Origin of the sequence: Enterobacter sp. HSTU-ASh6, from assembly GCF_026319105.1 — a bacterium.
Taxonomy (GTDB): Bacteria; Pseudomonadota; Gammaproteobacteria; order Enterobacterales; family Enterobacteriaceae; genus Enterobacter; species Enterobacter sichuanensis.
In genome coordinates, this window is record NZ_WSPD01000004.1 from 171583 (window position 1) to 227845 (window position 56263).

Consider the following 56263-nt stretch of genomic DNA (forward strand, 5'->3'; position numbering starts at 1 on the left):
GGGGATCCGCGACGAGCACGTGCTTGACGCGCTCGCCCGGGTTCCGCGTGAGAAATTTGTCGACGAGGCGTTTGAACACAAAGCGTGGGAAAACGTGGCGCTACCTATCGGACAGGGCCAGACGATTTCGCAGCCCTACATGGTGGCGCGCATGACCGAACTGCTGGAGCTCACGCCCAACTCCCGCGTGCTGGAGATCGGTACCGGGTCGGGGTATCAGACCGCGATCCTGGCGCATCTGGTACATCATGTCTGCTCCGTTGAGCGGATTAAAGGTTTACAGTGGCAGGCGCGTCGCCGCCTGAAACAACTTGATTTACATAATGTTTCGACACGACACGGTGATGGATGGCAGGGTTGGCAGGCTCGCGCCCCGTTTGACGCCATTATCGTGACGGCGGCCCCACCTGAAATACCTGTGGCACTGTTGTCGCAGCTGGATGAGGGGGGCATTCTTGTTCTGCCCGTCGGGGACGAGCAGCAGCTTCTGAAGCGCGTTCGTCGCCGCGGCGGCGAGTTTATTATCGATACCGTGGAAGCCGTGCGCTTTGTGCCTCTGGTAAAGGGGGAGTTAGCCTGAGACTCGGAATTATCCAGGGTTATTAAGGCAAATTCAGCGTATGGTGTGGCGCGAAAGATTCGTGCCATCACGGTAAATTTTAAGTCACTGGTAGTTAACACATTCCTGGGGGATAAATGAGCGCGGGAAGCCCTAAATTCACCATCAGCCGTGTTGCGGCATTATCACTGGTTTCGCTCTGGCTGGCAGGTTGCACAAGTTCTAATAACGCGCCTGCGCCCGTCAGTTCCGTCGGCGGAAACAGCGGCTCCGGTAACACGTCCAGCGGAATGTTAATCACGCCGCCACCTAAAATGGGCACTGCTGCACCGCAGCAAACACCACAAATTCAGCCTGTGCAACATCCTGTTACACAGCCAATGCAGGTTCAGCCAGTTGAACAACCTGTTCAGACCCAAAATGGCCGCATAGTCTATAACCGCCAGTATGGGAACATTCCGAAAGGCAGTTATACCGGTGGCAGCACCTATACCGTGAAGCGTGGCGATACGTTGTTCTATATTGCCTGGATCACCGGGAACGATTTCCGTGACCTCGCCCAGCGCAATAACGTGCAGGCCCCATACGGTCTGGAAGTCGGGCAAACGCTGCAGGTTGGCAACGCAACGGGTACGCCGCTTACGCCTGGCAACACCGTTTCCGCAGCCGACGTGACCGCGCAAAATAACAGCGTTAAGCCTGCACAAAAATCCACCACGGTGGTTGCTTCACAACCTGTAATTACGTATTCTGAGGATTCAGGTGATCAGACTGCTAACAAAATGTTGCCGAATAATAAAGGGACTGCGACTGTTGTCACAGCACCGGTAACGGCACCTGTGGTTAGCTCTACTGAACCGACTGCCAGCAGTATGACATCCAGTTCGCCAATCTCTGCATGGCGCTGGCCAACTGACGGCAAGGTTATCGAAAACTTCTCTTCCTCCGAAGGGGGAAATAAAGGGATCGATATCGCAGGGAGTAAAGGACAGGCTATCATCGCGACCGCAGACGGACGCGTTGTGTATGCCGGTAACGCTCTGCGCGGTTACGGTAATCTTATCATCATCAAACACAACGATGATTACCTGAGTGCCTACGCCCATAACGACACAATGCTGGTCCGGGAACAACAAGAAGTTAAGGCGGGGCAAAAAATCGCTACCATGGGTAGCACCGGAACCAGTTCTACACGCTTGCATTTTGAAATTCGTTACAAGGGGAAATCCGTAAACCCGCTGCAGTACTTGCCGCAGCGATAATTTGACGGGGCATGCCAGCCAGGGTGTCTCGTCCAGGGATCACGGGTAGGAGCCACCTTATGAGTCAGAATACGCTGAAAGTTCATGATTTAAATGAAGACGCGGAATTTGATGAGAACGGAGTAGAGGCTTTTGACGAAAAAGCCTTAGTAGAAGAGGAACCCAGTGATAACGATTTGGCTGAAGAAGAGCTGTTATCGCAGGGCGCCACACAGCGTGTACTGGACGCGACTCAGCTTTACCTTGGGGAGATTGGTTACTCCCCACTGCTAACGGCCGAAGAAGAAGTCTATTTCGCACGTCGTGCTTTGCGTGGTGATGTGGCCTCGCGTCGTCGCATGATTGAAAGTAACCTGCGACTGGTCGTGAAAATTGCCCGCCGTTACGGCAATCGTGGTCTGGCTCTGCTGGATCTGATTGAAGAGGGCAACTTAGGTCTCATCCGCGCAGTTGAGAAGTTTGACCCGGAACGCGGGTTCCGTTTCTCAACCTACGCGACCTGGTGGATTCGTCAGACCATCGAACGGGCTATTATGAACCAGACCCGTACGATCCGCCTGCCGATTCACATCGTCAAAGAGTTGAACGTGTATCTGCGCACCGCGCGCGAGTTGTCCCATAAACTGGACCACGAGCCAAGCGCAGAAGAAATTGCCGAACAACTCGATAAACCGGTTGATGACGTAAGCCGTATGCTGCGTCTCAACGAGCGCATTACCTCCGTTGACACCCCGCTGGGTGGCGACTCCGAAAAAGCGCTGCTGGACATCCTGGCTGATGAAAAAGACAACGGCCCGGAAGACACCACGCAGGACGATGACATGAAGCAGAGCATCGTCAAATGGCTGTTCGAACTGAACGCCAAACAGCGTGAAGTGCTGGCACGTCGTTTCGGTTTGCTGGGGTATGAAGCTGCGACACTGGAAGATGTCGGCCGTGAAATTGGCCTGACCCGTGAACGTGTTCGTCAGATTCAGGTTGAAGGTCTGCGCCGTCTGCGTGAAATCCTGCAGGGGCAAGGTCTGAATATCGAAGCGCTGTTCCGCGAATAAGCAACCTTTCGTCAAAAAAGGCCCGTCGTGAGACGGGCCTTTTTCTTTTGTGTCACGGCTGCGTCGCCGTCTCGTGCAGCAAACGCCACGTTATCCGATCGCCTTCCTGATTGAGCACCGCGGTTGACCAGCGCACGTTGACGGGCTGCTCTGGCCGGGTTTGTGTCTCCCGGTAGTGAAGCACTGCACCCCGATCGCCGCTCTGGATGGTGGTTAATTCGTCAATAACGATGTTCAGTCCAGGGCGGCTTCCACGCTGTTGTTCCAGAAAGCTGGCCAGGCCGTGATAGTCGACCTGGACACCCCCCGGAGGGATCATCAGAAAATCGGGATGGAAACGGGCGAGCAGGGCGTTGGCCTCGCCTTCACCTTTGCCTAACCACTCTTCAAGCGCGATGTGGAGGTCGATAATATCGTGTTCGAAAGGCGTCATGAGTTCTCCTGTCGCAGCTGGTTTAGCACCTGCGTATTGTTAAGACGAAAAACGTACGGTACAGGCAGCAAGGTTATGCCTGCGGCAAAAATAAACATCCCATGCCAGGCGGCGTGTGGGGGCAGCCACGCCTGCGCCAGGTTCAGCACCTGCGCAAGCACCAGGGCACCGGCAAAAAAGCTCAGCTGACGATTGAGATTCCACAGCGCGCTGGCATCCGGCATCTCGTCCCGGCGCGTTGTCAGAAACGCGCTGCTCTGAGCCGTACTGCTGCACAGGCTTCCCCCCGCGCCCATCAGGGCAAACGCGACGGCAGGCAACAGCGTTGACGAACTGACGTCAATCAAAAGCAAAATACCCGCCGCCTGCAACAGGCAGCCGATGACGATCGGCGGCCGGGGGCCAATACGGTTAAAATAACGTCCCGTCGCCGTGATGGCGAGAAACGATGCCACAGACCACGGCAGCATGAGCATCCCCGTTGCGGCGGGGCTCATGTTCGCCTCGTGCTGAAGATAAAACATGCCCGTGACGTTCACCCCAATAAATACGCCGGGGACGCACAAATAGACAAGCATGGAAAAACGCAAAAGCGGGTTTGCGAGTAAAGGCAGGTTTAGCAGTCTGGTTGCGTTCATCGTGGGTTTTTCGTGTTTTAGCCACAGACAGGCCAGAACGAAGGTCACGATAGCCACCGGAAGCGTGGCGAAAAAGATCCATCGCCAGCTCAGCGTCTGCACCAGCAGTCCCCCGATAGCAGGGGAGCAGGCCGGGGCAAGCAGCGCGACCAGCATCACCGCCGAGGAGAGTCTGGCACGCTCGTGAGGTTTAAACTGTTGCCAGGTCAGCGCCTGTCCGACGGGGATCAGTAAGCCTCCTCCCACGCCCTGGAGTACTCGCCAGGCGATCAGACCTTCAAGCGTTGCAGACAAGCCCGCCGCTGCGGAGGCTGCGCTGAACAGAAAAAGCGAGAGCAGGATGACGCGCTTTGGCCCGATGCGGCGCGTGAGCACGCTGCTGAAAGGGATCGCCAGCGTCAGGCCGGCAATGTATCCGTTACTGACCCAAGCGAGGGCAGAAGGCGTGGCGTTAAAGGCGTGAGCCATTGCTGGGAACGCGACGCTGGCCATAAACATGTTGATCAAATCAAGGAAAAAGCCCAGCAGATAGACAGCGGCAACTTTACTGCGATACGTCATGGTGGATCCTCCGGTGAGGTAGCGTATCGTAGCGGCTCGGTAAGTACGGATAAACCTGACAAAGCGCGATATACTGTCAAAAATATTTTGACAGTAAAAGGCATGATGATGATTAACCTACAGCGGACGCAGATGTTTGTCGCGGTGGCTGACACCGGTAGTTTTACGGCGGCCGCCGAGGCAATGGGGCTGACAAAAGCGGTCGTCAGCTTCAATATTCGCCAGCTTGAGGATGAGCTGGGCGTTACGCTACTGCTGCGCTCCACCCGCCGCCTGACGTTAACCGAGGCGGGCGTACTGTTTCATCAGCGCAGCGTGGCGCTACTGAAGGACGCCGAGCGGCTGCAGGATGACGTCCGCGCAAACCATGCGGGACTCACCGGTGAACTGCGGATCACGACCACGCCTGAGTATGGCTCCCGGGTCGTGGTGCCGCTGCTGGCCAGGTTTAGCCAGCAGCACCCGGATCTTCGCGTTCGACATGTTTCGTCGTCACTGCACGCTGACCTTATCTCGGAGCGCTTTGACGTGGCCATTAGGCTGGGGACGCTTGTCGATTCGCGCAACCATGCCGCACTGATTTCACACTTCTCTATTCTCCCCGTTGCGACGCCCGAGTGGCTCGTTAATCATCCGATCGAAACGCTTGCGCAGCTGTCCCACGCGGACTGGATTATTCACGAGCGTCTTGCCTCGCCGCTGCGCTGGCAGGTGAAAGATGCCCGCGGTGCGCCTGAAATGCTGGAGATAAAAAAAGCGCCGCGCCTGTATGCCGACAGCGCTCAGGCCCTGATGGCTTTTGCGCTCGCAGGAGGCGGGGTGGCGTTGCTGCCGGAATGGCTGGTGCGCGAGGCGCTTGATGCGGGAACGCTGGTGACTATTTTACCGGAGTATACATTTGCGCGGCAGGGCATCTATGCGGTCTATCCTGATGCCCGGCATATCTCAGCGAAAGTGCGCACCTTTATCGATTTTATGCGCACCAGCGTGAATTAATCGTGCATCATCTTTTTGATGAGAGCAGAGAACTGCTCCCGCTCGACCTTGTTTAAACGTCCTAAAAACGCCTCATCCACCGCGTTGCCCACCGGTTTACAGCCTGCAAGCAGGGCTTCACCTTCTGGTGTCAGGAAGACAAAGCGGCGGCGCTTATCTGCCGGGTCGTGCTCGCGTTTGACCAGCCCGCGCGCCTCCATGCGGCTCAGCATTTCCGCCAGAGTCGCTTTCGTGCTGACCGCCACTTCAGTCAATGCCACCTGTTCAATTCCCGGATGCTCAGCAATTGAGCGCATCACCGCATATTGCGGCTTGGTCAGTTCCGGTAAGGCATGTTGCCACTGCGCGGTATGCTGTTGAAAAAGCTGACGTAACAGGTGGAACGCCTCTTGTCTTAGTTCCATGAACACTCCGACGGAAAAAATCTCCCTCTATCATAGCCGCTATTGCTCTGGATTTTAACGCAGCAACTTTTAGCAATTCGTGTGATCGTGTACGAACGATCTTGTCAGAAAAACGATCCGGGAGTAGCTTATCTATAATGTTCGTATGCGAACAAAATATTGAGGTGCTGAATGAGATTGATCGTGGGAATGACGGGGGCAACGGGGGCTCCGCTGGGCGTGGCACTGCTGCAGGCGCTGCGGGAAATGCCGGAGGTGGAGACCCACCTGGTGATGTCGAAGTGGGCAAAAACCACCATTGAGCTGGAAACGCCCTGCACCGCGCAGGATGTCGTTGCTCTGGCTGACGTGGTCCACAGCCCGGCGGACCAGGCCGCGACCATCTCCTCCGGTTCGTTTCGCACCGACGGCATGATCGTCATTCCCTGCAGCATGAAAACGCTGGCGGGCATCCGTGCCGGTTACGCCGAAGGGCTGGTGGGCCGTGCGGCCGATGTGGTGCTGAAAGAGGGGCGCAAGCTGGTGCTGGTTCCCCGTGAAACGCCCCTCAGCACCATTCATCTGGAGAACATGCTCGCACTTTCCCGCATGGGTGTGGCGATGGTGCCGCCCATGCCTGCGTATTACAACCATCCGCAAACCGCCGATGACATCACCTGGCATATCGTGACGCGCGTGCTTGACCAGTTTGGTCTGGAGCATAAAAAGGCGCGCCGCTGGAACGGGTTACGCGAAGCGAAACATCTTTCACAGGAGAATAAAGATGGCATTTGATGATTTGAGAAGCTTCCTGCAGGCGCTCGATGAGCAAGGGCAACTGCTGAAAATTGAGGAAGAGGTTAACGCCGAGCCAGATCTGGCGGCGGCAGCCAACGCGACGGGACGCATCGGTGACGGTGCGCCCGCGCTGTGGTTCGACAACATTCGCGGGTTTACCGATGCCCGCGTGGTGATGAACACGATAGGCTCCTGGCAGAACCATGCCATCTCAATGGGGCTGCCTGCGAACACGCCGGTGAAAAAACAGATCGACGAGTTTATTCGTCGCTGGGATAAATTTCCGATTGCGCCAGAGCGCCGCGCCAATCCGGCCTGGGCGCAGAATACGGTCGACGGTGAGGACATAAACCTGTTTGATATTCTGCCGCTGTTCCGTCTGAACGACGGTGACGGTGGTTTCTATCTCGACAAAGCGTGCGTAGTCTCACGCGATCCGCTCGACCCGGATAATTTCGGCAAGCAAAACGTCGGGATCTACCGCATGGAAGTGAAGGGCAAGCGTAAGCTTGGCCTGCAGCCGGTACCGATGCACGATATCGCCCTGCATCTGCACAAAGCGGAAGAGCGCGGCGAAGATCTGCCGGTGGCGATTACGCTCGGCAACGATCCCATTATCACTCTGATGGGCGCGACGCCGCTGAAATACGATCAATCCGAGTATGAAATGGCGGGTGCGCTGCGTGAAAGCCCGTACCCGATTGCCACCGCGCCGCTGACCGGCTTTGATGTGCCGTGGGGCTCTGAAGTGATCCTGGAAGGGGTGATTGAGGGCCGTAAACGTGAAATCGAAGGGCCGTTCGGTGAGTTTACCGGGCACTATTCCGGCGGGCGTAACATGACGGTAGTGCGAATTGATAAGGTCTCTTACCGCACCAAACCGATTTTCGAATCTCTCTACCTCGGCATGCCGTGGACCGAGATTGACTATCTGATGGGGCCGGCCACCTGTGTGCCGCTCTACCAGCAACTGAAAGCAGAATTCCCGGAAGTGCAGGCGGTGAACGCGATGTACACCCACGGTCTGCTGGCGATTATCTCCACCAAAAAACGTTACGGCGGCTTTGCCCGCGCGGTGGGTTTACGCGCCATGACCACGCCGCATGGTCTGGGCTACGTGAAGATGGTGATTATGGTGGATGAGGATGTCGATCCGTTCAACCTCCCGCAGGTGATGTGGGCGCTGTCGTCGAAAGTAAACCCGGCAGGGGATCTGGTGCAGTTGCCGAATATGTCGGTGCTTGAACTCGATCCGGGCTCCAGCCCGGCAGGCATTACCGACAAACTGATTATCGATGCCACCACGCCTGTGGCACCGGACAACCGTGGCCATTATAGCCAGCCGGTACAGGATCTTCCTGAAACCAAAGCCTGGGTTGAAAAACTGACCGCCATGCTGGCAGCACGTCAATAAGGAGGAAAAGATGATTTGTCCACGTTGTGCCGATGAACATATTGAAGTGATGGCAACCTCACCGGTGAAAGGGGTCTGGACGGTTTATCAGTGCCAGCATTGTCTGTATACCTGGCGCGATACCGAACCGCTGCGTCGTACCAGCCGCGAGCACTATCCGGAAGCGTTTCGTATGACGCAGAAGGATATTGATGAGGCACCGCAGGTGCCAACGATCCCGCCGTTGTTGTAAAAAAAAAGCCCGGTAAGCGCATCGCTACCGGGCAAATACCGCAGAGAACTAAACCAGACTCTTCAACCGATAAATCCACTCCAGCGCCTGGCGCGGCGTCAGGGAATCCGGGTCGAGATTCTCCAGCGCTTCCACCGCCGGTGATGTCTCTTCCGCAGGCGCTAGCAGCGACATCTGCGTGCCATCAATTTGCGTCGCCGCCGCGTTGGGGGACAGGCTTTCCAGCTCACGCAGCTTCTGACGTGCGCGCTTGATCACCTCTTTCGGTACCCCTGCCAGCGCCGCGACGGCCAGGCCATAGCTCTTGCTCGCTGCGCCATCCTGCACTGTGTGCATGAAGGCGATGGTGTCGCCATGCTCCAGCGCATCAAGGTGAACGTTAGCCACCCCTTCCATTTTTTCCGGCAGCTGCGTCAGCTCGAAATAGTGGGTAGCGAACAGCGTCATGGCTTTGATTTTATTCGCGAGACTTTCCGCGCAGGCCCAGGCCAGCGACAGACCATCATAGGTGGATGTTCCGCGTCCCACTTCGTCCATCAGCACCAGGCTGTGCTCCGTCGCGTTATGCAGAATGTTAGCCGTTTCGGTCATCTCGACCATAAAGGTTGAGCGACCGCTCGCCAGATCGTCCGCTGCACCCACGCGGGTAAAGATCCGGTCGATGGGGCCAATCTCCACTTTTTGCGCCGGAACGTAGCTACCGATATAGGCGAGCAGAGCAATCAGCGCCGTCTGGCGCATATAGGTACTCTTACCGCCCATGTTCGGACCGGTAATGATCAGCATTCTTCGCTGCGGTGACAGGCTCAGCGGGTTGGCGATGAACGGTTCATTCAACACTCGCTCAACCACCGGGTGACGGCCTTCGGTAATACGAATGCCGGGTTTGTCGGTAAAGGTTGGGCAGGTATAGTTCAGCGTTTCAGCGCGCTCAGCCAGGTTCACCAGCACGTCCAGCTCTGCCAGCGCACTGGCGCTTAACTGCAGGTCGGCCAGATGCGGCATCAGCATGTCGAACAGCTCGTCATACAGCTGTTTTTCCAGCGCCAGCGCTTTGCCTTTGGAGGTGAGGACTTTGTCTTCGTACTCTTTCAGCTCGGGAATAATATAGCGTTCAGCGTTTTTGAGCGTCTGGCGACGCACGTAGTGAATCGGTGCCAGATGGCTCTGCCCGCGGCTGATCTGAATATAGTAACCGTGTACCGCGTTATAGCCGACCTTCAGGGTGTCGAGTCCAAGACGTTCGCGCTCGCGGATTTCCAGTTTATCAAGATAGTCCGTCGCCCCGTCGGCCAGCGCGCGCCATTCGTCCAGCTCCGCATTGTAGCCAGGGGCAATCACGCCGCCATCACGAACAAGTACCGGAGGCGCATCGATAATGGCGCGTTCGAGCAGCTCGCGAAGCTCGGTAAATTCGCCCATGGTGTCGCGGAGTTTCTGTACCGGCTCGCTGTCAACGTCACTCAACTGAGCACGCAGCTCTGGCAGTTGCTGGAACGCGTGACGCATCCGAGCGAGATCGCGTGGACGCGCGGTCCGCAGAGCCAGACGGGCCAGGATACGCTCCAGGTCGCCTACCTGGCGCAGGACGGGCTGTATCTCGGTATAGCAATCCTGCAACGCGGCAATCGTCTGCTGACGGCAAACAAGCGTCCCGGTATCGCGAATCGGCATGTGCAGCCAGCGTTTCAGCATGCGGCTGCCCATGGGGGTCACCGTACTGTCGAGGACCGAGGCAAGCGTATTTTCGACGCCCCCCGCCAGGTTCTGCGTGATCTCCAGATTACGGCGCGTGGCGGCATCCATGATGATGCTGTCCTGCTGGCGCTCCATGGTGATCGAGCGGATATGCGGCAGGGCGGTGCGCTGGGTATCTTTCACGTACTGCAGGAGGCAACCTGCTGCACACAGCCCGCGCGGGGCATTTTCGACACCAAAGCCAATCAGATCGCGGGTGCCAAACTGCAGATTCAGCTGCTGGCGCGCGGTATCAATTTCAAACTCCCACAGCGGACGACGGCGTAACCCGCGGCGGCCTTCAATGAGCGCCATTTCGGCAAAATCTTCGGCATAGAGCAATTCTGCCGGATTGGTGCGCTGTAGTTCAGCAGCCATCGTTTCACGGTCAGCCGGTTCACTCAGACGAAAACGTCCGGAGCTGATGTCGAGCGTCGCGTAGCCAAAGCCTTTCCCATCCTGCCACAGTGCGGCCAGCAAATTATCCTGACGCTCCTGCAGCAGAGCTTCATCACTGATGGTGCCTGGCGTGACGATACGTACGACTTTGCGTTCCACCGGACCTTTGGACGTCGCGGGATCGCCGATCTGTTCGCAAATGGCGACGGACTCCCCTTGATTCACCAGCTTCGCCAGGTAATTTTCTACCGCGTGATGGGGGATACCTGCCATAGGAATGGGCTCACCCGCCGATGCGCCACGTTTGGTCAGCGAGATGTCGAGCAACTGCGATGCACGCTTAGCATCGTCATAAAACAGCTCGTAAAAATCGCCCATACGGTAAAACAGCAGGATTTCCGGATGCTGTGCTTTCAGCTTAAGATACTGCTGCATCATGGGGGTATGGGCGTCGAAATTGTCTAGTGTACTCATCAGTTTATGATGTCCATTTTCTTAAATTTTAATGAGTTAGTGATGTTTTTTGTTCTCATTGAGTTTCACTTTGTCTCATTGGATATCAGGAAATCCTACATTTAAATGTAGGTTAAAGTGTAGTTTGCCAACCTATGGCCTGGTAAAATGTGGCTACTTACAGCACAACCTACATTTTGTTTCATAAATGCGTAGGGAGCATGATAACGGAGTCTTTATGGCAGGAAAACAAGAGGCAAAGCCACTGTCGTTTAAAGCGATAGAAATGATGAAGCCAGGTGACAAAGATAAAGCTGATATTGGCGAAAATCGTGGTTTACGCGTCTCCTGCGGTGCAACTAGGGTTAAGTCTTTTTTCTACCGTTACACGAGCCCTGTGACTTGAAAACTTGCTCAGGTAAAAATTGGAGTGACCACGCTCCGGTAGACAGTTTCTGTCCTCTCGGCGAGGCCTTTTCGAAGGCTTCCGGGCTGACGCCACCGAGATGGCTGTGGCGTCGGTTACGGTTGTAGAACACTTCAATGTAATCGAAGATATCCGCCCGGGCCATTTCCCGGGTTTTATATATCCGCTTCCTGATGCGCTCTTTTTTGAGTGAACTGAAGAACGATTCTGCCACTGCATTATCCCAGCAGTTTCCGCGACGGCTCATGCTTGGCGCCAGATTGTTGGCCCGGCAGAACCGCTGCCAGTCATCACTGCCATACTGACTACCCTGATCGCTGTGCACAATGACGTTTTCTGAAGGCTTACGCCGCCAGACCGCCATCAACAACGCATCCAGTGCCAGCTCGCGCGACAGTGTTGGTTTCATCGACCAGCCCACCACATTACGGGCGAAGAGATCGATGACCACTGCCAGATACAGCCAGCCTTGCCAGGTGCGGATATAGGTAATATCTGTTACCCAGACCTGATTGGGCTTCACTACAGTAAATTCACGCTGTACGCGGTTAGGCGCTATCAATGACGGCCGTCCCCGGGTCCCGCGTGGCACTTTATAACCATGTATGGCCTGTATCCTGTTTTTCCTCATGATTTTGGCGACCCGGTTTCTGCTGCACACTTCACCAATTTCACGAAGATCGCCGTGAATTCGGCGATAACCATAAACCCCACCACTCAGCGTATAGGAGTCGCGGATGAGCGCCAGCAGTCGCTGGTTATCCTTTTCTCCGGCAGATACAGGGTTATGGAGCCAGACATAAAATCCGGCACGGGCAACCTTGAGAACCCGACACATTGTAACGATCGACCAGATTTCACGGTGATCGTTGATAAAGCGGTACTTCAGTCGGGCTCCCTTGCAAAGTACCGCGCTGCCTTTTTCAGAATATCCCGTTCTTCCTCAGTGCGTTTAAGCTGCGCTTTCAGCCTGAGAATTTCTGTTCTGGCATCCAGTAAGTCCTGTGCCTGTTGCCCATTGTTGTCAGGCTTAACAGCGCGGAGCCATTTATAAAGACTGTGCGCCGAAACGCCGAGTCGTTCAGATACTTCAGCGATGGAATAGCCCCGCTCGGTGATTTGGCGGACAGCCTCTTCCTTAAATTCAGGGGTAAAACGTGGTGTGCCCATAGACTCCTCCTATGCTCAAACTATAGGGCAGATTTGTCTACGGGCTCGGGGGCACTCCATTACTAACTGAGCGCTGTATTAATTAGCGGGGGCAGGTCAGTGGAGCGAACTGAAAGCCGAGATTGACGATGTGGTTTAAAAACTTGAAGCGAGTACCGTGTATCCCATGTGGGTAAAGGCACCGCTGCGGCAGGAGTTGCCACAGGTGAGGGCATGGAGGCATTCGTCCCAACCGCTGCGCTAGCCATTGCGACAACCTTCGGCACCGCATCAACAGGGACCGCCATCGCGACTTTAAGTGGCGCTGCACACGCCCCTCAGATGCAGGAGTTGTCAGCCCGTGAAGAAAAGATAGAATTCATCGTCTCGGGGGTAAACACTCCATCAAATATACTTGCTCATTCTCACAAGTTGTTTCTTTTGAGGAGTGTGTTCGGAGTATACGATAGTCATATTTCTGAAACTTGTGGTGGGATCCGCTTAATGTCAGATCAAAATGAAATTACACACTTCAGTGAGGGGCAGGTCAGGCTCCCTGAAGGCTATCTGGACCGTACGGTCAACGTTTTTACCTGCCGGGACACTCAGGGGCCCTCCTTCAATATTGCCCGCGATACGCTCGACCAGGGCGAGAACCTGACGGCATACACGGATCGCCAGCTGGCTCTGATGCAAAAGCACCTGAAAGGCTGGAAGCAGAGTGAACGCAGTGCCGTGATGCTGGGCGATAATCTTTTACTGGGTGAAAGTGTGCACGCCACTTTTCTGCGCGAGGGTAAGCGCATCTGGCAGAAGCAGGCCGTTTTCAATACGCAGGGTGCGCATATTCTTGTTTTCACCATGTCGTCAGCAGAAAAGCTTACCGAAAGGGATAGCAGCCTGTTTGATGACCTGCTCAGAAGCTTTCGTCCCCACGCTTAACGATAAGGAATATTGTTATGTTTGAAGCCGCGCGTGTCGGTGATGATATAGGCCATTCCGGCGCGCTGGCCGGGATGATCCTTGGTACCCTTGTCGGCGGCGCGATTGCGGCACTCGGCGGCATCGCGGCTGGTGCGCTGATGGTCGCAGGCATCGGTGCCTCCTGTTTTGGCATCGGTGTGCTGCTTATCGGTGCCAGCCTCGCAGTCGGTTTTCTCGCCGGGGAGGTGGCGACCGGCGTGCGCGACGGCATTGCCGAAGGTATGGCAGCGAACATGACGAAGAAAGGCGTCATCACCACTGGCTCTCCTGACGTCTTTATCAACGGTAAGCCCGCCGCTATTGCCACGGACAGCATGGTGGCGTGCGACGACGACGGTTCGCAGCAGATGGCGGAAGGCTCCTCACGTGTTTACATTAATGGCCTGCCTGCCGCCCGTATCGGGGACCGCACCACCTGCGATGCGAAGGTGATGACCGGCTCCGGCAACGTTCGTATTGGTGGCGACCCGGAACAGACTCTGTCGATAACCCCGGAAGTCCCCGAAGTGCTCTACAAAATATCAGACCTGACCCTGCTGTTTGCCGGGCTGGCTGGCGGCTGGGGTGGCGCGGCCGGAAAGGTCGGCGCGGTGGGTAAGCTGTTGTCGAAACTGCCGGGTATCAGCAAAATCGGCCGCATCGCCTGCCGCTTCGGCGCGATGCTGACCGCCATCGCGGCGGGAGGAATTATTGCCCGCCCGGTGGATATCATCAGTGGGCAGAAGTTTCTCAGCGGCGACGACGAGCTGGACTTCGTCCTGCCGTCGCGTCTGCCGGTGCGCTGGCAGCGTTACTGGCGCAGCGGTAACCCGGGCGACAGCGTGCTCGGTCGCGGCTGGAATCTCTTCTGGGAGACCCGTCTGGAGCGTTACCAGGAGGGCCTGGTGTGGCGGGCCCCGACCGGGGATTATGTCTCCTTTCCGAAGGTGCCGAAGGGTTACCGGACCTACTGCGAAGCCGAAAAGCGCTGGCTTGAGCACCATCAGGACGATACCTGGTCTGTGTATGATATCAGCGGCGAACGCTGGCACTACGCCCCGCTTGAGTTCGATAAACCCTCCCTGCTGCAGCGCATCTCCGGACCCTGCGGCAACGATATCCTCTTCGAGTGGAACGATAACCTCACCCTGCATGCCCTGACGGACAGCGCCGGGCAGCGCGTGGTCTGCCGCTATGACGACGACAGGCTCACCGGTGCCTGGCTGGATGATGACATCTGCCTGGTCAGTTATGCTTATGACGAACAGCGCCAGCTGGTCTCAGTGACCGGCCGGGGCGGCAGCGTGCGCAGGCGTTTCCGCTGGCAGGATGGCCTGATGCGTGCCCACGAGGATGCAAACGGCCTGGTGAGCGAATACCGCTGGCAGGAGATTGCCGGTCTGCCGCGCGTGACGGCTTTCCGCCACAGCGGCGGCGAGCAGCTGACTTTTGAGTATGATTTTGACAACGGCACCCGCCGGGCCATCCGTGACGACGGGGCGCAGGCGCACTGGCTGATTGATGACGATGACAACGTCGCCGCCTTCACCGACTTCGATGGCCGCAAGACAGCCTTTATTTACCGCGACGGCGAGCTGTGTGACGTCATTCTGCCGGGCGGTGCCATGCGCCAGAGCCGGTGGGACAGGTACGGGCGCATGATCCAGGAGACGGACCCGGCAGGACGGCGGACGGAATATTACTGGTACCGCCTCACCGATCGCCTCACCCGCACGGTCTGGCCGGACGGCACGTCAGAGCAGAGCCTGTATGACCTGCAGGGACGACTGCTTTCTGAAACCAACACCGAAGGCAACCGCACCACTTACCACTACCCGGACGATGAAGAACCTTTACCGGACAGTATCACCGATGCGACAGGCGGGGTGGTGCGTCTGGCATGGAACGGTCAGGGACTGCTGACAAGCCGCACCGACTGTTCCGGCAGTGTCTCTTGCTATACATACGACCGCCTCGGGCAACTTCTGTCGAGTGAAGATGCAGAGGGTAATGTCACCCGCCGTGTATGGAACAGCGCCGGGCAACTTTCTGCTGTTATCCGCCCGGACGGCAGCCGCGAAACATTACACTGGAATGCACGCGGTCAGCTTGCCGCCTGGCGCGACCCGCTGGAGAGCGAGGTGCGCTGGGACTATAACCCGCTCGGCCTGCCGGTGAGTGTCACCGACCGCATCGGGCGCACCCGGCGCTGGCATTACGACCCGCGCGGCAACCTGCTCAGACTCGAAAACGGCAATCGCGGAGAATACCGCTTTACATACGACGCCACAGGCCGTCCGCTCAGCGAAACCCGCCCGGACGACACGTCGCGCCAGATGATATGGGACAGCCGTGGATTCCTCTGCGAACTGCATGAAAACGGCAGGCCTGCCGGTGATGGCGGCATCGCCCGGCGTATACGAACCTTCAGTTACGATGAAAGTGGCCTGCTTACCGGGCGTACTACGCGCAATGCGGAATACCGTTATGACCACGACCTGAACGGTCAGCTCACCCGTATCCGGCGCACCCCGACTGCCGAAGGTGTTGCGCTGGGCATTGAGGGTGATGAAATCGACTTTACCCGCGATGCGTCAGGTCGCCTGGTAAATGAGTCTGGTGTTAACGGCGAACTCAGCTACGAATGGGATGCACTGGGCAATCTGACAAATCTGACCCTCCCCGGCGGGCAGCAGCTCTCCTGGCTGCACTACGGCTCCGGTCACGTCAGCGCCATCCGCTTCGGGTCGCAGCTTGTCACCGAATTCACCCGCGACCGTCTGCACCGGGAAGTGAGTCGTACCCAGGGCGCGCGCGAACAGTCCCGCAGCTATGACAGCCTCGGCAGACGTACCGCGCAGCGCAGCACATTTATCACAGAGGTGGCCCTGCCGGAGCAGGCTATACTGGATCGCCTGTACCGCTATACCGGGCGCGGCGAACTGGCGGGCGTCAGCGATACCCTGCGCGGGGAGGTGAATTACGGCTACGACGCTGAAGGCCGCCTGCTGAAGCATTATGAGTCCCGGCAGGGCAACAGCAGTGCGCTCTTTGCCTATGACGCCGCTGATAACCTGGCCGCGAACGACGAGCCGGTTACCGATAACCGCCTGCAGCACTGGCAGAACCTGTTTATGCAGTACGATGCCTGGGGCAACCTGACGCGCAGGCGCAGCGGGTTGTATGAACAGCACTATACCTATGATGCGGAAAACCGGCTTCTGTCCGCGCGCGGAACGGGGCCGCAGGGACGCTTTGAAGCGCACTACCATTATGACGCGCTCGGCAGGCGCATCCGCAAGACAGTCACCACCGGGCACGGCATCAGTGAAATGCGTTTTCTCTGGCAGAGTTACCGCCTGTTGCAGGAGCAGCATGACGGCGGGCAGTGCAGCACGTATATCTATGACCCGAACGAGGCCTGGAGCCCGCTGGCGCGGGTTGACCACCTGCAGGACGATACGGACGGGGAGATCTACTGGTTCAGCACCGACCTCAACGGCGCGCCGCTCGAAGTGACGGACGAAAACGGCAGCATCCGCTGGAGCGGGCAGTACGGCAGCTTCGGTGAGGTGCGCTACCAGACAGATGGCTTCACGCGGGTAGCTAAGAACATAGCCCTGGCGCACCAGCCCCTGCGTTATGCCGGGCAGTATGCAGACAGCGAAACAGGGCTGCACTACAACCTGTTCCGTTACTACGACCCACAGATCGGGCGGTTCATCGTTCAGGACCCGATTGGGTTAAGTGGTGGGTGGAACCTGTACCAGTATGCGCCGAACCCACTTGGGTGGGTTGATCCATGGGGGCTGGCAGGAGTAGATCTCTCTGGGAATGACTTGAGTGGTCGTCCATTAAGCAGCCCGAATTACAGCGTCTGGTACCAAACTAATATCCCGGAAGATCTACATGATGCTTCTCGTCGTGTACATTTTCAAAATGCTAATGAACAACTTTATAATACTATTAAGGAACATCCTGAGCTGGGTAGCAAGTTGCCTCCTGAGGTAGTGTCGCATGTACAACCTGGTGCCAGGGGGGCATTTAAAGATACAAGTCCACCGAAACATACTTGGCATCATAATGCACAAGATCCAAGCAAAATTGAATTAGTTCCCAGGCAACAACATAAGGCTGGCGGGCCTGTGCAGCAGAGCCTGCACCCGAGTGGGCAAGGCGGTTTTAAAAAGCTTCAGTCTGGTACAAACTGTAGTTAAATTCAGGAGGATATATGCCGTTAATCACGATTAGAGAGTTACTCACGAATCCGCAAGCAAATCCGGAAGGCTGGCTTTTCCTGCCACCTGATAGCGAAAACTGGTCGTTAGACACTGAAGGAATTTTTTCTACAGATGGGAGTGATAACGAACCGGGTTCTGACAATCATCTTCCAGTACAAGCGAAGCAAGATGGTTGGCTTGAAACGTTGGACAATGCCACTATTGAAGATATTGTTGATAGCGCCCAGGAACAGTTAGGTACTCCAAGCGAAGAGCAGCTTTTTCAAGCGTTCAAATATTACTTCGATAATGATGCCTTCATAGAGTTTTGAAGCTTTTCGATAATAAAGCTTACGATACGATTGTTTTATCGGTTGCGCCTGTATGTCTGAACAAAGGTGCCACACATATCACTTCACTGTAACCACCGAAATGATCATCCTGGTGGACAGCCCTTGGTGATGAAATCTCAGCGTGTCCCGGCTGAACGCATGCTCCAGCTCTTCCCTGGTGGGTTCGTGATCAGAATCCATCAGGGTTTCATCGTTCTGTTTTTCACCGTTGCTGCTGTGCTCATAGGCTATTTTATATTTCTTCATTTTGCATCACTACTTGACCTTAAATGCATTTCACGCAGTTCGCACATAGCATCGCTTCCGGGCGTGTGACGCACGGGTACCGATGGTCAGCCGGCTCGACAAAGAGCAGCGGCACGTCTGCGCCCGCGCAATTTACTGTATTTGTAACCCTGAATGATGCAGTGAGTGTTTTCCCGTCTGATGCTAACTGCAGATCCCCGTAACTGAAGGTTGTGAAACTTAGTCCGTGACTGAATGGAGACAATGGCGGCTGCTGAGTACGGGCGTGCCAACGGTAGCCAACGTAAAATCCTTCAACGTTGTAATCCATATGAATAATGCCGCCTTTGACGGGCGTACCCCCAAAAAAATATCAGAGTATTGCGCGAGTATTATCGTTGCGAGTAAAGCGCCACAAATTTACTCGGGCAGCTAACAGAGAAGGTGTAACATAGACGCAATCAATCAGACATTATTGTCAGCCGTTCTGGGGTTGTGGAGCGCAGCATGGCCTGAGACGCGATAAAAACCAAAAACAGGGAACACGATGAAATTCACCGAAGATACTCGGGTAAATTTCTGTTTCCGTTTAAGAAGCGTAATCGTGCAGGATGACTGGCCGGTCTTTTTTCCTGAGATAATCCTTTTTATTTTAATGAAGTACCGGTACTAATGCGCTAACTGGCTGCTTTGACAAGGATTATTCACAGAGTATAATTGCCATCTATATCAACAGTTTTTGAATCTGTTTACTGTATAGTGAGTATTCTATGTTCTGGATAATTAACGATAATATTAAATTCTGTCCAGAGAAAAACTTACTTGTCTCTTTGACCCGCCCTGAGTTAAGCGTAATTCTCACAACGCCAGCCAGTCGGTGTCTGGTTCTTCTGCTTGAATCTTCCCCGGAAGTGGTCCACCAAAAGACGTTCTTTGATAAAGTCTGGGGTGAGGACGGGATGTTAGTTCCTGCCAATACGCTTTATCAGAATATCTCCATTATCCGGCGCGGGCTACGCTCAACGGGAGAAACAGACGATACGCTGGTGGCCACCGTCCCGAGAAAAGGTTTCCAGATTGAAAAAGGCGTCAGCGTTGCCCGCATTGAAAACGACGTGGCCGAATCAGTAAACGCGCCTGAAAGCGTGGTATCAGAAGCGCCTCCTGTCACCGTGTCGAAAGAGAGCATCGCTGAAACCGCTGTCGCACAGGTGAGTGCTAAGGCGCCGCGTTATCAATATCGTCGCTATGTTTCGCTATTACTTATGGCCCTCTCTTTTGGGGTGGGGTATTTTATTCTCCATCTGGCCGTGCATGACTACTCAAAGAAAGATTTTTTTAAAGATTACACAATAAACAGCACCGAAAACGGGTGTCATTTTTTCTCACGAAACGACGATATTAAAAGTATCGGAAACTTTACGCGTTATAAAAAAATTATCCTGCAAACGGGGCTCGATTGTAAAAAATATCCGTGGGTCTACTTCTCCTCATCCAGTACCGCTCCGGCACTGTCGGTACTTATTTGCAGAAAACCTTATGAACAAGAAGAAGATGCCGGTTGCGTTACGCTTTATTTCAGGGGGTACAATCAGTGACTAAAAGGTCAACTGCGATAATGTGTCTCTTACTGTTTGCCGTTGGTGCGCTGGCGTCATGGCTTTACCATTATCACTTAGAAAAAAAACATAATACGGAAGCCTGTTCCGTCTCTATCGTTGTTTTTCATGAAGATGTTCGTGCAAACCTTACCCTGGACTTTATGTATACCATGCAGCAGCAGACCGGTGTGGTAGCGGTCAGCGGTACGTATTTTAAAAATGATAAGCCGACGGCAGTTATCCGAAGAGATGTGTCCTATGTCTGGACGGAAAACAAAGATTCCTTCCATTTTACGTCGGTAAAGATCCATGATGTGAATGACGAATCGCTGCCAGACAACGTTCTTGACGACGTGTTGCCTGATTTCTTTATTTACCCGAACCATAAGTTAAACTATTCGATCCTGAAACAAGGGCCCAGAGGTTTTCTATTTACCGTAGGAAAGCGTCCTATTTTCTTCTGCTCTCGCTGATGATACCGCTTTGGTATCATCAGGAGGTTACGCTGGCTTACGTGTGACGCTATGCTTCGCCAGGGTTCAGTAACTCAATAACGATTTTCCCCTGTTCGACCCCTACACGCACCTGCGAGTGGGTGGTAAAACCTGCCTGTTCAAGCCAGTCGCCTTTTAAGCTCAACGCCGCATGTACGCTGTAACGTGTCGGAATTTTGGTTTTCCGGTCTTCGTGACGTTTTCTGAAATAACCGACTTTTAAGCGGCGATAGTGTTTAGTGCTGGCGATCTCTTGCATACATCCTCCATAACGACGGCAGCTGGGTTCTTAACGCCTGTATAAAATACCAGTAAAGCGTGGCTGATGGAGGCTTAAAAGTGGAAGGCGGGTTCAGAAAATGACATGCAACAACTGAAAAAAGAGGCATTAAAAGGTATTATGAATGCATGTTATTAACCAGTGAGCCGCTATGTCTGGTAAACGAATTTCTCGCGAAAAAAAGACGATCGCCAGAATGATCGCCCTGTATGAAAAACACTGTCCTGACGCGTCTCAGGACGAAGGGCATTATCAGGCGCTGAATGCCTACGCCGATAAGCGTCTGGATAAATGCGTATTTGGTGAAGAAAAGCCTGCCTGCAAACAGTGTCCGGTGCACTGCTACCAGCCTGCAAAACGGGAAGAGATGAAGCAGATTATGCGCTGGGCTGGCCCGCGTATGTTATGGCGTCACCCGATCCTGACCGTTCGTCATCTGATTGATGACCGTCGTCCCGTGCCGGAATTGCCTGAAAAGTATCGCCCGAAAAAGTGACCGGTTCAGCGTCTCAGCGGGCGGCAAATCACGTTCAGGGCCAGCGCGCTGCAGAGTGGGAAAAGGGCCAGCAGCAGCCAGGGATACATTGCCTGCGTTGAGGGCACCAGCGCGCGATCCAGCAGGCTACCAAACAACAAGTTTCCTGCCAGTACCGCAATGCCGCCAGCGGTGGCGAGTGCGCCATAGTGCGCCCCCAGCGTGGACTCTTCGGCAAACCTCGGTATCAGATCCTTTGCCGAGGGCACCAGCAGCATCTGTCCCAGCGTCAGCAGGGTCACGAAACAGATCGACGGCAGCAGGCGCAGCCAGCCCTCTGGCGGTGCCGTCGACGCAAACATTGCCACGCTTGCAAAGGCGGCGGAGAGCAGCAAAAAGCCCACCGGCAGGATCCTCACAGCGCCCACACGCCGGGCGAAACGCGCCAGCGGCAGCTGTAAGGTGATGATCAGAACGGAGGCCAGCATAAAAAGCGGGCCGAGATCTTTCTCGTTACCGCCAGAGCGCTGGATCTCTACCGGCAGCGCCAGATAGAGCTGGTTATAGCTTAAAAGCCACGAACTGTAGGCAATGATAAAGGCGACAAAGCGGGGCTGGCGGAATGTCGTCCACCAGGGAACGAGCTTTAGCGTCTGCGCGGCGTGGCGTGACGCGGGCAGGCAAAAATAGAGCACCACCAGCGCAACGATAAAGACGCCTGACCCCGCGAGAGCCACCTGACGAAAGCCCAGGCCGGTTAGCAGGGCGCCGGCAACCGGGCCCAGTACGGCACCGAGTTCCCCGCAAACCGCAAAGAGCGCGAACCACTCCGCCCGGCTTCGTTTACCTTTCGCCTCGCTGTGCGTGCCTGCTTTCGCCAGCAATGCCTCAATAGACGGAGAAAATAGCGCGCCGCCCACGCCTGTCAGACACGCGCCCAGAATAATCGGCCACAGCGATTCTCCGAACGCCAGCAGCAGATAGCCCGCGACGCGGATAACACACCCGCTCAGGATCACGACTTTCGCGCCAAAGCGGTCCGAGAGCGCGCCCCCGACGATAAACATCCCCTGCTGGGAGAACGTGCGTAGCCCCAGGATCAGCCCGATCAGCCCGCCGGAGAGCAGCATATCGTCGCGCAGGAATATCGCCAGGAAGGGGACAACGGCGTAAAAGCCAATGTTAAAAACAAACTGGCTGCCCAGTAAAACGGGCGGCCAGAGCGCGGTGGCAGGGCGAAGGGGCATCGTCGTTCACTCGCCCCTAAACAATAAAGTGGATGTGCTTTTTGCCATGGAACGGCGAGATCTCAATTTTGGTTTTTACCCGGAAAACATCCCAGAGCAGCGCCTCGGAGAGGATCTCCTGCGGCGTTCCTGTGGCCACAATTTGCCCTTTCTGCATCACAATCAGCGAGTCACAGAACATCGAGGCGTGGTTGAGATCGTGGATGGCGACAATGCTGGTGACCGGTAATTCGCTGATCAACTGCATCAGCTGCATCTGATGATGAATATCCAGGTGGTTGGTCGGTTCATCGAGCAGGATTTCCGTCGGGGTCTGGGCCAGGGCGCGGGCAATATGGACGCGCTGGCGCTCGCCGCCAGAGAGGCTCAGCCAGCCCTGATCGCTTTTATTCAGCATATCCACCCGTTGCAGTGCGGCGGTGACGGTTTCGTCATCATGCCTGCTCCAGTTGGAAAAAGCGGAGTGGTGCGGAATACGCCCGAGCTTCACTACGTCGCGCACGCGCATGTTCGCGTCGGTCATCCCGTGCTGTTCAACGAAGGCCACCCGGCGGGCAAGCTGTTTTTTGGCGATGCGGGCGATGTCCTGACCGTCCAGGGTAACGCTGCCGCAGTCCGGGCGGCGCAGACCAGCCAGAATGCGCAGAAGCGATGATTTACCGCAGCCGTTGGGGCCAAGCAAGCCGACCGTTTCCCCGAGAGACACCGTCAGCGAAACGTCATTAACGATGACTTTTTTACCCACCTTCCAGGTAATATGTTCAGCGCAGATACTCATCACTTATTCCTTGAGCGGTAGATAATCACGGCAAAGAACGGAACGCCAACCAGCGCGGTCACGACGCCGACGGGCAGGCTTTGCGGGGCGATCAGCATGCGCGAGGCGATGTCCGCCAGCACCATCAGGATCGCCCCTGCCAGCGCGCTGGCGATCAGCAATGTACGATGCAGCGGCCCGAACAGGAAACGCATGACGTGCGGCACCACCAGCCCGACAAAGCCGATTGAGCCCGCCATGCTGACGATGGTCGCGGTAATCAGCGCGGTGGTGGTAAAGAGCACCAGTCGTACCCGGGGGACGGCGATGCCCAGCGACGCCGCGGCGTCATCGCCGAACGTAAAGGCATCCAGCGCCCGGGAATAGTAGAGGCACACGGCTAACCCAATCAGCACCACCACCAGGGCAAGCTGGAATTCGGGCCAGCGCACGCCGCTGAAACTGCCCAGCAGCCAGAACATCACGTCACGCGCCTGCTGGGCGCTGGCGGAAGTGCTGATGGTGTAGGCGGTAATGGCGTTGAAAAGCTGCGAGGCGGCAACGCCCGCCAGAATGGTTCGTTCATTTCCGCCACGCGCGCCGTTGGTCAGAAACGCGACAAACGCAAAGGCGGCGAACGCCCCGGCAAAGGCACCCGCAGAAAGCGACACCGCGCCGGTGCCGATCCCCAACACCACCACGGAGACCGCGCCAGTCGACGCGCCGGCGGATACGCCCAGCACGTATGGCTCCGCCAGCGCGTTCTTCAGCAAGCTCTGCAATACGGCGCCGCAGATGGCCAGCCCCGCGCCGCAGCAGGCTGCCACCAGCGCGCGGCTCAGGCGAAAGTCCCAGATGACGCTCTCATAGATACGGTTGAGCGGAACCCCGGTGAGCCCCATTTTATTGCTGATGGCATAAAAGACGTTCTGCAGCGGAATGGACAGCTCGCCGACGCTGACGCTCAGCGCGATAACCAGAAATAGCAGGACAAAGGCAAGCAAACATGAGGTCGTCAGAACCAGGCTCTGCCTGGCCTGAAGGACGGCGGTGGTCATCAGTTCAGCCCCAGTTTTCTGAGCTGTTCGCCAACCTGCTGAGCCCCGTAAATCGTGCGGATCGTCGGGTTCATCGCCTGGCCGTCCATCACCACGATATGACCCTTTTTCACCGCGTCCAGCTGGCTGACCGCCGGATCGCTTTTAAGGAATTTGATTTTTTCTTCCGCGTTATCCAGCGCCCAGCGGTTGCGGTCGAGGCTTGAGACCACAATGACATCCGGATTAGCGGCAATAATGCTTTCCCAGCCCACGGTTGGCCATTCGGTCTCGGAGGTGATGGCGTTATGGCCGCCCAGCAGGCTGGCAATAAATCCGGAAGGGCTATTTTTACCGCCGACGTAGGCGTCCGCAGAAGGGGAGGAGCTTGAGAACCAGAAAACAAAGGAGAGATCTTTTTTGTTTTTACTGAATTCCTGGCGCAGGTCAGCCTCACGTTTTTTGAAATCGGCAATCACGGCCTGACCGCGATCTTCCACGTTAAAGATTTTGGCGAAATCCTCAATCTCCTGATAGAGATAGGTCATATCCCACAGTTTCTGGCGGCTGCCGTACATATCGCCGGTGGCTTTTTTGGTCGCGCACATGCCCGGGGACACGTAGCTGTTCACGCCCAGGGTCATCAGATCGTCGCGTTTGGCAACCTTACTTTCAGGCCCCAGCAGCAGGGGAGTCTGCGCGGGGACAAAGTCAGGATTTTGTGCGAGAACGGATTCAAGCGTAGGAATTTCTACCGTCAGGGTTTTAATTTTCGCGTTCTGTTCCGCCAGCTGCGGCAGCACTTTGGTCGGCCAGAAGGCGCTGGCCTTCACTTTGTCTTCCAGGCCCAGCAGGAGCAAAATTTCGACGGTATTCTGACCCAGGGCCACGACGCGTTCCGGCGCTTTGGTGAATGTCTCTTTATAGCCACAGTTTTCAATGGTCAGAGGATATGTGGTTGCCAGAGCAGAACTGACCGACGCAACCGCCAGGCCTAACGCGCAGATGACCTTCTTCATGAAACGCTACCCTTGATGAATATTGTTATTGATGCAAATGAAACTCATTATTAAGGCGGAATTTTATACAGAGGAAACGATTTTGTGTCAATGAGGGACAATTGCGCAGGGTGACAAAAGGCGGTGTCAGAAAACACCGCCGGGATAAGGCGTTAGACCAGGCTCTCTTTATCGATCCCAAGACGCTTCATGCGCGACAGCAGGGTGGTGCGTTTTAACCCCAGGCGCTGGGCGGCACCTTTCGGTCCGGCGACCACGCCGTTGGTCTCTTTCAGCACGCGCATAATGAGCTGATATTCATCTTCTCCCTCTTTTGCCGTCTCGGCGGCGGGCGCGGTTACGTCAGGTAGCGTAACTTCAGGCAGGGAGAGTTGCAGCACATTGCCGCGCGTCAGCAGCACAGCACGTTCGATGACGTTTTCCAGCTCGCGCACGTTGCCGGGCCATTCCATCGAAGAGAGGGTGCGTAACGTCTCGGCAGGAATACTGTCGATGTTGCGCCCCATCCGGCGGGCAATCTTCGCGGTAAACGCTTTGACCAACAGGGGGATATCTTCCGGACGTTCGCGCAGCGGCGGCAGGCAGATCGGGAACACGTTCAGGCGATAGTAGAGATCGCTGCGAAACTCGCGGTCGGCGACCATTTTTTTCAGGTCGCGGTTGGTGGCGGCAATCAGCCGCACGTCAGTCTGGATAAGCTTGTTACTGCCCAGGCGCTCAAACTCCTGCTCCTGCAGGACGCGCAGCAGCTTTGGCTGTAGCTCCAGCGGCATATCGCCCACTTCGTCGAGGAACAGCGAGCTTTTGTCGGCCAGTTCAAAGCGGCCCAGACGCTGGCTGCTGGCCCCGGTGAACGCGCCGCGTTCGTGACCGAACAGATCGCTTTCCAGCAGCCCCGCTGGCATGGCGGCGCAGTTCATCTTCACCATCCGTCGGCTGTTGCGGTTGCTCAGGTTGTGAATGGCGCGGGCAATCAGCTCTTTACCCGTGCCGGTTTCGCCCAGAATTAGCACCGTGCTGTCGCTTTGCGCCACCATCTCCACCTGCTTGAGCACGCTGTACATCGCATCGCTGCGCCCAATGATTTCACCAAACTCGCTGTCCACGTTGTTGAGCTGTTCGGTCAGGGCGAGGTTCTCATCCACCAGCCGCTCTTTCAGGCGATGAATCTCCTGATAGGCGAGGGCGTTATCCAGGGCGATGGAAATACGCTCGGCGATCTGACGCAGCAGCTTCAGGTTGGCGGTGGTAAATACTCCCTCCTCACACTGGGCCAGCTTTAGCACGCCGAGCATGGTGTCGCCGGACATCAGCGGCAGCAGGCACAGGGTCTGGATTTTGTTGCCCCAGGTGTTAAACAGCATTCGCTCGTAGGGTGCCACCGTATCCTGCTCGTTCAGGTTGAGCAGGAGGATCTCTTTGCTTTTAAAGACCCGCTCGGAAAGCGTACCGGCTTCGTCCACTTCACTCTGCTCATGGGCAGGGTTAGCCTCATCCAGATAGTGGGTGGAGTAGATGTTCAGCTTGCCCTTACGGTGCCCCCGCAGCGCAATACTGATGGCGTCGATTTTGAAATAGTGATGGATCTCTTTTGACACCTCGCTGACCAGCTCATCCATATCGAGCCTGGAGAGCACGGCGTTGGTGATGGCGACCAGAATACGAAAGTTGTCGCGCTCGCGGCTCAGCAGGTCGTAATCGACGTTATTGTTCACGCGGCTTTGGATCTGCTCCGCGACGACGGCCACAATCTGGGTGAAGGTATGCAGGCGCTCGTATTCCGCCTCGCTCCACGGCTGGTCGGCGGTGCGGATAAACTCGCAGCCGCCAAAAATCTGGCCCTCTACCGCCAGCGGCAACATGCAGTAATGCCCGAAGGGCTGATACAGATTGCTCTCCGCCAGCCGCGGCCACGCCTGTCGGAATGCCTCAAAGTTGCAGTGCAGCGCTTCAGGCCGGGAGAGAATGCGGCGCACCGGGCCATGGGCCAGATACGTTTCATCCTCGTATTCAAACGTTTTGCCATTATCACGCGTTGCGTAGTAGCTCGCGCGATGCGTACCGCTATGCCAGAGCACAATCGCGGCGCTGTCGGCCAGCGCCGATTGCCTGACCAGACGCGTCAGGGCATCGCTTAGCGCGCCGAGATCGGGCTGCTGTAAAAGTGTGCGCGTGATGTCAAACAGCCCCTGCTGTCCAAGATCGCTCATCGGTGTATATGGCATAGTGCTTTCCAGTAGAAACGAGCAAAAATTCCACGCTGGCCGCTTATGGCGCGGCCTAGCAAATTCGGGGTAAGGGTTCCGCGTGCGGCAAATCCAGCGTCCGTTTCACGCCATACAGCCCGGTCAGGCGCACCCCTTTGCGCTCAACCACTTCACCAATTATCGCCGCCTCGTGTCCAAACGGATGTGCCCGCAGCTGTTCCAGAACGGCGGGTGCAGAAGCGCGTTCAACGCCAATCACCAGCTTGCCTTCGTTGGCAAAGTTGAGCGGGTCAAGCCCCAGCAGCTCACACAGACCGCGAACGGCGGGCGTTATGGGCAGGCTGCGCTCGGTGAGTTCAATCCCGCATCCGCAGCTTGCCGCAAATTCATGGACCACGGCATTCACGCCGCCGCGCGTGGCGTCCCGCAGCGCTTTCACGCCGGGAACTGCGCGCAGCGTCTGGATCAGCGGGGTCAGCACCGCGCAGTCGCTGCGCAGTTCGCCGTCCAGCCCCAGACCTTCGCGCAGGTTGAGGATGGTCGCTCCGTGGCAGCCCAGCGTGCCGGTCACGATCAGCACGTCGCCCGTGCTGAGGCGCTGCGCGCCCCAGTGAATATCGGCGGGGATCGCCCCGATGCCGGCGGTGTTGATAAACAGCTTGTCGGCCGCGCCGCGCTGCACCACTTTGGTATCGCCGGTGACGATAGCTATCCCTGCCTCACGGGCGGTCTGCGCCATACTGTTGACCACCGCTGTGAGCGTCTCCATCGGTAACCCCTCTTCGAGGATAAACCCGCAGGAGAGGTAGCGTGGAATGGCACCGCTGACGGCGATGTCGTTCGCCGTGCCGCAGACAGCGAGCTTGCCGATATCGCCGCCCGGGAAGAACAGCGGGTCAATCACGTAGCTGTCGGTGGAGAACGCCAGCCTGTCGCCCTGCGCGGTGAGGGTCGCGAGGTCAATGCGCGCCTGGTCTTCCTGCTCGGCGAGCCAGGGGTTGCTGAAGGCCTCCATAAACAGCCGGTTAATCAGCAGCTGCATCGCCTGTCCGCCGCTGCCGTGCGCCATTTCAACCGTCTTCATGCTTCACTCTCCTGGTTGCGATACTGATACCACGCGGCACACGCCCCTTCGGAGGAGACCATCAGCGCGCCAAACGCCGTTTGCGGGTTACAGGTATTGCCGTATAGCGGGCAATGATGAGGCTTGCATTTACCGGTGAGCACCTCGCCGCAGCGGGCCCGCGGATCGTCGCAAACCTGCTGCGGCTGCGGGCGGAAATGCGCTTCGGCGTCGAACGCGCGATAGGCCGGCGTCAGGCGCACGCCGGATTCGGCAATCAGCCCCAGGCCACGCCATTCGCTGTCGCCTTCGACGCAAAACACGTCGGCTATTGCCTGCTGTGCCCGTTCATTTCCTGCATCCGGCACCACGCGGCGGTACTGGTTTTCCACGGTACTCAGGGCCGCTATTTTCTGCTCAACCAGCATGGTGACACCTTGCAGTAGATCAAGAGGTTCGAAACCAGCGACCACTAACGGACGATTGTACTGTTCAGCGATAAAACCGTAGGTATCTGTGCCAATCACCATGCTGACATGGCCCGGCGCCAGGAAGGCGTCAATCCCGTTTCCCGGCGCTTCCAGCAGGCTGCGTAGCGTGGGGATGAGCGTAATGTGCTGGCAGAAGAAGAAAAAGTTATCGACGCTGCGCGCTTTCGCCTGCTGCAGCGTAATGGCGGTGGCGGGCATGGTGGTTTCAAACCCCAGGCCAAAAAACACGATTTTGCGCGTGGGGTTATCCGCTGCCAGCGTCAGGGCATCCATCGGCGAATAGACGATCCGGATGTCGGCTCCGCGTGCTTTTGCCTGCAGCAGCGAGCCGTTTTTCCCCGGAACGCGCATCGCGTCGCCAAAGGTGCAGAAAATGACGTCGGGCCGGCTGGCAATCTCGATACAGCTGTCGATGCGCCCCATCGGCAGCACGCAGACCGGACAGCCGGGGCCATGGATAAACTCGATGTTCTCCGGCAGCAGCTGGTCGAGGCCAAATTTGAAAATGGCGTGCGTATGTCCGCCGCACACCTCCATGATCCGCAGCGGGTTTTCCGCCGTGTAGTCCAGCAGCGCCGCACGCGTTTTCAGATGCCCGATAAGCTGTAGCACCTGCTCGGGCGCGCGGTATTCATCCACGTAACGCATGATTATCGCTCCTCGCCATACAGCAGCGCCCCGACGTCCGGCTCCACGTCGAACATGTTCTGCAGCGCCTCCAGCGTGTCGCGGGCTTCCGTTTCGTTAATCACGCTCATGGCGAACCCCACGTGGACCAGCACCCACTGCCCGAGACGCGAGACGCCGGTTTCATCGCTGCTGCCCACCAGCGTCAGGTCGACGTCGCGCAGGATGCCGCAGACCTCAACTTTGGCCTGATTACCGTCAATGGTATGAATCTGTCCCGGTACGCCTATGCACATCGTTCGTTCTCCAGCCAGTGTAGCCAGCTGTCCATGCCGTCGCCGCGGGTAGCGGAGACCAGCAGGATCTCAATATCCGGGTTCACCTCGCGGGCCCAGGACAGGCATTTATCCACGTCGAAGTTCAGGTACGGCAGCAGGTCGACTTTGTTGAGCAGCATGATGGAGGCGGCGGCAAACATATGCGGGTACTTCAGCGGCTTGTCTTCGCCTTCGGTCACCGAAAGCACCGCGACTTTGTGCCGTTCGCCCAGGTCGAAGCTCGCCGGGCAGACCAGGTTACCGACGTTTTCAATAAACAGGATGCCGTTATCTTCAAGCGGCAGGCGCGGGGCGGCGTCGGCGATCATCTGCGCATCGAGATGGCAGCCTTTGCCGGTATTCACCTGGATCGCCGGGGTGCCGGTTTCGCGAATGCGCGCCGCATCGTTAACGGTTTGCTGATCGCCTTCAATCACCGCACAGGAGACGCGCCCGTTCAGGCGGTTGAGCGTTTCCGTGAGCAGCGTGGTTTTGCCGGAGCCGGGGCTGGAGACCAGGTTCAGCACCAGCTGTCTGCGGGCGGCGAAGCGGGCACGGTTACGGTTGGCGATCTGGTTATTCTTGTCCAGGACGTTGATTTCCACCTCCAGCATCTGACGCTGGCTGATGCCCGGCGCGTGGGTACCCGCTTCGCCGTGGCCGTAGTGAAGATCGCCCGCATCGGATCGTTGCGGGGCGAAAGCGATCCCGGTCAATGCCGCAGAAGAGCGTGGGGCAGGTGCAAAGGGCGCGGAGCGAAACGCGGAGTGGGGGTGATGTTCATCCCCTTCTATATACAGGTTGCCTTCGGCGCAACCGCAGGTACTACACATACTTTACTCCTTCTCGATTTCGAGGCGTTGGATCTGCATGCCGTCATCCGCCACGATGCGAAGAAAGGTGCTCTGACACTGTGGACAGCGCTGTACCTTCGACGACAGCAGGGTGACGTACTGCTGACACTGCTCGCACCAGCACTCCGCCTGCTGCTCTTCAATATGCAGTTCGCAGCCTTCCGCCAGCGTGCCGCGGCACACCAGTTCAAAACAGAAGGTCAGGGCGCTGGTCTCGACGCAGGAAAACGCCCCGACCTTCAGCCAGACGCCGGTGACGCGTTTTGCGTGGTTTTGCACAGCCTGCTGTTCGATAAGTTCCAGAGCCCGCTGGCAGAGGGTGATTTCGTGCATGACGCCTCCTCAATGAATTGCGCCATTGAATGCAATAACAATGCCATCTTGATTTTTGTTAAGGCATGTCGATGTCAACGCTGTCGAAATGACACGTCGACACCGCAAAGTTGACAGCCAGTTTTTAATTAAAACTATTAAAAATCAGCTGGATAAAAACTGGCATGGAATCTGCTTAACAGCCGCTATCTCCATTAAACGGATACCTTTTATGACTATTTGGGAAATCAGCGAAAAAGCAGATTACATCGCGCAGCGTCATCAGCAGTTACAGGACCAGTGGCATCTTTACTGCAACTCTCTGGTTCAGGGCATCACCCTCTCGAAAGCGCGTCTTCACCATGCGATGAGCTGTGCGGCGCAGGGGGACATGCGCTTTGTCCTCTTCGGCCATTTCATCATCAATGTCACCCTGGCGGATAACTTCAACAGCCACACCATTGAGTACCACCTTGAGACAAAAGACGGCGAAAAACAGTGTATTGCGAAAGCACAGCTGATGGCCGACGGCATGGTGGACGGCCACGTCAGCAACCGCGATCGCCAGCAGGTGCTGGAGCACTATCTGGAAAAGATCGCCCCGGTTTATAACAGCCTGTACGCCGCCGTTGAACACGATCTCCCGGTCAACCTGAAGCAGCTGATGGACGGAAATGCCTCAGCGAACGTGGCCTGACCCCTGAGTGTCGAAAAGTGTCGACAAGACAGTTTTTCGTCAAAAATGACTATCACCAGAGGATGACCCGGTGAACCGTTTTGTAATTGCTGACTCGACGGTCTGTATTGGCTGTCGAACCTGTGAGGCGGCGTGTTCGGAAACGCATCGCCTGCATGGGCTGCAGTCCATGCCGCGCCTGCACGTCATGCGTAATGAAAAAGAGTCTGCCCCGCAGCTCTGCCATCACTGTGAAGATGCCCCTTGTGCGGGTGTCTGTCCCGTAAATGCCATCACCCGCGTGGACGGCGCTGTCCAGCTGAACGAAAGCCTGTGCGTAAGCTGCAAGCTGTGCGGCATTGCCTGCCCGTTCGGCGCCATTGAATTTTCCGGCAGCCGCCCGCTGCATATTCCGGCGAATGCCAACTCGCCAAAAGCCCCGCCCGCGCCGCCTGCTCCGGCACGCGTCAGCACGCTGCTGGACTGGGTGCCCGGCATCCGCGCCGTTGCGGTGAAGTGCGATCTGTGCAGCTTTGATGAACAAGGCCCGGCCTGCGTGCGCACCTGCCCAACCAACGCGTTGATTCTGGTTAACATTCGCGACATCGCCCGTACCCGCAAGCGTAAACGCGAGCTGACCATCAACAGCAATGTTGGCGACCTTTCTCTGCTACAGACGCTTAACGAGGGGGCGAAATGAACGCGGCGATGATGATGACCAGCGCGGTAGCGTACTTTGCGGCCACCGCGGTTCTGGCGTGGCTTCTGTCATTCCATAAAACCCTGAGCGGCTGGGTCGCCGGGATTGGCGGGGCGGTCGGCAGCCTGATGACGCTGGCGGCAGGCGGGATGGTTCTGCTCGACGGACACACCGTGGACACGCTCATGCCGCTCATCCGTCACACCGTTGCGATCACGCCGCTGAACGCCATCTGGCTGGTGACGTTTGGCCTGTGCGGGCTGTTTATCAGCCTGTTCAATATCGACTGGCACCGCCATCAAAACACCAGGGCCAACGGTCTGCTGATTAATCTGCTGATGGCGACGGCGGTCTGCACCGTTACCGCCAGCAACCTCGGCGCACTGGTGGTGATGGCGGAGATCATGGCGCTCTGCGGCGTCTTCCTGACGGGGTGCAGTACCTCCGGCAAACTGTGGTTTGCGCTGGGACGTCTCGGGACGCTGCTGCTGGCGCTGGCCTGCTGGCGGGTGCGGCAACGCTTCGGCACGCTGGACTTCGCGGCGCTTAACGGTCAGCCGCTGGGCAGCGACATCTGGCTGCTGGGCGTGGTGGGCTTTGGCCTGCTGGCCGGGATCATCCCGCTGCACGGCTGGGTGCCTCAGGCGCACGCGAATGCCTCAGCGCCCGCCGCTGCGCTCTTTTCCACGGTCGTGATGAAAGTCGGGCTGTTCGGCATTCTGACGATCACCCTGACCGGCGGTCAGCCGCCGCTGTGGTGGGGCGTGGTGTTGCTTCTCGCCGGTATGGTTACCGCCTTTGTCGGTGGGCTGTACGCGCTGATGGAGCACAATATTCAGCGTCTTCTGGCGTATCACACCCTTGAAAATATCGGCATCATCCTGCTCGGTCTTGGCGCGGGCGTGACCGGTCTGGCGCTCAATCAACCGGCGCTGATTGCCGCCGGGTTTATCGGCGGTCTGTATCACCTCGTCAACCATAGCCTGTTCAAAAGCACCCTGTTCCTGGGGGCGGGAAGCGTCTGGTTCCGCACCGGCCATCGCGACATCGAAAAGCTCGGTGGCATTGGCAAAAAAATGCCGGTGATATCTCTCGCCATGCTGGTCGGGCTGATGGCGATGGCCGCGCTGCCGCCGCTGAACGGCTTTGCCGGGGAGTGGGTGATCTACCAGTCCTTCTTCGCGCTCGGCCAGAGCGAGGCGTTTATCGCCCGTCTGCTGGGGCCGCTGCTGGCGGTCGGGCTGGCGATTACCGGGGCGCTGGCAGTGATGTGCATGGCGAAAGTCTACGGCGTCACCTTCCTCGGCGCGCCGCGTACGCGTGAGGCGGAAAATGCCTGCTGCGCACCGGTACTGATGGGGACAAGCGTGGTTGCGCTGGCGCTATGCTGCATCGCGGGCGGCGTGGCCGCGCCGTGGCTGCTGCCGCTGCTGGGTAATGCCATTCCGCTGCCGCTGACCGTGGCGAATACCACCGTTTCCCAGCCAATGGTCGCGCTGCTGCTGATTGGCGCACCGCTGCTGCCGCTCATCCTGATGCTGTTCTTTAAACGCGACCGACTGATCTCCCGCTCGCGCGGGACTGCGTGGGCCTGCGGCTATGAACACGAACAGTCGATGGTGATTACCGCCCACGGTTTCGCCATGCCGGTGAAAGAGAACTTCGCCGCCGTGCTGAAGCTGCGCCACTGGCTGAACCCGGTGGCCTGGGTGCCGGGCTGGCAGAGTGCCGCCGCGCCTGTGCTGTTCCGCCGTCTGGCGGTCATCGAGCTGGCGGTGCTGGTGGTGATTGTGATTTCACGAGGAGCCTGACATGAGTCTGTTACTGGCAATTCTTCAGGCGCTGGTGCTGTTCGCCGCTGCGCCGCTGCTTTCCGGGGTGAGCCGCGTGGCGCGCGCCCGGATGCACAACCGTCGCGGGCCTGGCGTGCTTCAGGAGTACCGCGATCTCTTCAAACTGCTCTCGCGTCAGAGCGTCGCCCCGGATGCCGCAGGCTGGGTCTTCCGCCTGACGCCGTTTGTGATGGTGGGCGTGATGCTGACCATCGCCACCGCGCTGCCGGTGGTGACAGTGGGCTCGCCCCTGCCTGCGCTCGGGGATCTGATTACGCTGATCTACCTCTTCGCCATCGCCCGCTTCTTCTTCGCGATTGCGGGTCTCGACACCGGGAGCCCGTTTACCGGCATCGGTGCCAGCCGCGAGGCGATGCTGGGCGTGCTGGTTGAGCCGATCCTGCTGCTGGGGCTGTGGGTCGCCGCGCAGGTCGCGGGTTCAACCCATATCAGCTTTATCACCCACACCGTTTACCACTGGCCGCTTGCCCGCTCCATTCCGCTGGTGCTGGCGCTCTGCGCCTGCGCGTTCGCCACGTTTATCGAGATGGGCAAGCTGCCGTTCGATCTGGCCGAAGCGGAGCAGGAACTGCAGGAAGGGCCGCTCACGGAATACAGCGGCTACGGCTTCGCGGTGCTGAAGTGGGGCATCAGCCTCAAACAGCTGGTGGTGCTGCAGATGTTTGTCGGCGTCTTCTTCCCGTGGGGGCAGATGACGCACTTCTCCGCGGGCAGTCTGGTACTGGCCGTGGTGGTGGCCGCCCTCAAGCTGCTGGTCGGCGTGCTGGTGATTGCCCTGTTTGAAAACAGCATGGCGCGCCTGCGTTTTGTGGAAACGTCGCGCATCACCTGGGCCGGTTTTGGTTTTGCATTTTTAGCGTTCGTCTCCTTGCTGGTGGCGTGATTAAAGAGAGTTTTTATGTCTGAAGAAAAGAAAGGTCAGCAGTATCTCGCCGCGTTGCATCAGGCTTTCCCCGGCGTGGTGCTGGAGGAGTCCTGGCAAACCAAAGACCAGATAACCATCACCGTAAAAGTGAACGCTCTGTCGGAAGTGGTGGAGTTTCTCTACTACCAGCAGGGCGGCTGGCTGTCGGTGCTGTTCGGTAACGACGAGCGTCAGCTGTGCGGCAATTACGCCGTGTACTACGTGATGTCGATGGAGCAGGGGGAGAAGTGCTGGCTCACCGTGCGCGTGGAAGTCGATCCAAATAAACCGGAATACCCGTCCGTCACCCCGCGCGTACCTGCCGCCGTCTGGGGCGAGCGCGAAGTGCGCGACATGTACGGCCTGGTGCCGGTCGGCCTGCCGGATGAGCGCCGCCTGGTGCTGCCGGACGACTGGCCGGATGAACTTTATCCCCTGCGCAAAGACAGCATGGACTACCGTCAGCGCCCGGCGCCGACCACCGACAGCGAAACCTACGAGTTTATCAACGAGCTGGGCAGCAAGAAGAACAACGTGGTGCCGATCGGCCCGCTGCACGTCACCTCCGATGAGCCGGGCCACTTCCGCCTGTTCGTTGACGGCGAAAACATTATCGACGCCGACTACCGCCTGTTCTACGTCCATCGCGGTATGGAAAAGCTGGCGGAAACCCGCATGGGCTACAACGAAGTCACGTTTCTTTCTGACCGCGTGTGCGGCATCTGCGGCTTCGCCCACAGTACCGCCTACACCACTTCGGTGGAGAACGGCATGGGGATTGTGGTGCCGGAGCGCGCGCAGATGATCCGCGCCATTCTGCTGGAGGTGGAACGCCTGCACTCCCACCTGCTGAACCTCGGCCTGGCCTGTCACTTCGTCGGCTTTGACTCCGGGTTTATGCAGTTCTTCCGCGTGCGTGAAGCGTCGATGAAGATGGCGGAGATCCTTACCGGGGCGCGTAAAACCTACGGCCTGAACCTGATCGGGGGGATCCGCCGTGACCTGCTCAAAAACGACATGATCCAGACCCGTCAGCTGGCGCAGCAGATGCGCCGGGACGTGCAGGAGCTGGTGGATATGCTGCTCAGCACGCCCAATATCGAACAGCGCACCGTGGGAATCGGCCGTCTTGACCCGGAAATTGCCCGCGATTTTAGCAACGTCGGCCCGATGGTGCGCGCCAGCGGCCACGCCCGCGATACCCGCGCCGATCATCCGTTCGTCGGCTACGGTCTGCTGCCGATGACTGTGCACAGCGAGCAGGGCTGCGACGTCATCTCCCGCCTGAAGGTGCGTATCAACGAGGTGTTTACCGCGCTGAATATGATCGACTTTGGGCTCGATAACCTGCCGGGCGGCCCGCTGATGGTGGAGGGGTTCACCTATATTCCGAACCGCTTCGCGTTGGGCTTTGCCGAAGCGCCGCGCGGGGATGACATCCACTGGAGCATGACCGGCGACAACCAGAAGCTCTACCGCTGGCGCTGTCGTGCGGCGACCTACGCCAACTGGCCAACCCTGCGCTACATGCTGCGCGGCAACACCGTTTCCGATGCACCGCTGATCATCGGCAGCCTCGATCCATGCTACTCCTGCACCGACCGCATGACCGTGGTGGACGTGCGCAAGAAGAAAAGCCAGGTGGTGCCGTACAAAGAGCTTGAGCGCTACAGCATCGAGCGTAAGAACTCGCCGCTGAAATAAGGACTCGCCATGTTTACCTTTATCAAAAAAGTGATCAAAACCGGTGTGCAAACCAGCCGCTATCCGCTGGAGCCGATGCCGGTCGATAAAAACTTTCGCGGCAAGCCTGAGCATAACCCGCAGCAGTGCATCGGCTGCGCGGCCTGCGTCAACGCCTGTCCCTCGAATGCCTTAACGGTGGAAACGGATCTTAAAACCGGCGAGCTGGCCTGGCAGTTTAACCTCGGGCGCTGCATCTTCTGCGGCCGCTGCGAAGAGGTCTGCCCGACGGTCGCCATTCGTCTGTCGCAGGAATACGAGCTGGCGGTATGGAAGAAAGAAGATTTCCTCCAGCAGTCGCGCTTTGACCTGTGCCACTGCCGCGTCTGCGGGCGTCCGTTCGCCGTGCAAAAAGAGATTGACTACGCCATCGCGCTGCTGCAGCACAACGGTGACGCCCGCGCGGAGCATCATCGGGAAAGTTTTGAAACCTGTCCGGACTGTAAGCGGCAGAAATGCCTGCTGCCGTCCGACCGCATTGATATTACCCGCCATATGAGAGAGGCCAGCTGATGGACAATTTACTCGGCCCGCGCGACGCGAACGGCATCCCGGTGCCAATGACGGTGGACGAATCTATCGGCCTGATGAAGGCGTCGCTGCTGAAAAAAATCAAACGCTCGGCCTACGTCTACCGCGTGGACTGCGGCGGCTGCAACGGCTGCGAGATTGAGATCTTCGCCACCCTGTCACCGCTGTTTGACGCCGAGCGTTTCGGCATCAAAGTGGTGCCTTCTCCGCGTCATGCGGACATCCTGCTGTTTACCGGGGCGGTGACCCGCGCCATGCGCTCGCCGGCGCTGTGGGCCTGGCAGTCCGCGCCGGATCCGAAAATCTGCATCTCGTACGGGGCCTGCGGCAACAGCGGCGGTATCTTCCATGACCTCTACTGTGTGTGGGGCGGTACCGACAAAATCGTGCCGGTGGATGTCTACATTCCGGGCTGCCCGCCGACGCCTGCCGCAACGCTGTATGGCTTTGCGATGGCACTTGGTCTGCTGGAGCAGAAAATCCACGCCCGCGAGCCGGGCGAGCTTGACAACCAGCCTGCGGCCATTCTGCACCCGGACATGGTGCAGCCGCTGCGGGTGAAGGTCGACCGCACGGCGCGCAGGCTGGCGGGCTATCGCTATGGCCGCCAGATTGCCGACGATTATCTGCGCCTGCTGAGCCAGGGCGAGCATCAGGTCGCACGCTGGCTGGAGGCGGAAAACGATCCGCGTCTTAATGAGATTGTGGCGAACCTGAACAGTGTAGTGGATGAGGCGCGTATCCGATGAGTGAAACGGTGGTGTTCAGTCAGCTGAGCCGTAAGTTTATTGATGAGAACGATGCCACGCCGGATGCGGCGCAGCAGGTGGTCTATTACAGCCTGGCGATTGGGCATCACCTCGGGGTGATTGACTGCCTTGAAGCGGCGCTGAGCTGCCCGTGGTCTGACTATCTGGCGTGGATTGCCACGCTGGAGGAGGGCAGTCCGGCGCGGCGCAAAATGGAAGGCGTGCCGAAGTACGGTGAGATCGTCATCGACGCCAAACACATTGCGATGCTCGCCAACGCCTTTGACGCGGCGCTGAGCAGGCAAACCCCCGGGCAGCAGGCATGGAGTAAAACGCTGCTCGGCATGCTGCATGATATTCATCAGGAGAGCGCCATCTACCTGATGGTGAGGAGATTACGTGACTGACGTTTTACTGTGTGTCGGCAACAGCATGATGGGCGACGACGGCGCGGGCCCGCTGCTGGCGGAGATGTGCGCCGCGAACCCGCAGGGCAACTGGGTGGTGATAGACGGCGGCAGCGCGCCGGAAAACGACGTGGTGGCCATTCGCGAGCTGCGTCCGGAGAGACTGTTAATCGTCGATGCCACCGATATGGGGCTCAATCCCGGCGAGATCCGCCTGATTGACCCGGACGATATCGCAGAGATGTTTATGATGACCACCCACAATATGCCGCTGAATTACCTGGTGGATCAGATCAAGGACGACGTGGGGGAGGTACTATTTCTGGGCATTCAACCGGACATTGTCGGGTTCTATTACCCGATGACGCCGCCAGTGAAAGAGGCGGTGGGCGTGGTGTATTCACGGCTTGCCGGGTGGGTGGGGAATGGTGGGTTTGAACCCCTCACCCCGGCCCTCTCCCCATAGGGGAGAGGGTGTGTTTTGTCCCCTCTCCCCTATGGGGAGAGGGTTAGGGTGAGGGGGTTATTCCAGATCCGCCCCGTTGCTCGCAATCACCTTCTTATACCACCAGAACGATTTCTTGCGCTTTCTGTCCAGCGTGCCGTTGCCGGCATCGTCGCGGTCGACGTAGACAAACCCGTAGCGCTTGCTCATCTCCCCCGTTGAGGCAGACACCAGGTCAATGCAACCCCAGGTGGTGTAACCCATCAGCGGCACGCCGTCCTCAATCGCGTCGCCCATCGCGCGGATATGCTCGCGCAGATAGCTGATGCGGTAGTCGTCGTTAATCTCGCCGTTTTCATCAATCACGTCTTTCGCTCCGAGGCCGTTTTCCACCAGGAACAGCGGCTTCTGATAGCGGTCGTACATCATGTTCATGGTGATGCGCAGGCCGAGCGGGTCGATGCCCCAGCCCCATTCGCTCACCTCAATGTGCGGGTTGCGCAGGGATTTCACGATGTTCGCCGCGCTGGTGTTGCCCGCGTTCATGTCTGCCGACGCGCAGCGCGAGGCGTAATAGCTGAACGAGACAAAATCGACGGTGTTTTTCAGCAGTTCGTCATCGCCCGGATCTTTAACAATCACCACCCCTTTTTCGCGGAACACGCGGGCAGAGTAGGCCGGATAGCGGCCGCGCGCCTGCACGTCGATAAAGAACAGGTTCTCGCGGTCTTTTTCCAGCGCCATCCACACGTCTTCAGGCTTGCAGGAGTAAGGGTAGAAGTTCCCACCCGCCAGCATGCAGCCGACCTGGTTTTCCGGGTTCACCTCATGGGCGATTTTGGTCGCCAGCGCGCTTGCCACCAGCTCGTGGTGCGCGGCCTGGTATTTCACCTGGTCTTCGTTTTCACCTTCCTCAAACACCAGCCCCGCACCGGAGAACGGGCTGTGCAGCATAATGTTGATTTCGTTGAAGGTCAGCCAGTATTTCACCAGCCCGTTAAACTCTTCAAAGCAGGTACGGGCGTAGCGGGCGAAGAAATCCACCATCTTGCGGTTACGCCAGGATCCGTACTCCGTTACCAGGTGCATCGGCACGTCGAAGTGGCAGAGTGTCACCAGCGGCTCGATGTTGTACTTTTTGCACTCTTCAAACACCGCGCGGTAGAAGGCAATGCCCTCTTTATTGGGCAGCGGTTCGTCGCCGTTCGGGTAGAGGCGGCTCCAGGCAATCGAGGTGCGGAACACCGTAAAACCCATCTCCGCCATCAGGGCGATGTCTTCTTTATAGCGATGGTAAAAATCAATCGCCTCGTGGCTCGGGTAGAACTCGTCGTCACGCAGCGAAAAACGCTTTTCCTTACCGAGCTTTACCGCCAGGCGATTCGCGCCGTGGGGGATCATATCGACCGTGGTCAGTCCCTTGCCGCCTTCACGGTAAGCCCCTTCACTCTGGTTGGCGGCAAGCGCGCCGCCCCATAAAAATCCTTGTGGAAAAACAGACATTCTTACCTCGCTTTCAATTTATGCTTTTGCTGCGTTGTTCGGTACCGGTGCGCTCTGCAGGGCACGCGCTTTTTCGGCGTCGTCTTCGACGGGGATATCCTCAAACCCTAAAAGCAGGGTCAGAACAAACGACAGCACCACTGCCAGACCCATCACGCCAAACACCCAGACGATGGTCATCGGGTTTGCCGGGTCAAAGAACTGCACGCTGGTAAACAGCCCCGGCGCGGCCATTGAGTGGCTGGCAAGCCCGGCGATACCGGCCACCGCGCCGCAGATAAAGCCGCTTATCAGGCTGGCAATCAGCGGGCGTTTCAGACGGATAGCGACGCCGTACAGGGCCGGTTCAGAGATCCCCGCCATAATGGCAGAGGCTGCCGCCGCCAGCGCCGTCTGGCGCAGTTCCGGGTTTTTAGTTTTCCACGCCACTGCCAGCGACGAACCACCGAGCGACAGGTTGGCGCCGATCTCTGACGGCATGACCATCCCTTCTTTGCCTGTTTCGGCAATGGTCTGGATGATGGTCGGGGTAAACACGCGGTGCATCCCGGTCATTACCAGCAGCGGCCACAATGCGCCCATGATCGCCACGGAGAGCCAGCCCAGGTAACCGTGAATGGTGTAGACCAGCGCGGAGATGGCGCTACCGATCCAGATCCCCAGCGGGCCAATCAGCACGATGGCGAGCGGGGCGGCAATCAGCACGATCAGCATCGGCTTCAGGAAGTTTTTCGTCACCGCCGGGGTGATGCGATCCACCCAGCGTTCGATGTACGACAGGCACCAGGTCATCACCAGCGCCGGAATAACGGTGTAGGTGTATTTCACCGCGGTCACCGGAATAAAGGCGAACTCAACGTGTTCACCCTGCGCGGCTTTCGCCATCAGCTCGATAAAGCTCGGGTGGACCAGCACACCGGCAATGGCAATCGCCAGCGACATGTTGGTCTTGAATTTCACCGCCGCCGAGGCCGCCACCATCAGCGGCAGGAAGAAGAACGCGCCGTCGCCGATGACGGTCAAAATGGTGAGCGTTGGTGCGCCTTTTGGCAGCACGCCGGTCATCTCAAGGATCATCGCCAGCAGTTTAACCATCGAACCGCCGATGATCGCCGGGATCAGTGGGGACATGGTGCCGATCAGCGCGTCGAGGATCCCGGTGCCAATGCGGCGCAAGGTCAACTTCTGCGGCCCTTCCGGTACCTCGGGCTGCAGGTCCGTCGGCAGCAGGCTCACCACCTCGCGATACGCCTGAGAGACGGTATTGCCAATGATCACCTGGCACTGGTTGTCGTTGCGCACGACGCCGAGCACGCCGCTGATGCTTTTCAGGCGCGCCGCGTCGATAAGGCTTTCGTCTTTCAGAACGAAGCGCAGACGCGTCATGCAGTGGGTGAGGGCGACGATGTTCTCTTTGCCGCCCAGCGCGCTGACCACGTCGTTCGCCAGCGCTGCGTAATTTTTGGCCATCGGATGAGATCCTGTTATCGTTGTGAGAAATGTAGGAAACCGGTTCCACATAATCATCATGAGTTTTTATGGGTGAAACAAGATCGCTTTTTGACCATATTTTCGTTTCGTGATGCAGATCGCAATGACGTGCTGAAAGCGTGATTTTGCCGCTGCGACAATTTTTCCGCAGTGCAGTACACTGCGGTCCATCAGATTCAGACGGAATAACAACATGACCACGATGCTTGAAGTGGCGAAGCGGGCAGGCGTTTCGAAGGCCACGGTGTCCCGGGTGCTGTCGGGAAATGGCTACGTCAGCCAGGAGACCAAAGACCGGGTGTTTCAGGCCATTGAAGAGAGCGGCTATCGCCCGAATTTACTGGCGCGCAACCTGGCGACCAAACGTACCCAGACGCTGGGGCTGGTGGTGACCAACACCTTGTATCACGGCGTCTACTTCAGCGAACTGCTGTTTCACGCCGCGCGCATGACCGAAGAAAAAGGGCGGCAGTTGATCCTCGCCGACGGCAAGCACAGCGCTGATGAGGAGCGCGAAGCGATCCAGTACCTGCTCGATATGCGCTGCGACGCGGTGATTATCTATCCGCGTTTCCTGAGCGTGGAAGAGATGGATGAGATCGTCGAGAAGTGCGAGCAGCCCATTATGGTGCTCAACCGCCGCCTGCGGAAAAACAGCAGCCACTGCGTCTGGTCCGATCATAAAGCCTCGAGCCAGGATGCGGTGGCGCAGCTGATTGCGAAAGGGCACCGGGAGATTGCGTTTATCACCGGCTCGCTGGACTCCCCCACCGGGGTTGAGCGTCTCTCCGGCTATAAGGACGCCCTGGCGCAGCACGGCATTCCGCTGCGCGAAGGGCTGATTGCGCAGGGGAAGTGGAACCCGGCCAGCGGCGCGGCGGCGGTGTCCGAACTGCTTGCGCGCGGAGAACGCTTTACTGCGCTGGTGGCGAGTAATGACGATATGGCAATCGGTGCCATGAAGCAGTTGCACGACAGCGGCGTTGCGACACCGGAGGCGGTGTCGGTGATTGGTTTTGACGATGTGGCGATAGCCCCTTACATCGTGCCGTCGCTCTCCAGCGTGCGCGTCCCGGTGACGGAGATGATTAAAGAGACCATCAGCCGCCTGATCTTCATGCTCGACGGTGGTGAGTTTAAATATCAGCAAACCTTCTCCGGTGAGCTGGTCCTGCGTGACTCGGTTATTGACTGCCCGCATCGCTGATGTCGACAGCTGTCATCGTCACAAATGACGATGACAGCCCCGGTGTCGATTATAAAATTGCTATAAATCAAGGCTTTAATAATTGGCACGGTTTATGAATATCTCCGCGCATAACTGTAATGCTGGAGAAGCAGATGAACCGTTTTATTATGGCCGATGCCAGTAAGTGTATTGGTTGCCGTACCTGCGAAGTGGCGTGCGTGGTTTCCCATCAGGCGGATCAGGATTGCGCGTCGCTCACCCCTGAGACGTTTTTACCGCGCATCCACGTCATTAAAGGCGTGAATATTTCCACCGCCGCTATCTGCCGTCAGTGCGAAGATGCGCCGTGCGCCAACGTCTGCCCGAACGGGGCGATCGCGCGTGAAAAAGGGTTTGTGCATGTGATGCAGGAGCGCTGTATAGGCTGCAAAACCTGCGTCGTTGCCTGCCCGTATGGCGCGATGGAAGTGGTGGTTCGTCCGGTCGTGCGTAACAGCGGCATGGGACTAAACGTGCGGGCGGAGAAAGCCGAAGCCAATAAATGTGACCTCTGCTACCACCGCGAAGCCGGCCCGGCCTGTATGGAAGCCTGCCCGACCCACGCGCTGGTCTGCGTGGATCGCGATAAGCTTGAGCAGATGAGCGCCGAGAAGCGCCGTCGCGCGGCGTTCGACACGTCGTCATCGCTGCTGTTCTGAGTCGTTATGAGCGGTAACGGCATCCAGCTGCGGGTGCGTGGCAAGGTGCAGGGCGTGGGGTTCCGTCCCTTCGTCTGGCAGCTTGCGCAGGTGCTGCAGTTGACCGGCGATGTCTGCAACGACGGAGAGGGCGTGCTGGTGCGCCTCGCGGGTAATGGGGGGCATTTCACCGCGAGGCTGCGCCAGGACTGCCCGCCGCTGGCACGCATCGACAGTATCGACACGCAGCCTTTCACCTGGACGCATGTGCCGGAGGCATTCACCATCCGCCACAGCGCGGGTGGGACGATGGACACCCAGATTGTACCGGATGCTGCCACGTGTTCCGCCTGTCTGGCGGAGATGAACGATCCGCTCGAGCGCCGTTACCGCTACCCGTTTATCAACTGTACCCACTGTGGCCCGCGTTTCACCATTATTCGCGCCATGCCCTATGACCGTCCGGCCACGGCAATGGCGCCATTCCCGCTCTGCCCGCCGTGTGAGGCGGAGTATCGCCATCCCGCGGACCGACGTTTTCACGCCCAGCCGGTCGCCTGCCCGGACTGTGGTCCCGCGCTTGAGTGGCGGGCAGGGGATGTTACTGCTGTCCGCGAGGCTGCGCTGCGCGCGGCGGTGCAGATGCTGAAAAGCGGCGGTATTGTCGCCATCAAAGGTCTGGGGGGCTTTCACCTCGCCTGTGATGCACTCAACCCGCGGGCGGTGGCGAGGCTGCGGGAACGCAAACAGCGGCCAGCAAAACCGCTGGCAGTGATGATCCCGAACGCGGATGGGTTACCTGAGCCGGTTCAGACGTTGTTATGTTCACCCGCCGCACCCATCGTGCTCACGCCAACAGCATGGCTGCCCGCCTTCCCGGAAGGTATCGCGCCGGGTCTGGACACCGTGGGCATCATGCTTCCTGCGAACCCGCTGCAGCATCTTCTGATGATGGACTGCCAGCGCCCGCTGGTGATGACCTCCGGCAATCTCAGCGGCAGACCGCCTGCCCTCACCAACCAGCAGGCACTGGATGAGCTCAGCGACATCGCGGACGGCTTCCTGCTGCATAACCGTGACATCCTGCAACGGATGGACGATTCAGTGATGGATCGGGACGGTGTGATGCTGCGCCGCGCGCGTGGTTTTGTGCCCGATGCCATCACGTTACCTGCCGGGTTCGAAAATATTCCCGCCATGATATGCACCGGGGCGGATATGAAAAACACCTTCTGCCTGGTGCGCGGAAACCAGGCGGTGCTGAGCCAGCATTTTGGCGATCTCAGTGACGACGGTGTGGAAGCGCAATGGCGTTCAGCGCTGTCGGTGATGCAGGGCATTTACGCCTTTCAGCCGGAGCGCGTCGTGTGCGATGCCCATCCGGGATACCGTGCTCGCCAGTGGGCGCAAGCGCAGGCATTGCCTCTTGAATATGTGCATCACCATCACGCCCACGCAGCGGCGTGCCTGGCCGAAAACGGCTGGCCGCTCGTTGGCGGAGACGCTATCGCCCTGACGCTGGACGGGATCGGCATGGGTGAAAACGGTGAGCTGTGGGGCGGAGAGTGCCTGCGGGTGAACTATCTTACCTGCGAACGTCTGGGGGGGCTGCCGGCCGTGGCGCTACCGGGTGGCGATCTCGCGGCCCGGCAGCCGTGGCGAAATCTCCTCGCCCACTGTCTGGCGTTTGTCCCTGACTGGCAGCATTACCCGGAAACGCGTGCGGTACAACGCCAGAACTGGCCGCTGCTGGCAAAGGCTATCCTGCGCGGCATCAATGCGCCGCGGGCGTCGTCGTGCGGTCGCCTGTTTGACGCCATCGCCTGCGCACTGGGTATCGAAACCCAATCCTGGGAAGGGGAAGCCGCCTGTCGGCTCGAAGCCCTGGCGTCGCAGTGCGAAGGCGCTGTGCATCCGGTCACGCTGTCGGTGGGTAATCTCTCCCTGTTCTGGCAGCAATGGCTGGCGTGGCAAGCGGAACCCAGCGCGCGCGCCTGGGCGTTTCACGACGCGCTGGCAAAAGGACTGGCGGAGCTCGCCGCGTTCCATGCCCGGCGCTTGTCGCTGACCACGGTGTGTTTCAGCGGCGGCGTGTTGCATAACCGTCTGCTGCGCGCGCGTCTGCGTCATTATCTTTCTGACTTTACGCTTCTTTTTCCTTCGCGCCTGCCCGCAGGTGACGGAGCGATCTCCTTCGGGCAGGCGGTGGTCGCCGCTGCCCGGTCATGTTCACAAAGGATTTAAAATGTTACGACTCTTACGCAATGAACCTCGCGCCGCGCTTCTGCTGCTGGCTCTGGTAATGGCAAACCTGCTGGCCTGGGGATGGGCATGGCACACCTTCAGCGACAGCACGGCGCTGATGGCGGCAAGCCTGCTGGCCTGGTGCTACGGACTGCGTCATGCGGTGGATGCCGACCACATTGCGGCCATCGATACCGTGACGCGTAAGATGATGCAGCAGGGAAAACGCCCGTCCGGCGTCGGGGCCTGGTTCTCGCTGGGGCACTCTACCATTGTGGTGCTGGCCTCCATTGCCATTGCCGCGACCGCCACGGCGTTTCAGAAGAATATGGCGTGGTTTCACGAGACCGGCAGCCTGATTGGCACGGCGGTGTCGGCGACCTTCCTGCTGGCAATGGCGCTGGTGAATATGGTGATCCTGCGCGGCGTGTGGCGCAGTTTCCAGGCGCTGAAAAACGGCCAGCCCGTGCAGGGGGAGATTGCCCTTCCGGCGCAGGGCGGGGTGATGAACTGGCTGTTCGGCGCGACGTTCCGCCTGGTCAACAAGAGCTGGCAGATGTACCTGGTCGGTTTTCTGTTTGGCCTGGGGTTTGATACCGCCACCGAGATTGGCGTGCTGGGTATCTCTGCCGCCAGCGCCTCAAACGGCATGTCGGTGTGGTCCATCATGGTCTTCCCGGCGCTCTTCGCCAGCGGCATGGCGCTGGTGGATACTCTCGACAATTTGCTGATGGTGGGGGCCTACGGCTGGGCGTTTAACAAGCCACAGCGCAAGCTTTACTACAACATGACCATCACCGGCACCTCCGTGGTGGTGGCGCTGTTTATCGGCGGGCTGGAAGCGCTGGGTCTGCTGATGGACAAATTCGGCCTCAGCGGCGGCGTCTGGGATGTGATTGGCGCGGTGAACGACAACCTGGGCAACGCCGGGTTTGTGGTCGTCGGGCTGTTTGTCGCCTGCTGGCTGATCTCGATGGTCAACTACCGCTGGCGCGGCTACGACGCGCTGGTGGTACGTTCCTGAGCTGGCGGCAGCCAGGCGCGGGTAAAATCGAGCCAGCCGCTGGCGGTCAGCACAATGTCCTGCACGTTTTCCAGGGTATTAAGACGATAGCGGTAGTGGAACAGCGGCGTGCAGGCGCCGCGTTCAAGTAAGGACTGGAAGAAAGACGGCAGCGCTGTTTGCAGGCTCTCCTCGCTTTCGCAATAGCGCATCAGGGTCTGCTTCGCTTTTTGCCACGGACCCTGCCCCAGGGCGGTGGCCCAGGCAGGCTCTTCAGTAAACCACTCTGCCAGCGCAAAGACCGGCAATTCCCCCGCCAGATAATCCCCCAGTAAGATATCCGCCTGCGTCAGCGCGTCGGGGACATGCCACGCCTCACGATCTTTCCTGTGGATGATCAGCTCGCAGCCGCGCTTTTTCAGGCGTGTTTGCAGCATGCTGGCAAGCTCGCACAGCTCAGGCGTGTGATAGCAAACCAGCGACAGGGTGGCGGGAAGCGCCACCCTGGACGCTTCCGGATATACGGGGGTCGTGATGCCGGGAAGAATTTCCGTGCGGGTGTCGACATCATCCCGGTGGATGTTCTGCTGATTAATCTGCTGAATTTCCTGACGCAGCCAGGCCGCCAGCGGCTGCGGCAACCCGACGTTGAGCATCAGCCAGGCAAAGCCACTGCTGATGGAGGTGACAGACTCCCGGGCGTTTTCGCCTTTCCCTACGGTGATCCAGGCGGTTTTTTCCGTCTCGCTGCGGGTTCGCCAGAACTCGATCGCATGCAGCAGCGGGTGCGCCGCAAAGTACCACGGCTGGCGCTCAAGGCGCAGGTAGTGAGAGTGATGATGGGCGATAGCAAAGGGACCTGCGCCAATACCCGGCTGTTGCGGATGCGGCAGGCGACAGGCGTGATGCGCCAGACGATGGGCCAGCATGGCATCGGGTGCGGTGAGTGCGATCTCCAGACACCAGGGGGCGACAAGCGATACCTGAGTTACGTGTGCGAGCCCTGCGCTGCGGGCCGGGTCGGCCAGCAGCTGGTGCAGCGCGCTGAGAATATCTTCATCACTGATGGCCTGCCCGTTATGCCAGTGCGCGCCGCTGCGCAGGTAGAAGCGCCAGCGCAGTTTGTCATCATCAATTTCCCAGTGGTGGGCTAAATCCGCTACCGGCTGCGTGTGGCCGGGCGCGTAGCGCGTCAGCCCCGCGTGAACCGCGCAGATAATATGCTGTTCGGCACGGCGGCGCTGAAGAGACGGATCAAGCGACGTGAGGGCGCGGTACCAGGGTATGCGCAGCGTCGGCTGATGTTTTAACCATTTGCCGCCTAAAAACGGGGTGATGATGTGATGCAGGCTGGCCGGATCACCGTCTGCCAGCTGCAGCGCGCTCTGGTAATCCCCTTTCTCCAGACAGGCGTGCATCAGTGGCGCGCTCAGTTCGCTGGTGGTCGCCAGGCAATGCAGGATGGCCCGATGCCCGCGTCCCGGCTGGGCGTTCCAGCTTAGCCAGCCGCTCTGCGCCAGCTGGCGCAGCAGGGTGCGCGCGTGGCGTTCGCTGCACACTGCCACCTCCGCCACTTCCGCGATGGTGGTCGGCTTTGGCGCAGCACCGTAATGCTGATAAAGCCGTTGATACTGACGGATTTTCTGAAGCTGGCGCATAGCGACATTCCGGTGACGATAAGGGATGTTGAGAGTGTAGGGTGTTTTGCGGAATAAATAAGGTCTGGATAGATGAAGTGTTCCGGTTTTATTCCCTCTCCTGTGTGGAGAGGGAACAGGAACGCTCAGCGTCAGGCTTCTGTCTGTGCCCGAATCTTCAGGGCAATGCTTTCAGCCTGAGGGCCGAGTATGACCTGCGCATTCTGAGTACCCATTTTCAGAATACCTTTGGCACCCAGCGCTTTCAGCGCCGGTTCATCCAGCACGCTGTTATCCACCAGCGTCAGGCGTAAGCGGGTAATGCAGGCGTCGACACTCTTCAGGTTTTCTTTACCACCCAACGCCACAATGTACCGGGCAATGGCCTCGCTTTGATCGTCAGACCCACCCGTGATGGTGTCCTCCTCCTCGCGTCCCGGCGTTTTCAGCTTAAAGACGCGGATCGCGAAGGTGAACACGACAAAATAGATCGCGAAGAACAGCACAATCAGCGGGATTAAGATCCACGGCTTCGTGGCAAGTCCCCAGTTAAGCACAAAGTCGATCAACCCGGCTGAGAAACCAAAGCCGTGCAGCACGCCGAGGCTGTTGGCGATCACCATGCTGACACCCGCAAGGACTGCATGCAGGGCATACAGGGCCGGTGCGAGGAACAGGAAGGAGAACTCAATCGGTTCGGTGATGCCGGTCAGGAAAGCCGTCAGCGCTACAGAGAGCAGCATCCCGCCTACGGCTGAACGGCGGGCTTTCGGCGCGGCAAAATACATCGCCAGCGCAGCACCCGGCAGACCGCCCATAAAGATCGGGTATGCCCAGGCCATGTAAACGCCGGCATGCGGGTCACCTGCGAAGAAGCGGTTAAGGTCGCCACGGGTCAGGTCGGTGGCAATCTGGGTGGCAGAGGACCCCTCGATGCCTGGTACGGCACCGCCGACCACCAGACCTTTCACCACATCCGGTGCGAGGCAGATGTTATGTACCGCACTCGCGGCGTCATAGGTGACCTTCAGACAGTCGCCGAGGCTAAACCAGAAGACGGAGTGCAGAATGTAGTGCAGGCCAAACGGAATCAACGCGCGGTTGAGCACCCCATAGATAAACCAGCCCGGTTCGCCGCTGCGGGAAACGAGCAGGCTGAAGGTATCAATCCCGTGCTGCACGGAAGGCCAGACGTAGCCGCACACCCAGGCGATGAACAGGCAGATAAGCCCGGTCACGATCGGGACCAGCCGCTTGCCCGCAAAGAAGGCGAGGAAGTCCGGCAGTTTGGTATTCGAGAAGCGGTTATAGCAGTGGCCTGCGACCACGCCAGCAATAATCCCTGCGAAGAAGGACATGTTAATGGATGCGTTAATGACCGCCGTGGCTTTGGTCAGCACCAGGAAGCCGACGGCACCGGCAAGGGCGGCCGCGCCCGCGTTGTCTTTAGCCAGACCAATGGCGATGCCAAGGGCAAAAAGTAGCGGTAAGCTGTCGAAAATACCGCCCCCCGCACTGGCAATAAAGGGAATATTAAAAACATCGGGCTGACCGAGACGTAATAAGATCGCCGCCACTGGTAGCGTGGCGATGGGCAACATCAGGGCTTTACCCAGACGCTGCAAATAACTAAATGCATTCATGAGAGTGGGTTCCAGTAAAACTTAATTCACATCGAAAAATAACAGTTTTTATTTTAATGCGAAAGCAGGATGGATGAAATTGTGATGCAGCATAAATTAATTTAATTATATTTGTTCAGCTAATTTATATTTAAATAAACAATGATGAATTGAATTATTTGTTCCGCTTTTTGCCGGGTTGCGCTGGGCATACCCGGCCTGTAAGCTTTGGGCGCACTCATTTTTTAGGGGCGCTCACGGGCATCATCAGTTCGCGCAGACGCTCAATGCGCGCCTCCGGGCTCAGGTAGAGCCAGCGAAACAATATATGCTCTGATTTTTTAACCTGCTTAAAATAGGTTGAAAGATAGTGTAGTTCTTTAGTGAAAGTCGCCATGGGAGGTCTCCGGCTGAGTAATTAATAATCAGACTAAGCCGGAATCAGGGAATAAAACAGGTTGATGTTTTTCAGGTGTTCCGCATTTAAAAATTATGGATGTAATCAATAAGGGATTAAAAATGATGATTTATCTAATATGTATTTATTTCGTGAATAAAATGCGCAAAAAAAGCCCCGGGACATCGGGGCGGTGGACAATAAAATCCAAAGGTTAAGTCAGTGTGGCAGGAGACTACGGATTAAGCGGGCAGCGATTTCAGCAGAGCGAAAGCCTCCTTCATCCGGTCTTCACTGACGACAAAGGCGCGCATTTGACCCTCGAGATCCGCGCCTCGCGCGACCATGCCCTGCGATTCGAGGGTGATTTGCCAGTTCAGATCCTGACGCTGCGTTTCACCGGCCAGGTGCAGCGGTAATTCCGGTGTTTTAACCTTGACCAGCATGGCGGGTAATTTCAGCGGCGCGCTGCCGCCGAGCAGATTTTTCGCCAGATACATCGCACTTAACTGAATTGGCTGTAAAAAAGGCATCACCTGACCGTTAATCTCAGCACAGTCCCCCAACGCGTAAATATCGGGTTGCGTGGTTTGCAGATAACTATCGACCTTCACGCCGCGGTGTGTTTCTGCGCCAGCACGGTGAGCCAGCGCGGTTTCCGGGCGCAGTCCCGTCGCGGCAACCACGACATCCACCTCAACGCTGCGGCCGTGGTCAAGCGATGCGCGAATGACGCCTTCGGTTTTAGTGAGGCCCTGCAGCTGCGATTTGAGCAGCAGATGGACGCCCATGTCGGTCAAACGATGCTGCAGGCGGCTGCTAACCTCTGCGGGCATTAGTGCCGACAGAATGCTCGCCGTGTGGTCAACCAGGGTAACGGCCTTGCCTGCCCGGCAGAAATCCATCGCCAGCTCGGTGCCGATCAGCCCGCCGCCGACAATCATTACACGCTCTGCATCGCGCAGCAGGGTTTCGCTGGCCTGATACTCCTGCTGGCTGTTGAGCGTTATCATCAGCTCGCGGCCTTCAACCGGCGGCACGAACGCAGAGGCTCCCGTGGCCAGCACCAGCTTGTCGTACTGCCAGGTTTTCTCCTTCGCTTTCACCACGTGCGCGGTGGCGTCGATATCGGTGACCCAGGTGTACGGAAACAGACGCAGGTTAAACTGTTCCGCGAACTCCCCCGCCGTCTGGCGGGTGAGATCTTCGGCGCGCTGATTCTGACTGACGATGTGGCTTAAATCAGGTTTGTTGTACTCGTCCATGCTGTCGGCGGCAATCACCGTCAGCGGCACGTTAGCATCCTGTTTGCGGATATTTTTCACCAGCTGGCGGGCGGCAAAGCCCGAGCCGATGATGACGATGCCGTTATTCATTTTGCCTCCGTACCCAGTTCATCAAAGACGTCTTTACCGAGGGAACATTCCGGGCAGAGGAAGTTGTCCGGCACGTCACTCCACGGCGTGCCTGGCGCAACGTCCTGCAGCGGCTCGCCCAGCTCTGGGTCGTAGATCCACTGGCAGACGCTGCACTGCATGCGTGGGCCGAGATCGGCGGCGGCAGAACCACAGGCGGTCGCTTCAGGCGCTGGAGCTGCGGTAGGTGCGGCTTCCGGAAGCGGTGCAAGCGCCCACTGACGGGCAATATCGCGGCCGTGCTGACGGCAGATTTCCAGGGCGTCGATATCCGGGCGCCACTTGGCCTTCAGGCTCATGGACATCTCAAAGCCCGCATCCTGTAAGCGGGTGGAGAGACGGTCTACCGCGCCGCCGCTCCAGCCGTGAGAGCCAAAGGCGCTGGCGCGTTTGTTACGGAAGCGCAGGCCGGTCATCTCTTCTACCAGACCGGCAATTTTCGGCATCATCACGTTGTTCATGGTGGAGGTACCCACCAGCACGCCTTTAGAGCGGAAGACGTTGGTGAGGATTTCGTTTTTATCGCTGCGCGCCACGTTGAAGATCTTCACCGCCACGTTCGGATCCACTTCGTTGATGCCCTGGGCAATGGCGTCCGCCATCATGCGGGTGTTGTTGGACATGGTGTCGTAGAAAATCGTAATGCGGTCTTCCTGATAATCCGCCGCCCATTTCAGGTACAGCTCGACAATCTGGGTTGGGTTTTCACGCCACACCACGCCGTGGGAAGTGGCAATCATATCCACCGGCAGGTTAAAGCCGAGGATCTCGGTGATTTTTGGCGTGACCAGACGGCTGAACGGGGTCAGGATGTTGGCGTAGTAGCGCTGGCACTGTTCGAACAGTTCGGTCTGATCCACTTCGTCGTTGAACAGGCGCTCGTCGCAGTAGTGCTGGCCGAAGGCGTCGTTGCTGAACAGCACCGCGTCGCCGGTCATGTAGGTCATCATGCTGTCCGGCCAGTGCAGCATCGGGGTTTCCACGAAAATCAGCTGTTTGCCGTTGCCGATATCCAGGGTGTCACCGGTTTTCACGGTGTGGAAATTCCACTCCGGATGGTGGTGGTGACCGTTGATCGAGTCGATGGCGTTGGTGGTGCTGTAGATCGGCGTGTTCGGAATGTAAGACATCAGCTCGGTCAGCGCGCCGGCGTGGTCCTCTTCCGCGTGGTTGATGATGATGTAGTCGATGGCGTCGAGATCGATTTCGCTGCGCAGGTTCTGCACGAACTCGCGGCTGAATTTGTGATCGACGGTATCGATCAGCACGTTTTTACCTTCCCGGATGAGATAGCTGTTGTAGCTGCTGCCGCGCAGCGTTTTGTACTCCGTCCCGTGGAAGTCGCGTACTTCCCAGTCACGTTGACCAACCCAATGAATGTTATTTTTAACCAGAATAGACATAGCAACCTCAGCGTAAAATCGCGTTTTTCAAATAAGATGGTTTGCTTATATCAAGTTGCGTGCCAAATTTTATTTTATTGATTTTACTAGATTATTATTTTTATGACTCTTAATTGGTAGTCATTATGACTATTCATATTGCAGTCAATATGACAATGTGTATTGTCAAAATGACAGCGAGGCAGACATGAGCTTTTCCGTAGACGTGCTGGCGAAGATCGCCATTGAACTGCAAACCGGTATCGGCCATCAGGACCGCTTTCAGCGGCTGATCTCCACGCTGCGCCACGTGCTGGCGTGCGATGCCTCGGCGCTGCTCCGCTACGAGGGGCGGCAGTTTATTCCGCTGGCTATCGACGGGCTGTCCAGGGACGTTCTCGGGCGGCGTTTTACCCTTGAAGGTCATCCGCGGCTGGAGACCATCGCCCGGGCGGGGGACGTGGTGCGTTTCCCGGCGGACAGCGATTTGCCCGACCCGTACGACGGGCTTATTCCGGGCCAGGAGAGCCTGAAGGTGCACGCCTGCATCGGCCTGCCGCTGTTTGCCGGGCAAAACCTGATTGGGGCACTGACGCTCGACGGCATGTCGCCGGACCAGTTCGACACCTTCAGCGACGAAGAGCTGCGCCTGATTGCCGCGCTGGCCGCCGGGGCGCTGAACAACGCCCTGCTGATTGAACAGCTGGAGAGCCAGAATATTCTTCCCGGCAGCCCGGCGGCGTTTGAGCAGGTGGCGCACACGGAGATGATTGGCCTCTCGCCGGGCATGGCGCAGCTCAAAAAAGAGATTGAGATTGTCGCCGCCTCCGATTTGAACGTGCTGATCTTCGGTGAAACCGGCACCGGGAAAGAACTGGTGGCGAAGTCCATTCACGAATCCTCGCCGCGCGCAGTGAACCCGCTGGTGTACCTTAACTGCGCCGCGCTGCCGGAGAGCGTGGCGGAAAGCGAGCTGTTCGGTCACGTCAAAGGGGCGTTTACCGGGGCCATCAGCAACCGTAGCGGCAAGTTTGAGATGGCCGATAACGGCACGCTGTTTCTGGATGAGATTGGCGAATTATCCTTGTCACTCCAGGCCAAACTCCTGCGCGTGTTGCAGTACGGCGATATCCAGCGCGTGGGGGATGACCGCAGCTTAAGAGTGGACGTGCGCGTGCTGGCGGCGACCAACCGCGACCTGCGTGAAGCGGTGCTGGCCGGACAGTTCCGCGCCGATCTTTATCATCGCCTGAGCGTCTTTCCGCTTACCGTGCCGCCGCTGCGCGAACGCGGGGACGACGTGCTGCTGCTGGCGGGCTTTTTCTGCGAGCAGTGCCGTCTCAGGATGGGGCTTTCCCGCGTGGTGTTAAGCCCGGGGGCGAGAGCGCATCTGCTGAGCTACAGCTGGCCAGGCAACGTGCGCGAACTGGAGCATGCGATCCACCGCGCGGTGGTACTGGCGCGGGCGGCGCGTTTGGGTGATGAGGTAGTGATCCACGCGCGTCATTTTGCCCTGCAGGATGATGCCATACAGACGGTGGCGCAGCGTGTGCCAGAGAGTGTAAATGAGAACCTGCGCGAGGCGACGGAAGCGTTCCAGCGCCAGATGATTACCCGCGCGCTGGAGCAGAACAACCGCAACTGGGCAGCGTGCGCGCGGGCGCTGGAGATGGATGTCGCCAACCTGCACCGGCTGGCGAAGCGCCTCGGACTAAAGCGTTAGATAATCCCGGCCTGGTAGAAATCCTGCAGGTTGATGGCGCCACACAATTTGCCGGCGTCATCCACCACCGGCGCAGCGGTGATTTTGCGTTTCATCAGGCTCTCTTTGGCCTCAATAGCGCGGCTCTCAGCGTTCAGCGTTAGCCCGCCCTGGGTCATCGCTTCTGACACCTGCGATTCCAGCTTGCCACCACCCACCAGCCAGCGCCTAAGGTCGCCGTCGGTAAAGACGCCCTTCACAAAGCCCTCGTTGTCACACACCGCCACCAGGCCCAGGCCGGTGCGGCTGAGTTCCAGCATCGCGTCCATGACGCTGGTATCGAGCTTAACCTGCGGAATGGCATCGTCAGTACGCATCAGATGATGCACTTTATTGAGCAGTCGTGCGCCGAGCGCGCCCGCCGGATGCGAACGGGCAAAATCTTCTTCGTTAAAGCCGCGCGCCTGCATTACCGCCATCGCCAGCGCGTCGCCCATCATCAGCGTGTTAACGGTGCTGGAGGTGGGGGCGAGGTGCATCGGACAGGCTTCGCGCTCCACGGAAATATCCAGCGTCGCTTTGGCGGCCAGCGCCAGTGGCGAGCGGGATTTTCCGGTCATCGCCAGCAGAGCGACCGCCTTTTCCTGCAGGCGCGGAATGATGAGATCCAGCTCTTTGGCTGAACCGGAGTAGGAGATAAACAGCATCACGTCGCGGCTTTCGATCATCCCCAGATCGCCGTGCAGCGCTTCTGCCGGATGCACGAAGAACGCCGGTGTCCCGGTGCTGGCCAGGGTCGCGGCAATTTTCTTGCCGATATGGCCGGATTTACCGATCCCGGAGACAATCACCTTTCCTTCGCACTGGATAATGGTGTTGGCCGCGCGCACAAACTCCTCGCCCAGACGCTCCGGCAGGCGGCTGGCTTCCTGCAGTTCCAGCATCAGGGTCTGGCGGC

At 58.0% G+C, this 56263-nt stretch carries 52 protein-coding genes and 2 pseudogenes (2 of these 54 running past the window's edge); 28 read left to right on the forward strand and 26 right to left on the reverse strand.

The features are described from left to right. On the forward strand, positions 1-580 hold the 3' portion of the coding sequence (locus tag GM298_RS06415; RefSeq protein ID WP_025757075.1) for a protein-L-isoaspartate(D-aspartate) O-methyltransferase. 47 nt of this gene lie to the left of the window's left edge; the window shows 580 of its 627 coding nt (coding positions 48-627); its start codon lies off the left edge, out of view; the stop codon is at positions 578-580. Positions 581-674: 94 nt separating this feature from the next. On the opposite strand, the gene GM298_RS23315 is transcribed toward GM298_RS06415, so the two are convergent. Continuing rightward, the gene (locus tag GM298_RS23315; RefSeq protein ID WP_369751013.1) at positions 675-806 is read right to left on the reverse strand and encodes a peptidase; all 132 of its coding nucleotides are present in this window, start codon (positions 804-806) and stop codon (positions 675-677) included. Between GM298_RS23315 and nlpD the strand changes: the two genes are divergently transcribed. Together nlpD and rpoS are read left to right on the forward strand one after the other, a co-directional pair. After that, positions 748-1821: a murein hydrolase activator NlpD gene (nlpD, locus tag GM298_RS06420; protein ID WP_394805580.1), complete on the forward strand. Its 1074-nt coding sequence runs from the start codon at positions 748-750 to the stop codon at positions 1819-1821. The two genes, GM298_RS23315 and nlpD, sit on opposite strands and share 59 nt — an antisense overlap. A gap of 59 nt (positions 1822-1880) precedes the next feature. Continuing rightward, positions 1881-2873 carry an RNA polymerase sigma factor RpoS gene (gene rpoS, locus GM298_RS06425; protein WP_008499600.1) on the forward strand — a complete coding sequence of 331 codons (993 nt, stop codon included), beginning with the start codon at positions 1881-1883 and terminating at the stop codon, positions 2871-2873. Between the two features lie 52 nt (positions 2874-2925). Here the strand turns inward: rpoS and GM298_RS06430 are convergent, their stop codons facing one another. Then, on the reverse strand, positions 2926-3306 hold the full coding sequence (locus GM298_RS06430) for a DUF4440 domain-containing protein (RefSeq protein WP_266153801.1): 381 nt from the start codon (positions 3304-3306) through the stop codon (positions 2926-2928). Next, positions 3303-4505 (reverse strand): MFS transporter, encoded by a 1203-nt coding sequence (locus GM298_RS06435; RefSeq protein WP_126800615.1) that lies wholly within the window; start codon positions 4503-4505, stop codon positions 3303-3305. Before GM298_RS06435 ends, GM298_RS06430 begins: the two co-directional genes overlap by 4 nt. Positions 4506-4613: 108 nt before the next feature. Here GM298_RS06435 and GM298_RS06440 point away from each other — a divergent pair, with 108 nt between their 5' ends. Beyond that, positions 4614-5501, forward strand: coding sequence for a LysR family transcriptional regulator (locus GM298_RS06440; RefSeq protein ID WP_262747990.1), 888 nt, complete (start codon positions 4614-4616; stop codon positions 5499-5501). Here the strand turns inward: GM298_RS06440 and GM298_RS06445 are convergent. After that, positions 5498-5905: a MarR family winged helix-turn-helix transcriptional regulator gene (locus tag GM298_RS06445; RefSeq protein ID WP_126800616.1), complete on the reverse strand. Its 408-nt coding sequence runs from the start codon at positions 5903-5905 to the stop codon at positions 5498-5500. The two genes, GM298_RS06440 and GM298_RS06445, sit on opposite strands and share 4 nt — an antisense overlap. A 171-nt stretch (positions 5906-6076) precedes the next feature. On the opposite strand from GM298_RS06445, the gene GM298_RS06450 reads away from it, so the two are divergent. The 3 genes from GM298_RS06450 to GM298_RS06460 are packed head-to-tail and all read left to right on the forward strand — an operon-like array spanning position 6077 to position 8328. Then, a complete protein-coding gene (locus GM298_RS06450) occupies positions 6077-6679 on the forward strand; it encodes a non-oxidative hydroxyarylic acid decarboxylases subunit B (protein WP_128339789.1) in 603 nt (200 codons plus the stop codon). Then, positions 6669-8096: a non-oxidative hydroxyarylic acid decarboxylases subunit C gene (locus tag GM298_RS06455; protein WP_266153802.1), complete on the forward strand. Its 1428-nt coding sequence runs from the start codon at positions 6669-6671 to the stop codon at positions 8094-8096. Before GM298_RS06450 ends, GM298_RS06455 begins: the two co-directional genes overlap by 11 nt. A gap of 10 nt (positions 8097-8106) precedes the next feature. Further along, on the forward strand, positions 8107-8328 hold the full coding sequence (locus tag GM298_RS06460) for a non-oxidative hydroxyarylic acid decarboxylases subunit D (RefSeq protein ID WP_003862116.1): 222 nt from the start codon (positions 8107-8109) through the stop codon (positions 8326-8328). Between the two features lie 48 nt (positions 8329-8376). Here the strand turns inward: GM298_RS06460 and mutS are convergent, their stop codons facing one another. Continuing rightward, positions 8377-10938, reverse strand: a complete 2562-nt coding sequence (mutS, locus tag GM298_RS06465) for a DNA mismatch repair protein MutS (protein ID WP_266153803.1) — start codon at positions 10936-10938, stop codon at positions 8377-8379. A gap of 217 nt (positions 10939-11155) precedes the next feature. On the opposite strand from mutS, the pseudogene GM298_RS06470 reads away from it, so the two are divergent. Further along, positions 11156-11320 (forward strand): annotated as a pseudogene (locus GM298_RS06470) (integrase); the annotation flags it as partial. A gap of 64 nt (positions 11321-11384) precedes the next feature. On the opposite strand, the pseudogene GM298_RS06475 reads toward GM298_RS06470, so the two are convergent. Continuing rightward, positions 11385-12514 (reverse strand): annotated as a pseudogene (locus tag GM298_RS06475) (IS3 family transposase); the annotation flags it as partial. A gap of 213 nt (positions 12515-12727) precedes the next feature. On the opposite strand from GM298_RS06475, the gene GM298_RS23260 reads away from it, so the two are divergent. Genes GM298_RS23260 through GM298_RS06490 form a run of 3 tightly spaced genes read left to right on the forward strand, consistent with a single transcriptional unit; the run spans position 12728 to position 18008 of the window. Then, positions 12728-13435, forward strand: a complete 708-nt coding sequence (locus GM298_RS23260; protein WP_323138422.1) for a DUF1795 domain-containing protein — start codon at positions 12728-12730, stop codon at positions 13433-13435. A 17-nt stretch (positions 13436-13452) separates the two neighbouring features. Then, positions 13453-17673, forward strand: a complete 4221-nt coding sequence (locus GM298_RS06485; RefSeq protein ID WP_266153804.1) for an RHS repeat-associated core domain-containing protein — start codon at positions 13453-13455, stop codon at positions 17671-17673. A 14-nt stretch (positions 17674-17687) separates the two neighbouring features. After that, positions 17688-18008 (forward strand): hypothetical protein, encoded by a 321-nt coding sequence (locus GM298_RS06490; protein WP_047959353.1) that lies wholly within the window; start codon positions 17688-17690, stop codon positions 18006-18008. Positions 18009-18086: 78 nt separating this feature from the next. Here the strand turns inward: GM298_RS06490 and GM298_RS06495 are convergent, their stop codons facing one another. Next, positions 18087-18275, reverse strand: a complete 189-nt coding sequence (locus GM298_RS06495) for a hypothetical protein (protein WP_047959352.1) — start codon at positions 18273-18275, stop codon at positions 18087-18089. Positions 18276-19024: 749 nt separating this feature from the next. Between GM298_RS06495 and GM298_RS06500 the strand changes: the two genes are divergently transcribed. Both GM298_RS06500 and GM298_RS06505 read left to right on the forward strand, forming a co-directional pair. Further along, on the forward strand, positions 19025-19852 hold the full coding sequence (locus tag GM298_RS06500; RefSeq protein WP_262783959.1) for a winged helix-turn-helix domain-containing protein: 828 nt from the start codon (positions 19025-19027) through the stop codon (positions 19850-19852). A gap of 20 nt (positions 19853-19872) precedes the next feature. Further along, positions 19873-20328, forward strand: a complete 456-nt coding sequence (locus GM298_RS06505) for a hypothetical protein (RefSeq protein ID WP_080337338.1) — start codon at positions 19873-19875, stop codon at positions 20326-20328. A 49-nt stretch (positions 20329-20377) separates the two neighbouring features. Here the strand turns inward: GM298_RS06505 and GM298_RS06510 are convergent, their stop codons facing one another. Next, a complete protein-coding gene (locus tag GM298_RS06510; protein ID WP_059385002.1) occupies positions 20378-20608 on the reverse strand; it encodes a SymE family type I addiction module toxin in 231 nt (76 codons plus the stop codon). Positions 20609-20780: 172 nt separating this feature from the next. Between GM298_RS06510 and GM298_RS06515 the strand changes: the two genes are divergently transcribed. Then, positions 20781-21125 carry a nitrous oxide-stimulated promoter family protein gene (locus GM298_RS06515; protein ID WP_032672451.1) on the forward strand — a complete coding sequence of 115 codons (345 nt, stop codon included), beginning with the start codon at positions 20781-20783 and terminating at the stop codon, positions 21123-21125. Between the two features lie 5 nt (positions 21126-21130). On the opposite strand, the gene GM298_RS06520 is transcribed toward GM298_RS06515, so the two are convergent. From GM298_RS06520 to hypA, 10 genes are all read right to left on the reverse strand, one after another. Continuing rightward, positions 21131-22351 (reverse strand): MDR family MFS transporter, encoded by a 1221-nt coding sequence (locus GM298_RS06520; protein ID WP_266153805.1) that lies wholly within the window; start codon positions 22349-22351, stop codon positions 21131-21133. Positions 22352-22367: 16 nt separating this feature from the next. Beyond that, positions 22368-23129 (reverse strand): ABC transporter ATP-binding protein, encoded by a 762-nt coding sequence (locus GM298_RS06525; protein WP_266153806.1) that lies wholly within the window; start codon positions 23127-23129, stop codon positions 22368-22370. Continuing rightward, positions 23129-24166 carry a FecCD family ABC transporter permease gene (locus GM298_RS06530; RefSeq protein ID WP_266153807.1) on the reverse strand — a complete coding sequence of 346 codons (1038 nt, stop codon included), beginning with the start codon at positions 24164-24166 and terminating at the stop codon, positions 23129-23131. Before GM298_RS06530 ends, GM298_RS06525 begins: the two co-directional genes overlap by 1 nt. Beyond that, entirely contained in the window at positions 24166-25164 is a 999-nt protein-coding gene (locus GM298_RS06535; RefSeq protein ID WP_025757086.1) for an ABC transporter substrate-binding protein, read from the reverse strand. Before GM298_RS06535 ends, GM298_RS06530 begins: the two co-directional genes overlap by 1 nt. Positions 25165-25316: 152 nt before the next feature. Then, positions 25317-27389, reverse strand: a complete 2073-nt coding sequence (flhA, locus tag GM298_RS06540) for a formate hydrogenlyase transcriptional activator FlhA (RefSeq protein ID WP_126800621.1) — start codon at positions 27387-27389, stop codon at positions 25317-25319. 55 nt (positions 27390-27444) lie between these two features. After that, entirely contained in the window at positions 27445-28455 is a 1011-nt protein-coding gene (gene hypE / locus GM298_RS06545) for a hydrogenase expression/formation protein HypE (RefSeq protein WP_266153809.1), read from the reverse strand. Beyond that, on the reverse strand, positions 28452-29573 hold the full coding sequence (gene hypD, locus GM298_RS06550) for a hydrogenase formation protein HypD (protein WP_252087800.1): 1122 nt from the start codon (positions 29571-29573) through the stop codon (positions 28452-28454). The genes hypE and hypD overlap by 4 nt, the downstream gene beginning before the upstream one ends. 2 nt (positions 29574-29575) lie before the next feature. Continuing rightward, positions 29576-29848, reverse strand: coding sequence for a HypC/HybG/HupF family hydrogenase formation chaperone (locus tag GM298_RS06555; protein WP_266153810.1), 273 nt, complete (start codon positions 29846-29848; stop codon positions 29576-29578). After that, positions 29839-30702, reverse strand: a complete 864-nt coding sequence (hypB, locus tag GM298_RS06560) for a hydrogenase nickel incorporation protein HypB (protein WP_104557323.1) — start codon at positions 30700-30702, stop codon at positions 29839-29841. The genes GM298_RS06555 and hypB overlap by 10 nt, the downstream gene beginning before the upstream one ends. Positions 30703-30705: 3 nt before the next feature. Beyond that, positions 30706-31056, reverse strand: coding sequence for a hydrogenase maturation nickel metallochaperone HypA (hypA, locus tag GM298_RS06565; protein WP_025757091.1), 351 nt, complete (start codon positions 31054-31056; stop codon positions 30706-30708). 211 nt (positions 31057-31267) lie between these two features. Here hypA and hycA point away from each other — a divergent pair, with 211 nt between their 5' ends. The 9 genes from hycA (at position 31268) to hycI (ending at position 39064) form a co-directional block, all read left to right on the forward strand. Further along, positions 31268-31732, forward strand: a complete 465-nt coding sequence (hycA, locus tag GM298_RS06570; RefSeq protein ID WP_025757092.1) for a formate hydrogenlyase regulator HycA — start codon at positions 31268-31270, stop codon at positions 31730-31732. 70 nt (positions 31733-31802) lie between these two features. After that, positions 31803-32411 carry a 4Fe-4S dicluster domain-containing protein gene (locus GM298_RS06575; protein WP_025757093.1) on the forward strand — a complete coding sequence of 203 codons (609 nt, stop codon included), beginning with the start codon at positions 31803-31805 and terminating at the stop codon, positions 32409-32411. Then, positions 32408-34222: a formate hydrogenlyase subunit 3 gene (gene hycC, locus GM298_RS06580; protein ID WP_266153811.1), complete on the forward strand. Its 1815-nt coding sequence runs from the start codon at positions 32408-32410 to the stop codon at positions 34220-34222. Before GM298_RS06575 ends, hycC begins: the two co-directional genes overlap by 4 nt. A gap of 1 nt (position 34223) precedes the next feature. Then, on the forward strand, positions 34224-35147 hold the full coding sequence (locus GM298_RS06585; RefSeq protein WP_095452119.1) for a respiratory chain complex I subunit 1 family protein: 924 nt from the start codon (positions 34224-34226) through the stop codon (positions 35145-35147). 15 nt (positions 35148-35162) lie between these two features. After that, positions 35163-36872 carry an NADH-quinone oxidoreductase subunit C gene (locus GM298_RS06590; RefSeq protein ID WP_266153813.1) on the forward strand — a complete coding sequence of 570 codons (1710 nt, stop codon included), beginning with the start codon at positions 35163-35165 and terminating at the stop codon, positions 36870-36872. Positions 36873-36881: 9 nt separating this feature from the next. Beyond that, complete coding sequence (locus GM298_RS06595) at positions 36882-37424, forward strand: formate hydrogenlyase complex iron-sulfur subunit (protein ID WP_025757097.1); 543 nt, start codon at positions 36882-36884, stop codon at positions 37422-37424. Next, positions 37424-38191: an NADH-quinone oxidoreductase subunit B family protein gene (locus tag GM298_RS06600; protein ID WP_266153814.1), complete on the forward strand. Its 768-nt coding sequence runs from the start codon at positions 37424-37426 to the stop codon at positions 38189-38191. The genes GM298_RS06595 and GM298_RS06600 overlap by 1 nt, the downstream gene beginning before the upstream one ends. Continuing rightward, entirely contained in the window at positions 38188-38598 is a 411-nt protein-coding gene (locus GM298_RS06605; RefSeq protein ID WP_266153815.1) for a formate hydrogenlyase maturation HycH family protein, read from the forward strand. The genes GM298_RS06600 and GM298_RS06605 overlap by 4 nt, the downstream gene beginning before the upstream one ends. Then, the gene (gene hycI, locus GM298_RS06610; protein ID WP_095449246.1) at positions 38591-39064 is read left to right on the forward strand and encodes a hydrogenase maturation peptidase HycI; all 474 of its coding nucleotides are present in this window, start codon (positions 38591-38593) and stop codon (positions 39062-39064) included. Before GM298_RS06605 ends, hycI begins: the two co-directional genes overlap by 8 nt. A gap of 57 nt (positions 39065-39121) precedes the next feature. On the opposite strand, the gene GM298_RS06615 is transcribed toward hycI, so the two are convergent. Then, the gene (locus GM298_RS06615; protein WP_095449247.1) at positions 39122-40546 is read right to left on the reverse strand and encodes a 6-phospho-beta-glucosidase; all 1425 of its coding nucleotides are present in this window, start codon (positions 40544-40546) and stop codon (positions 39122-39124) included. A gap of 18 nt (positions 40547-40564) precedes the next feature. Next, on the reverse strand, positions 40565-42016 hold the full coding sequence (ascF, locus tag GM298_RS06620) for a PTS cellobiose/arbutin/salicin transporter subunit IIBC (RefSeq protein ID WP_266153816.1): 1452 nt from the start codon (positions 42014-42016) through the stop codon (positions 40565-40567). Between the two features lie 214 nt (positions 42017-42230). Here ascF and GM298_RS06625 point away from each other — a divergent pair, with 214 nt between their 5' ends. The 4 genes from GM298_RS06625 to GM298_RS06640 all read left to right on the forward strand — a co-directional run bounded on the left by GM298_RS06625 (position 42231) and on the right by GM298_RS06640 (position 47171). Next, positions 42231-43244, forward strand: coding sequence for a LacI family DNA-binding transcriptional regulator (locus GM298_RS06625; protein ID WP_266153817.1), 1014 nt, complete (start codon positions 42231-42233; stop codon positions 43242-43244). A gap of 134 nt (positions 43245-43378) precedes the next feature. Next, the gene (gene hydN / locus GM298_RS06630) at positions 43379-43924 is read left to right on the forward strand and encodes an electron transport protein HydN (protein ID WP_025757104.1); all 546 of its coding nucleotides are present in this window, start codon (positions 43379-43381) and stop codon (positions 43922-43924) included. 6 nt (positions 43925-43930) lie between these two features. Then, positions 43931-46147: a carbamoyltransferase HypF gene (gene hypF / locus GM298_RS06635; RefSeq protein ID WP_266153818.1), complete on the forward strand. Its 2217-nt coding sequence runs from the start codon at positions 43931-43933 to the stop codon at positions 46145-46147. A 1-nt stretch (position 46148) separates the two neighbouring features. Beyond that, entirely contained in the window at positions 46149-47171 is a 1023-nt protein-coding gene (locus GM298_RS06640; RefSeq protein WP_025757106.1) for a HoxN/HupN/NixA family nickel/cobalt transporter, read from the forward strand. On the opposite strand, the gene GM298_RS06645 is transcribed toward GM298_RS06640, so the two are convergent. The 5 genes from GM298_RS06645 to norV all read right to left on the reverse strand — a co-directional run bounded on the left by GM298_RS06645 (position 47144) and on the right by norV (position 53624). Then, a complete protein-coding gene (locus GM298_RS06645) occupies positions 47144-48808 on the reverse strand; it encodes an SgrR family transcriptional regulator (protein WP_266153819.1) in 1665 nt (554 codons plus the stop codon). The genes GM298_RS06640 and GM298_RS06645 overlap by 28 nt on opposite strands. A gap of 131 nt (positions 48809-48939) precedes the next feature. Continuing rightward, positions 48940-50430, reverse strand: coding sequence for an N-acetylglucosamine-specific PTS transporter subunit IIBC (nagE, locus tag GM298_RS06650; protein ID WP_266153820.1), 1491 nt, complete (start codon positions 50428-50430; stop codon positions 48940-48942). A 217-nt stretch (positions 50431-50647) separates the two neighbouring features. Then, positions 50648-50806 carry a hypothetical protein gene (locus tag GM298_RS06655; protein ID WP_164881264.1) on the reverse strand — a complete coding sequence of 53 codons (159 nt, stop codon included), beginning with the start codon at positions 50804-50806 and terminating at the stop codon, positions 50648-50650. A 242-nt stretch (positions 50807-51048) separates the two neighbouring features. After that, on the reverse strand, positions 51049-52182 hold the full coding sequence (gene norW / locus GM298_RS06660; protein WP_262783948.1) for an NADH:flavorubredoxin reductase NorW: 1134 nt from the start codon (positions 52180-52182) through the stop codon (positions 51049-51051). Beyond that, complete coding sequence (gene norV, locus GM298_RS06665) at positions 52179-53624, reverse strand: anaerobic nitric oxide reductase flavorubredoxin (RefSeq protein ID WP_025757110.1); 1446 nt, start codon at positions 53622-53624, stop codon at positions 52179-52181. Before norV ends, norW begins: the two co-directional genes overlap by 4 nt. A gap of 187 nt (positions 53625-53811) precedes the next feature. Here norV and norR point away from each other — a divergent pair, with 187 nt between their 5' ends. Next, on the forward strand, positions 53812-55326 hold the full coding sequence (norR, locus tag GM298_RS06670) for a nitric oxide reductase transcriptional regulator NorR (RefSeq protein WP_025757111.1): 1515 nt from the start codon (positions 53812-53814) through the stop codon (positions 55324-55326). Here the strand turns inward: norR and gutQ are convergent. Continuing rightward, positions 55323-56263: the 3' portion of an arabinose-5-phosphate isomerase GutQ gene (gutQ, locus tag GM298_RS06675; RefSeq protein ID WP_045286052.1), read on the reverse strand. 25 nt of this gene lie beyond the right edge of the window; the window shows 941 of its 966 coding nt (coding positions 26-966); its start codon lies off the right edge, out of view; the stop codon is at positions 55323-55325. The two genes, norR and gutQ, sit on opposite strands and share 4 nt — an antisense overlap.

Excerpts from the sequence above, each read along its gene's own strand:
- hypF (WP_266153818.1), top strand. The coding sequence starts at position 43,931 with ATGAGCGGTAACGGCATCCAGCTGCGGGTGCGTGGCAAGGTGCAGGGC.
- hypA (WP_025757091.1), bottom strand. The coding sequence starts at position 31,056 with ATGCACGAAATCACCCTCTGCCAGCGGGCTCTGGAACTTATCGAACAG.
- nagE (WP_266153820.1), bottom strand. The coding sequence starts at position 50,430 with ATGAATGCATTTAGTTATTTGCAGCGTCTGGGTAAAGCCCTGATGTTG.
- GM298_RS06460 (WP_003862116.1), top strand. The coding sequence starts at position 8,107 with ATGATTTGTCCACGTTGTGCCGATGAACATATTGAAGTGATGGCAACC.
- hycA (WP_025757092.1), top strand. The coding sequence starts at position 31,268 with ATGACTATTTGGGAAATCAGCGAAAAAGCAGATTACATCGCGCAGCGT.
- norR (WP_025757111.1), top strand. The coding sequence starts at position 53,812 with ATGAGCTTTTCCGTAGACGTGCTGGCGAAGATCGCCATTGAACTGCAA.
- GM298_RS06515 (WP_032672451.1), top strand. The coding sequence starts at position 20,781 with ATGTCTGGTAAACGAATTTCTCGCGAAAAAAAGACGATCGCCAGAATG.
- GM298_RS06450 (WP_128339789.1), top strand. The coding sequence starts at position 6,077 with ATGAGATTGATCGTGGGAATGACGGGGGCAACGGGGGCTCCGCTGGGC.
- GM298_RS06615 (WP_095449247.1), bottom strand. The coding sequence starts at position 40,546 with ATGTCTGTTTTTCCACAAGGATTTTTATGGGGCGGCGCGCTTGCCGCC.
- GM298_RS06485 (WP_266153804.1), top strand. The coding sequence starts at position 13,453 with ATGTTTGAAGCCGCGCGTGTCGGTGATGATATAGGCCATTCCGGCGCG.
- hypB (WP_104557323.1), bottom strand. The coding sequence starts at position 30,702 with ATGTGTAGTACCTGCGGTTGCGCCGAAGGCAACCTGTATATAGAAGGG.
- norV (WP_025757110.1), bottom strand. The coding sequence starts at position 53,624 with ATGTCTATTCTGGTTAAAAATAACATTCATTGGGTTGGTCAACGTGAC.
- GM298_RS06585 (WP_095452119.1), top strand. The coding sequence starts at position 34,224 with ATGAGTCTGTTACTGGCAATTCTTCAGGCGCTGGTGCTGTTCGCCGCT.
- GM298_RS06655 (WP_164881264.1), bottom strand. The coding sequence starts at position 50,806 with ATGGCGACTTTCACTAAAGAACTACACTATCTTTCAACCTATTTTAAG.
- hydN (WP_025757104.1), top strand. The coding sequence starts at position 43,379 with ATGAACCGTTTTATTATGGCCGATGCCAGTAAGTGTATTGGTTGCCGT.
- GM298_RS06625 (WP_266153817.1), top strand. The coding sequence starts at position 42,231 with ATGACCACGATGCTTGAAGTGGCGAAGCGGGCAGGCGTTTCGAAGGCC.
- GM298_RS06605 (WP_266153815.1), top strand. The coding sequence starts at position 38,188 with ATGAGTGAAACGGTGGTGTTCAGTCAGCTGAGCCGTAAGTTTATTGAT.
- GM298_RS06530 (WP_266153807.1), bottom strand. The coding sequence starts at position 24,166 with ATGACCACCGCCGTCCTTCAGGCCAGGCAGAGCCTGGTTCTGACGACC.
- hypE (WP_266153809.1), bottom strand. The coding sequence starts at position 28,455 with ATGAAGACGGTTGAAATGGCGCACGGCAGCGGCGGACAGGCGATGCAG.
- GM298_RS06535 (WP_025757086.1), bottom strand. The coding sequence starts at position 25,164 with ATGAAGAAGGTCATCTGCGCGTTAGGCCTGGCGGTTGCGTCGGTCAGT.
- GM298_RS06455 (WP_266153802.1), top strand. The coding sequence starts at position 6,669 with ATGGCATTTGATGATTTGAGAAGCTTCCTGCAGGCGCTCGATGAGCAA.
- hycC (WP_266153811.1), top strand. The coding sequence starts at position 32,408 with ATGAACGCGGCGATGATGATGACCAGCGCGGTAGCGTACTTTGCGGCC.
- GM298_RS06440 (WP_262747990.1), top strand. The coding sequence starts at position 4,614 with ATGATTAACCTACAGCGGACGCAGATGTTTGTCGCGGTGGCTGACACC.
- GM298_RS06430 (WP_266153801.1), bottom strand. The coding sequence starts at position 3,306 with ATGACGCCTTTCGAACACGATATTATCGACCTCCACATCGCGCTTGAA.
- GM298_RS06490 (WP_047959353.1), top strand. The coding sequence starts at position 17,688 with ATGCCGTTAATCACGATTAGAGAGTTACTCACGAATCCGCAAGCAAAT.
- GM298_RS06435 (WP_126800615.1), bottom strand. The coding sequence starts at position 4,505 with ATGACGTATCGCAGTAAAGTTGCCGCTGTCTATCTGCTGGGCTTTTTC.
- GM298_RS06520 (WP_266153805.1), bottom strand. The coding sequence starts at position 22,351 with ATGCCCCTTCGCCCTGCCACCGCGCTCTGGCCGCCCGTTTTACTGGGC.
- GM298_RS06595 (WP_025757097.1), top strand. The coding sequence starts at position 36,882 with ATGTTTACCTTTATCAAAAAAGTGATCAAAACCGGTGTGCAAACCAGC.
- GM298_RS06505 (WP_080337338.1), top strand. The coding sequence starts at position 19,873 with ATGTGTCTCTTACTGTTTGCCGTTGGTGCGCTGGCGTCATGGCTTTAC.
- mutS (WP_266153803.1), bottom strand. The coding sequence starts at position 10,938 with ATGAGTACACTAGACAATTTCGACGCCCATACCCCCATGATGCAGCAG.
- rpoS (WP_008499600.1), top strand. The coding sequence starts at position 1,881 with ATGAGTCAGAATACGCTGAAAGTTCATGATTTAAATGAAGACGCGGAA.
- GM298_RS06590 (WP_266153813.1), top strand. The coding sequence starts at position 35,163 with ATGTCTGAAGAAAAGAAAGGTCAGCAGTATCTCGCCGCGTTGCATCAG.
- GM298_RS06645 (WP_266153819.1), bottom strand. The coding sequence starts at position 48,808 with ATGCGCCAGCTTCAGAAAATCCGTCAGTATCAACGGCTTTATCAGCAT.
- GM298_RS06525 (WP_266153806.1), bottom strand. The coding sequence starts at position 23,129 with ATGAGTATCTGCGCTGAACATATTACCTGGAAGGTGGGTAAAAAAGTC.
- GM298_RS06500 (WP_262783959.1), top strand. The coding sequence starts at position 19,025 with ATGTTCTGGATAATTAACGATAATATTAAATTCTGTCCAGAGAAAAAC.
- GM298_RS23260 (WP_323138422.1), top strand. The coding sequence starts at position 12,728 with ATGGAGGCATTCGTCCCAACCGCTGCGCTAGCCATTGCGACAACCTTC.
- flhA (WP_126800621.1), bottom strand. The coding sequence starts at position 27,389 with ATGCCATATACACCGATGAGCGATCTTGGACAGCAGGGGCTGTTTGAC.
- ascF (WP_266153816.1), bottom strand. The coding sequence starts at position 42,016 with ATGGCCAAAAATTACGCAGCGCTGGCGAACGACGTGGTCAGCGCGCTG.
- norW (WP_262783948.1), bottom strand. The coding sequence starts at position 52,182 with ATGAATAACGGCATCGTCATCATCGGCTCGGGCTTTGCCGCCCGCCAG.
- GM298_RS06495 (WP_047959352.1), bottom strand. The coding sequence starts at position 18,275 with ATGAAGAAATATAAAATAGCCTATGAGCACAGCAGCAACGGTGAAAAA.
- GM298_RS06510 (WP_059385002.1), bottom strand. The coding sequence starts at position 20,608 with ATGCAAGAGATCGCCAGCACTAAACACTATCGCCGCTTAAAAGTCGGT.
- GM298_RS06445 (WP_126800616.1), bottom strand. The coding sequence starts at position 5,905 with ATGGAACTAAGACAAGAGGCGTTCCACCTGTTACGTCAGCTTTTTCAA.
- hypD (WP_252087800.1), bottom strand. The coding sequence starts at position 29,573 with ATGCGTTACGTGGATGAATACCGCGCGCCCGAGCAGGTGCTACAGCTT.
- GM298_RS06640 (WP_025757106.1), top strand. The coding sequence starts at position 46,149 with ATGTTACGACTCTTACGCAATGAACCTCGCGCCGCGCTTCTGCTGCTG.
- GM298_RS06600 (WP_266153814.1), top strand. The coding sequence starts at position 37,424 with ATGGACAATTTACTCGGCCCGCGCGACGCGAACGGCATCCCGGTGCCA.
- GM298_RS06555 (WP_266153810.1), bottom strand. The coding sequence starts at position 29,848 with ATGTGCATAGGCGTACCGGGACAGATTCATACCATTGACGGTAATCAG.